Consider the following 56992-nt stretch of genomic DNA (forward strand, 5'->3'; position numbering starts at 1 on the left):
TCGATACCCGGTGTGGACGAGGCGTAACGATAATGGAAGTGAGAGTTAAGCTTCTGGTAGTCAAAGCCCGCCAGCAGATGATGTTGCCAGTCCCCCAGCGCGACGGTTCGGGTAACCTGGTTATCAATGTTGAAGCTCTGCAAATCTTCATCCGTGGTATAGGCGAAGCGGTTAAGCTGGTAGACCTCGCTGCCCGTCCCGGTGGAATAGGCGCTGCGCTGGTGGGTATCCACGTCAAAGTAGCGCGCTTTCTGGTTAAAGCCCCAGCCACTGTCAAACTCATGTTCAAAGCTGTAGCCCAGCATCCACTGGCGCTGTTTGAAGCCGCTCCACTCATCCCCGGCATAGTCACGACGATCGGCGTATTTAGACCGCAGATAGCTTAGCGGCATCGGATCAGACGGCGTCAGGCTCGGCGTATTTTGCGCCAGCGCGTCAATGGTCAGGCGCGTTTTGTCATCCGGCTGCCAGGTCACGGAGGGGGCCACCAGATAGTTTTCATAGCGCGTGGTGTGCGCCTGTTCGTCACTTTCCGTCGCTTTGCCCAGCAGACGATAGTTCCAGTCGCTGTTCGCAATCTGCCCCGTGGAATCCAGGTACCCCTCTTTCAGATTGCGGTTTCCGGTATTAAAGCCCAGTTCCGTTTTCGCCTCTTTCTGCGGCTTTTTACTCTGAATATTGACCAGCCCGCCCGGGGAGCCGCCGCCATACAGCACGGATGACGGCCCCTTCAGGATATCGACGCTCTCAATCAGCAGCGGATCGATTCGCGCTTTGGTGTTCCCGGTGACGTTATAGGGAAGTTGCAGGCCGTTGTAGAACTCCTGATCGACGTTGAACCCGCGGATTTTGTACTCGCTCATGTAAGAGGTGCTCCCGCGCACCTCCGTGGAAACGCCCGGCGCATAGCGCAGGATCTCGTTTACCGAACTGGCGTGCCGCTGCTCAATCTCTTTAGCGGCGATGGTGTTGATCACCTGCGGCGTTTTACTTTCCGCGACGGCTGATTTCGTGGCGCTATTGGTCCAGGCAGGGAGCGCGCTGCCCTGCTCTGTACCGGTTACCACGATGGTGGGTTCTTCTGCGAAAGCCTGTGTCTGCAATGCCAGCGTAACGGCGCCTGCCAACGCGCATAACGCAAAACGTGAGGTGCTCATAGTGTCGTCTTATTATTAGATGATATTGGGAACGACAATTATTATCATTTTTATTACCGAATCAATATCAGCGGAGAAAAACAGATCGTTTGTATTAAGTTTCATGCCAGCGTGCCGATAACCCAGAGACAGTCTGTCATCTATCGAGGAGCCATCTGGCGTGAGTAGCTACAGTGAGCAGTTCCTGAAACAAAATCCGCTGGCTGTATTAGGGGTGTTACGCGACCTGAAAAAGGGCGAGGTGCCGCTGCGCATCAACTGGTCAACCAGCCAGTTTATCAGCAAGATCCTGGACGTGACGGCAGAACACCTGATCGTGGATCTGGGTAGCCAGAGCGATGAAAACCGTGCCGCGCTACAGGCAGAAAACCTCTCGGTGATGGCCGAAACGCAGGGGGCTAAAGTCGAGTTTATACTGCCTCGCCTGACCACGATCGTGTACCAGGGTTTGCCTGCGTTTATCACCCCCCTGCCCGCTAATCTCTGGTTCGTGCAGCGCCGCGAGTATTTTCGCATCAGCGCCCCGCTTCACCCGGCCTACTTCTGTAAGGCGAAAATGCCGGACAAAAAAGAGATCCGCTTTCGTCTCTTCGACCTGTCGCTGGGCGGCATGGGAGCGTTGATGGATATGCCGAAGCCGGAAGGGCTGGTGGAAGGTATGCGTTTTAGTCAGATCGAGCTGGATATGGGCGGATGGGGACGCTTCTGGTTTGACGCCCAGCTGATTGCCATCAGCGAGCGCAAGGTGGTGGACGGCAAAAACGAAACCATTACCACGCCGCGACTGAGTTTTCGCTTTCTGAATGTCGGTCCAGGCGCCGAGCGCGAACTACAGCGCATCATTTTTTCACTGGAGCGTGAAGCGCGGGAACGCGCGAATAAAGTGCGCTGAAAGGCGTCGGGCAGCGTGCTGCCGCCCGACAAAGACGTTACATGGCGTCCATTGCTTTCTGTACTTTCCAGATATAACGTGGAGCCTGTGCTGACGGATGATTCTTCACAACGTGTTCGAAGAATTCATCTTTATCCATATCGTTAATTTCTTCTATCGCCTCTTTACGATCGGATGAGAAGGTTCGGAGCAGCGCGCCAGCTCCGTTAACGTACGACACCACCAGCGCATATTGCATCACTTCCGGATCGTCAATCCCCTTCAGAATGCCATGCTCCAGAATGCTCAGGTAAGCGGTTCCCATAGAGATATTACGTTCCGGGTTTTTCAGCTCGCTGGTGGATGGCTGTCCCTTCCAGCCCATGTAGCGATAGACCTCTCTTCCCGCCGTAGAGGCTTTTAACTGCATCAGCCCCACCGCATTCGATTTACTCACCAGCGTCGGGTTACCGCCGGACTCCACGGCGATGATCGCGGTGATCAGGCGCGGGCTCACGCCCCAGGCCTTCCCGGCTTGTTCGCTGATCGGCATCCACTGCATGGCCCGCTTTACCGGGACTTCAGGATTCCAGGGGGGATTTTTATAATCATGTTTTGAACTACAGCCAGCGAGCAACACAATCAAAAAAGCAAACCATCTCAATTTCACGTCATCTATCCTTATAGCCGGTCATCGCGGTACGTCGCCCCTTGAAGCAGGCGGCGTATAAGCGGCATGATATAGACAATTAGATTCTCATTCAGCAAGGAATTGCCATGCCTCAGTTTCATCTCATTGCACCGTCGGGCTACTGCATCAACCAGGAGGCGGCACAGCGGGGCGTTCAGCGCCTGCTGGAAATGGGCCATCAGGTAGAAAATCAGACAATTATCCCCCGCCGCATGCAGCGTTTTGCCGGTACGGAGGCGCAGAGACTGAGCGATATCAACAGCCTGGCAACGCTGGAAGGTGAAAACACCATTGTGCTGGCCGTGCGCGGCGGCTATGGCGCAAGCCGGCTGCTGGAGAGCATCGACTGGGCCGGGCTAGCCGCACGCCAGCAGCAGGATCCGCTGTTAATCTGCGGACACAGCGATTTCACGGCGATCCAGCTCGGCCTGCTGGCGTTGCATAACGTCATTACCTTTAGCGGCCCGATGCTGGCCGGCAACTTTGGTGCGCCGGAGCTGGATGCGTTTACGCAGGACCATTTCTGGCGCGCCCTGCAAAACCCGACGTTTACCGTCGAGTGGCAAGGCAACGGACCGCACTGGGAATGTGAAGGGCAGCTGTGGGGCGGAAACCTCGCGATGCTGGTATCGCTGATTGGGACACCGTGGCTGCCGCAGATCGAGGACGGCATTCTGGTGCTGGAAGATATCAACGAACATCCGTTCCGCGTCGAACGCATGCTGTTACAGCTTTATCACGCCGGGATCCTGGATCGGCAGTCGGCCATTGTGCTGGGCAGTTTCAGCGGGTCAGCCCCCAACGATTACGACGCGGGCTACACGCTGGAGACGATGGTCGATTTCATTCGTTCCCGGCTGGATATTCCGGTGATCGCCGGTCTGAATTTCGGCCATGAGCGGCAAACCGTTACCTTGCCACTGGGTGCCCGGGCGCACCTTGCACACGGTAATTCAGGCAGTCGGTTAACAATCAGCGGTCATCCGGTCTTAAAGGCATAAAAAAGCCGTTATTCCCCCTCAATAAAACGCAGATACAGTTGTTAATATGTTAGGGTTTTAATAACAGCGTTCACATTGAGGTGGGAGTAAGACGACATTGAGTGCCACAGCGATAATCAGTCTTTTCATTCTGGGTTCCATCCTGGTAACCTTCAGCATTTTATTAAGTTCATTTTCATCGCGCCTTGGCATACCTATTCTTGTCATTTTCCTGGCTATCGGCATGCTGGCGGGGGTTGACGGAATCGGCGGTATCCCCTTCGATAATTACCCTTTCGCCTATATGGTAAGTAACCTCGCGCTGGCGGTGATCTTGCTGGACGGCGGCATGCGCACCCAGGCAAGTTCGTTTCGCGTTGCCTTAGGCCCGGCGCTGTCTCTGGCTACCGTCGGCGTGCTAATCACCTCCGGCCTGACCGGTATGATGGCAGCCTGGCTGTTTAACCTCGATATGATGGAAGGCCTGCTTATTGGCGCGATTGTCGGCTCTACCGATGCGGCGGCGGTGTTCTCGCTGCTCGGCGGCAAGGGGCTGAACGAGCGCGTTGGCTCCACGCTTGAGATTGAATCCGGCAGCAACGATCCGATGGCGGTGTTCCTGACCATCACCCTGATTGAGATGATCCAGCAGCACGAAACTGGCCTGAGCTGGATGTTCGCCTGGCACATCCTCCAGCAGTTTGGCCTCGGGATTATCATTGGTCTCGGCGGCGGTTACCTGTTACAGCAGACAATCAACCGTATTACGCTGCCTTCCGGCCTTTACCCGCTGCTGGCCCTGAGCGGCGGGATCCTGATCTTTGCCGTCACCACCGCGCTGGACGGCAGCGGTATTCTGGCGGTTTACCTCTGTGGATTCCTGCTGGGCAACCGACCGATTCGTAACCGTTATGCGATACTGCAAAACTTTGACGGGCTGGCCTGGCTGGCACAGATCGCCATGTTCCTGGTGCTGGGCCTGCTGGTGACGCCTTCCGACCTGCTGCCTATCGTCGTGCCAGCGCTGCTTTTGTCGGCCTGGATGATCTTCATCGCCCGTCCGCTGTCGGTGTTTGCCGGGCTGCTGCCGTTCCGCGGGTTTAACCTGCGTGAGCGGATATTTATCAGTTGGGTGGGGCTGCGCGGCGCGGTGCCGATTATCCTGGCGGTATTCCCGATGATGGCCGGGCTGGACAACGCTCGTCTGTTCTTCAACGTCGCCTTCTTCGTGGTGCTGGTATCGCTGCTGTTCCAGGGGACGTCGCTGGGCTGGGCGGCGAAAAAAGCCAAAGTGGTGGTACCGCCCGTTGGCTGGCCGGTCTCCCGCGTGGGGCTGGATATTCACCCAGACAACCCGTGGGAACAGTTTGTCTATCAGCTAAGCGCCGATAAGTGGTGCGTGGGTGCTTCGCTACGCGATCTGCATATGCCCGCTGAAACGCGCATTGCCGCCCTGTTCCGGGATAACGCCCTGCTTCACCCGACCGGCAGCACGCGGCTGCGAGAGAACGATATCCTCTGCGTGATTGGCCGCGAGCGCGACCTGCCTGCCCTTGGCAAGCTGTTCAGCCAGTCGCCCCCGGTGGCGCTGGATCAGCGTTTCTTCGGCGATTTTATCCTCGAAGCCAGCGCCCGCTTTGCGGATGTGGCGCTGATTTATGGGCTGGAGGGAGGAATGGAGAATCGCGATAACCAGCAAACACTGGGCGAGATTATTCAGCAATTATTAGGGGCTGCACCGGTCGTCGGTGACCAGGTGGAGTTTGCCGGGATGGTCTGGACGGTGGCCGAGAAAGAGGATAACGCGGTGCGCAAAGTCGGCGTAAGGCCGATGGAGGAGGAGGCGGCGGAGTAGCTGCTTTTTTGCCGGGTGGCGCTAACGCTTACCCGGCCTACGTTCGGGCTTTTGTAGGCCGGGTAAGGCGAAGCCGCCACCCGGCACACACATGTTACACCGTCACAACAGGCACTCTTGACGCCAGCGCGCACATCAGTTCATACCCGACAGTGCCCGCCGCAGCGGCCACATCATCAATTTTAACCTCGTTGCCCCACAGCTCAACCGGTGAGCCGATCCCCGCCTGAGGACATGGCGTCAAATCAATAGCCAACATGTCCATTGAGACGGTGCCTACCGTGCCCGTACGCACGCCATCGACCCACACCGGCGTGCCGCTTGGGGCGATGCGCGGATAACCATCTGCATAGCCCCCCGCCACGATACCGATACGCTGTTCGCCCGCTGCCCGATAGCGGCTGCCATAGCCCACCGTATCGCCCGCTTTCAGGGTTTGCACGCCGATAATTTCGCTTCGTAACGTCATCACCGGCTTCAGGCCGCTGTTGGCGATATCCTGCCACTGACCTGAGGGTGACGCGCCGTACAGCACGATCCCCGGGCGCACCCAGTTGAAGTGCGCCTCGGGATGCCAGAGCGTTGCCGCTGAGTTCGACAGCGAGAGCGGACAGTCCAGCCCTTCTGCCGCCTGCTCAATGCGGACCATAGCATCGGCAATGCCGTCCGGCTTTTCCGCATCGGCAAAATGCGCCATCAGCGTCATCTCACCGACGTTTTTCAGCGCACGAAGCTGCTGCCAGACCGTGTGCACACGTTCAGGCTGGAAGCCCAGACGATTCATACCGCTGTTCACTTTGAGATAGATATCCAGCGGGGCATGCAGCTTCGCGTCCTGAATGGCCTTGATCTGCCAGTTACTGTGAACGCTGGTCGTCAGGCGGTACTTATCCAGCAGAGGCAGATCTTGCGCATGGAAGAATCCTTCCAGCAGCAGGATCGGTCCTTTCCAGCCGCGCTCACGCAGCAGGATGGCCTCTTCCAGATTCAGCAAGGCAAAACCGTCGGTAGCGCCGAGCGCACTCCAGATACGGTCGATACCATGACCGTAGGCGTTGGCTTTCACCACCGACCAGACACGAGAACCCGGCGCAGCACGACGAACAATTTGCAGGTTATCCTTCAGCGCCTGCAAATCCAGCTGGGCCAGAATGGGACGGGACATGACGACTCCTTAATTATGCGCGCCGTGCAGGTGTTGTGGACGCGAGGGGGTAAACCCTGATTGATAGCGTGCGGCGCTCAAATCGTCAAACGGAATTGCCGGCGTCCGCCCTGAAATCAGGTCGCTAAGCAGCTGGCCCGAACCGCAGGCCATGGTCCAGCCAAGCGTACCGTGGCCGGTATTTGTCCACAGATTTTTGTAAGGCGTACGGCCCACAATCGGCGTGCCGTCCGGGGTCATTGGACGCAGGCCGGTCCAGAACGTCGCCTGCTCAATGAAACCGCCGCGCGGGAAGAGATCGCCGACGACCATCTCCAGCGTTTCACGACGTGGTTTGAGCAGTTCGGTATTGAAGCCCACGATTTCCGCCATGCCGCCGACGCGGATCCGGTTATCGAAACGGGTGATGGCGATTTTGTAGGTTTCATCAAGAATGGTTGATACTGGCGCGCCGCTGTCCTCTTTCACGGGAATGGTCAGGGAGTAGCCTTTCAGCGGATAGACCGGGATATCCAGGATCCCTTTCAGCATCGCGGTAGAATAGGATCCGAACGCCATCACGTAAGCATCGGCTTTGATCACCTCTTCTCCACACTTCACGCCGTAAATCTTCTCCCCTTCCGACAGCAGCTTGTCGACAGAGGTGTTGAAGCGGAATTTCACCCCGGCCTGCTCACATATGCGCGCCAGACGCTGGGTGAAAAGCTGGCAGTCGCCGGTTTCATCGTTCGGTAAACGCAGGCCGCCCGTCAGCTTGTGCGCGACCTCGGCAAGTGCTGGCTCCACCTGGGCAAGTTGGCTGGCTTCCAGCAGCTGATACGGTACGCCCGCATCTTCAAGCACGGCGATATCGCGGGTCGCGTTTTCGTACTGTTGCGCGGTACGGAACAGCTGAAGTGTGCCGCCCTGGCGCCCTTCATATTCGATCCCCGTTGAGGAACGCAGCGCTTTCAGGCAATCGCGGCTGTATTCTGCGAGGCGCACCATGCGCCCTTTGTTTTCCATGTAGTGGCGGGTGTCGCAGTTGCGCAGCATCTGCCACATCCACTTAAGCTGGAACTGTGTGCCGTCAAGGCTTATCGCCAGCGGCGCATGTCGCTGAAACATCCATTTGATCGCCTTCAGCGGAACGCCCGGGGCCGCCCACGGCGCAGCGTAGCCCGGGGAGATCTGCCCCGCATTCGCCGCACTGGTTTCCAGCGCCGGACCGGATTCGCGATCGATAACGGTAACCTCATGTCCCGCCTGACTTAAATACCAGGCGCTGGTTACGCCAACGACACCACTTCCCAGTATGACAACACGCATAGCCACTCCATTATGAGCAAAAGAACAATCATCTAATTACATATTGATAACCTAGCTGAAAATATTATTCAACATATGACTTTTTTATGGTGACTCAACTCACATATCCCGCTGTATCAGGGGATGGCGCTTATTTGGGATCTCCTGCTGCGCGTTATTTTTAACCAGTAGAAAATTCTGCTAGCACCGCTTTTTTTGCCGTATCGAAAACGGGAAATCGCAAAGAAAAAATTTCTGCGCCCCGCGTATTTGAATGGGGTGATCTATGCTTGAAAGGAGGCTCTCCAGTCAGAGAGAGCGACCAACAACGAGGGCGCGCTAATGGCTACACTAGATTCCATGTCAAGGGACAGCACCCGTCTGAGCGATGGACCCGACTGGACCTTCGAATTGCTGGATGTCTACCTGGCGGAGATCGACCGGGTGGCCAAACTCTATCGTCTGGACACCTATCCCCATCAGATTGAAGTCATCACCTCGGAACAGATGATGGACGCTTACTCCAGCGTCGGGATGCCGATTAACTATCCGCACTGGTCGTTTGGTAAAAAATTCATTGAAACGGAGCGACTGTATAAGCACGGACAGCAGGGGCTGGCGTATGAAATCGTTATTAACTCTAACCCGTGTATTGCCTATCTGATGGAGGAGAACACCATTACCATGCAGGCGCTGGTGATGGCGCACGCCTGCTATGGACATAACTCGTTCTTCAAAAATAACTATCTGTTCCGCAGCTGGACGGACGCCAGCTCCATCGTCGATTACCTTATCTTCGCCCGCAAATACATTACCGACTGCGAAGAGCGCTACGGCGTGGACGAGGTAGAGAAGCTACTGGACTCCTGCCACGCGCTGATGAATTACGGCGTTGACCGCTATAAGCGTCCGCAGAAGATCTCATTGCAGGAAGAGAAAGCCCGGCAGAAGAGCCGCGAGGAGTATCTGCAAAGCCAGGTGAATATGCTGTGGCGCACCCTGCCGAAACGTGAGGAGGAGAAAACCGTCGCCGAGGCGCGTCGTTACCCTTCCGAGCCGCAGGAAAACCTGCTCTACTTTATGGAGAAGAACGCCCCACTGCTGGAGCCGTGGCAGCGTGAGATCTTGCGCATCGTGCGCAAGGTGAGCCAGTATTTCTATCCTCAGAAGCAGACCCAGGTGATGAACGAAGGCTGGGCGACCTTCTGGCACTACACCATTCTTAACCACCTGTATGACGAAGGAAAAGTCACCGAGCGGTTTATGATGGAGTTTCTGCACAGCCACACCAACGTGGTATTCCAGCCAGCGTATAACAGCCCGTGGTACAGCGGCATTAACCCGTACGCACTCGGCTTTGCCATGTTCCAGGATATCAAGCGTATCTGCCAGTCGCCCACCGAAGAGGACAAATACTGGTTCCCGGATATTGCCGGTTCTGACTGGCTGGAAACGCTGCACTTCGCGATGCGTGATTTTAAGGATGAGAGCTTTATCAGCCAGTTCATGTCGCCGAAGATCATGCGTGATTTCCGCTTCTTCACCGTACTGGATGATGACCGCAACAACTACCTGGAGATCTCTGCGATCCACAACGAAGAGGGCTATCGTGAGATCCGCTCGCGCCTGTCGTCTCAGTACAACCTGAGCAATCTTGAACCGAACATTCAGGTCTGGAATGTGGATCTGCGCGGTGACCGCTCTTTGACGCTGCGCTATATCCCTCACAACCGCGCACCGCTGGATAAGGGGCGTAAGGAAGTGCTGAAGCATGTGCATCGCCTGTGGGGATTTGACGTGTCGCTGGAGCAGCAGAATGAAGATGGCAGCGTGGAGCTGCTGGAGCGGTGTCCGGCGCGGTTGAATACGTTGTAGTTTTTTTGCCCGGTAAGCGAAGCGCCACCGGGCGAAAAAAACCTCTCAATCGAGAGGTTTTTTATTTCAGCGACTCTGAATCGCTAAATCACCCGGCAGGGTTTTCTGCATTCGGTGCCAGATTTCACCGGAGTCGTGGCCATAACGACGCACCGTTTCATAGACCTGATCGTGCAGCCCTTCGGTGCAGAGCTTGCTCAGTTTATGGTAGAAGCCGAGCGCCAGGCTGCGGGCTTCAGGGTTGGCAAAGTAGTGACGACCAATGTGTGTATATAACCCTTTCATTCCATTCAGGATCAGACCGTAAACCGGATTGCCGGAAGCAAACGCCAGACCGCGGAACACGTTGTAGTCGAGGGTCGCAAAGGCGTCCGCGTGGTCTTCCACCTCATTGGCTGTGGCAAGCACCTTCAGCGCATCTTCAGGATGCTGACGAAACGCGGTGCGGATGAAAATGGTAGCGATGTTGGTGCGCACCGAAAGCAGATTGTCAATCAGCTGCGGTACGCTTTCGTGATCGAGACGCGCCAGCGTTTCCAGAATATTCAGCCCGGACGTTTCCCAGAAGTTATTCACCTTAGTGGGTTTGCCATGCTGTATCGTCAACCAGCCATCGCGCGCCAGACGCTGGAGCACTTCTCGCAGCGTGGTACGGGTGACGCCAATCAGTTCAGAGAGTTCGCGTTCAGCAGGTAGAATTGATCCCGCAGGGAAACGATTATTCCAGATGCTTTCAATGATGTACTCTTCCGCGAAACCCGCCGGGCTCTGCGCCTTAATGACCATAGTGAGATTTCCATTACACAGCTTTAGCAAATTGCACTCATCATACCAGAGGCGCGCAGAGGCAGATAGCGCAGCAGAGACAGAAAAGAGGGATCGCCGTTTCATTTTTATGAAATTTACAAAATGGCTTTATCCCCCTCTCCGCCGCCGTTTTTGCGTATACTGATGTCTTGTCTTATTTGACGGGGAAAGGACGTCTGTCGTGGAAATTTCATTTGGGCGCGCGCTGTGGCGCAACTTTTTAGGTCAGTCACCTGACTGGTACAAACTCACTCTACTGGTATTCCTGGTCGTTAATCCCGTTATCTTTTTGCTGGATCCCTTCGTTGCCGGGTGGATGTTGGTCGCCGAGTTTATCTTTACCCTGGCGATGGCATTGAAGTGCTATCCGCTGCTGCCCGGCGGGCTGCTGGCGCTGGAAGCCGTGGTCATTGGAATGACCAGCGCGGAGCATGTTAAAAACGAGATTGCGTCGAATCTTGAAGTCCTGCTACTGCTGATCTTCATGGTGGCGGGGATCTACTTTATGAAGCAGCTTCTGCTGTTTATCTTCACCCGTCTGCTGCTGAGCATTCCGTCGAAAACGCTGCTCTCGCTGGCGTTTTGCCTCGCCGCGGCTTTCCTCTCTGCCTTCCTGGATGCGCTGACGGTTGTGGCTGTGGTGATCAGCGTCGCCGTCGGCTTTTACGGTATTTACCACCGGGTCGCTTCGTCTCGTCCTGGCGATAACTTGCAGGACGACAGCCACGTTGAGGCGCACAACCGCGATGTGCTCGAGCAGTTCCGCGCGTTTCTGCGCAGCCTGATGATGCATGCGGGCGTGGGGACGGCGCTGGGCGGCGTGATGACAATGGTTGGAGAGCCGCAAAACCTGATTATCGCCAAAGCGGCTGAGTGGCATTTTGGCGAATTTTTCCTGCGCATGGCGCCGGTCAGCGTGCCCGTTTTGATCTGCGGCTTAGCGACCTGCGTGCTGGTCGAAAAATTCAACCTTTTTGGGTATGGCGCGAAGTTGCCCGATCAGGTCCGTCAGGAGCTGCATAAGTTTGACGAGCAGAGCCGCAAACAACGCACGCGCCAGGAGACGCTGCGCCTGATTGCACAGGGCATCATCGGCGTGTGGCTTATCGCTGCGCTGGCCTTCCACCTTGCCGAGGTGGGGCTGATTGGTCTGTCGGTAATTATTCTGGCAACCAGCCTGAGCGGCGTCACGGACGAACATGCTATCGGAAAAGCCTTTACCGAAGCGCTGCCGTTTACCGCCCTGCTGGCGGTGTTTTTCTCCGTCGTGGCGGTGATTATTGATCAACATCTGTTCGCGCCAATCATCGCGTTTGTGCTTCAGGCCACGCCAGATTCGCAGCTAACGCTGTTCTATTTGTTTAACGGTCTGTTGTCTTCTATATCCGATAACGTCTTTGTCGGGACGGTATACATCAATGAGGCCAAAGCCGCGATGGAGCAAGGGATTGTCAGCAGTGAACAGTTCGAGCTGCTGGCGGTGGCGATCAACACTGGAACCAACCTCCCCTCCGTGGCAACCCCGAACGGTCAGGCGGCCTTCCTCTTCCTGCTGACCTCGGCGCTGGCGCCACTCATACGACTTTCTTATGGAAGAATGGTCTGGATGGCGCTGCCGTACACGCTGGTGCTTACCCTTGTTGGTTTGCTGTGCATCAAAATTACTCTCGTTCCCTGTACGCAATGGTTGTTGCAAGCAGGTATACTTGCGGCGCATTAAAATTCGTTTACACTGCGCTGTCTAAGCATGTTCCAGGGAAATGATTATGTTGCGATTTTTGAACCAGTGCTCACGCGGTCGCGGAGCGTGGTTGTTGATGGCCCTGACCGCCTTTGCGCTGGAAATGGTCGCGCTGTGGTTTCAGCATGTGATGGGGCTGAAACCTTGCGTCCTGTGTATTTATGAGCGTTGTGCGCTGTTCGGCATTATGGGCGCGGGTCTGGTAGGTGCGATTGCACCTAAAACACCGTTACGCTATGCCGCAATTGCCATCTGGCTGTACAGCGCCGGGAAAGGGATTGCGCTTGCCTGGGAGCACACCCAGATGCAGCTTCACCCGTCGCCGTTTATGACCTGCGACTTTGCGGCCCGCTTCCCGAGCTGGCTGCCGCTGGATAAATGGCTTCCGCAGGTGTTTGTGGCCTCCGGTGACTGCTCTGTACGCCAGTGGGAGTTTCTGACGCTGGAGATGCCGCAGTGGCTGGTGGGCATTTTTGTCGCCTACTTCGTGGTAGCGCTGCTGGTGCTGATTGCCCAGCCGTTCAAGCCAAAGAAACGCGATCTTTTTGGAAGGTAAAAGCGAAACGGCAACGTCACTTTTGTAGGTCGGGTAAGCGCAGCGCCACCCGACAAAATTGCGCACAATAAAAAACCCGCCTCGGCGGGTTTTTTATTATCACCGATTAGGGTGATTCATAATGTGGTCTTCCCAGTCCTGCACCTCGGACTCTTTCACCGCAATGTGGCGCACGGAAATACGCTCGCCGTGCATCGCCGCTTTCGACCCCGTCAACAGCGGATGCCATGTGGGCAGATCTTTACCTTCCGCCAGCAGGCGATACGCGCAGGTATGCGGCAGCCACTCAAAGGTCGGCAGATTTTCACGGGTTAACTTGATGCAGTCCGGCTCATAGTCGAAACGGCGCTCGTAGTTGCGGCACTGGCAGGTTTTGATGTTTAACTGCTTGCAGGCTACGTTGGTGAAATAGATCTCATCCGAATCTTCATCCATCAGCTTATGCAGGCAGCACTGCCCACAGCCGTCACACAACGATTCCCACTCCGCGTCGGTCATGTCGTCGAGAGTTTTGCTTTGCCAGAAAGGAATGTCGTTCATCGGGATGTCCACACGTCAAAATAGAGCGCACCTTATAACGAGTCTGGCACGTTGATGCAAGTTTTGCCGCCCTTTTCAGGCGGCAAGGTGCTTTTACAGCACGCGGGTTTTCAGCGACAGGCCGTTAAAACTGACGTCCAGCTCGTCGCCACTGTGCAGCGGCCCCACACCTTCCGGAGTGCCGGTAAGGATCACGTCGCCGGGTTTCAGGGTGAAGAAGCGGCTCATGTAGGCAATCAGCGGAACGATCTTATGGATCATGTCAGCGGTCGTCCCCTGCTGGCGGATCTCGCCGTTGACCTTCAGGCTGAGGGGCGTATTCTGCGGATCGTCGGTAAATTCACTCACCGGAACGAAACCGGAAATCGGGCATGAATTGTCAAAGCCCTTGGCTTTTTCCCACGGCTGCCCCGCTTTCTTCATTTTGCTCTGGACGTCGCGCAGGGTCAGGTCGAGCGCGACACCGTAACCCGCAATCGCTTTCTCTACATGCTCTTCGGTCGCCTGGCGCAGCGTCGCGCCGATCAGCACCGCCAGCTCCACTTCATGATGCACCGAGCCCAGCCCCTGCGGCAGAACCAGCGGCTGGCGAATATCGCACAGTGCGGTTTCTGGCTTAATAAACAGAACCGGCTCATCCGGCACGGCGCTGCCCATCTCCTGAATATGTTTTGCATAGTTGCTGCCCACGCAGATCACTTTGCTGACGGGATAATCCAGTAATGCACCTTGCCAGTTATGATGTTGATACATGGTCGACCCCTAATCGGTTGATGAGTTGTTCCCGGAGTGACCCGGGCTTATTTCTTTCCGCTCACCTCAAGATGCTGTTTTAATAAATTCTCCGGTGGCGGCGGAAGCTGTAAATAATAGCCCTGCTCGGTTAACGCCTTTTTGACTTTCTCCAGATCGGCGTTCACCAGCTTCTTACGGCCGTCCAGCGGCAGCAGCATCGCCAGTTGCGGTCGGCCAAAGCTTTTCATTAATTCCTCAGGCACGCGGGAAAAATCGTCTTTCTTTTCGACATAAAGGTAGGTCTGGTCGCGGCTGGTACTTCTGTAGATCACACAAAACATGTTTTTACTCTGAATTAATGGGTGGTTGCTTGCCTCAATATACTCCTGACTATAACATGCCTGATACTCTTCGGAATATCGCGGCGATGTGTTGCGGTTAATAGCAAATTGAGTAAGGCCAGGATGTCAAATACGCCCATCGAGCTTAAAGGCAGTAGCTTCACCTTATCAGTGGTTCATTTGCATGATGCAAAACCCGAGGTTATTCGTCAGGCGTTAGAAGACAAAATCGCGCAGGCTCCCGCTTTTCTTAAGCATGCTCCTGTTGTCGTTAATGTAAGCGACCTTGAGGGGCCGGTTAACTGGAAGCGACTCCAGCAGGCCGTCGTCTCCACGGGGTTGCGCATCGTGGGTATTAGCGGCTGCAAAGACGCAGAGTTAAAAGCCGAAATTGAACGCGCGGGTTTGCCCTTGTTGAACGAGGGTAAAGAAAAATCCCCGCGCGCAACGCCTGCAACCGTTCCCGCTCCCCCGCCTTCGGCGCAAAATGTAGCCCCAGTCACAAAAACGCGATTGATTGATCTGCCGGTTCGTTCCGGTCAGCGCATTTATGCGCCAAACTGTGATCTGATTGTTACAAGCCACGTCAGTGCGGGCGCAGAACTGATTGCAGACGGCAATATTCACGTTTACGGTATGATGCGTGGGCGTGCGCTTGCGGGCGCCAGCGGCGATCGAGAAGCACAAATTTTTTGTACTCACCTGACGGCAGAACTGGTGTCTATCGCAGGTGAATATTGGCTGAGCGATAAAATCCCAGCCGAATTTTATGGCAAAGCGGCTCGTCTGCAGCTGGCAGATAACGCTTTGACCGTTCAACCGTTAAATTGATCCCTTTTAACAAGGAATTTCTATGGCACGCATTATTGTTGTGACTTCGGGTAAAGGAGGCGTTGGCAAGACCACCTCCAGCGCGGCCATCGCTACTGGTTTGGCCCAGAAGGGAAAGAAAACCGTCGTAATCGACTTCGATATCGGTCTGCGTAACCTGGACCTGATCATGGGTTGCGAGCGTCGCGTGGTGTATGACTTCGTGAACGTCATTCAGGGCGATGCCACGCTTAACCAGGCGCTAATTAAAGATAAGCGTACCGAGAACCTCTACATTCTCCCGGCGTCCCAGACCCGTGATAAAGACGCGCTGACCCGTGAAGGCGTGGAAAAGGTGCTCGACGATCTGAAAAAGATGGAGTTCGACTTCGTGGTCTGCGACTCCCCGGCCGGTATCGAAACCGGCGCGCTGATGGCGCTCTACTTCGCGGATGAAGCCATCATCACTACTAACCCGGAAGTCTCGTCAGTACGTGACTCCGACCGTATTCTCGGCATTCTGGCCTCGAAATCTCGTCGCGCGGAAAATGGCCAGGAGCCGATCAAAGAGCACCTTCTGCTGACCCGCTACAACCCGGGTCGGGTGAACAAAGGTGACATGCTGAGCATGGAAGACGTGCTGGAGATCCTGCGCATCAAACTGGTTGGCGTGATCCCGGAAGATCAGTCCGTATTGCGCGCCTCTAACCAGGGCGAGCCCGTGATCCTGGATACACAGGCAGACGCGGGTAAAGCGTATGCGGATACCGTTGACCGTCTGCTGGGAGAAGAACGTCCTTTCCGCTTCATTGAAGAAGAGAAGAAAGGTTTCCTCAAACGCCTGTTCGGAGGATAAGTTATGGCATTACTGGACTTTTTTCTCTCGCGGAAAAAAAGCACCGCCAACATCGCAAAAGAACGTCTGCAAATCATTGTGGCGGAACGTCGTCGTAGCGACGCCGAACCGCACTACCTGCCGCAGCTGCGCAAAGACATTCTGGAAGTGATCTGCAAATACGTGCAGATTGACCCGGAAATGGTCACCGTTCAGCTGGAGCAAAAAGACGGGGATATTTCGATTCTGGAGCTGAACGTGACGCTTCCGGAAGCGGAAGAGTCGCGTTAATCCGTTTGTGGTTTTGTAGGCCGGGCAAGCATCGTACCGCCCGGCAATTTCCCCGGTGGCGCGACGCTTACCGGGGCTACAATTCTTTAGCGCGGATACCCTTCCAGCAGGGTATTCAGGCGTTCAGCCATCAGTTCCCCCCGCCATCCGGCGACCAGTTCCGGTAAACCATTTTGCGGTTTCAACTTCCAGTGCCAGTTCAGCAGCTGGTTAATCTGACGACGTGAAGCCAGCAGTTCGGCACTCAGTTTGCTTTCCCCCGCCACCGTCTGCACCAGCGCTTTGATATCTTTGAACGCCTTGCGGTAGCCCGGCATATCCATCAGGTTAAGCAGTGGTTCTGGCAGTGCGTCCTCCGGCAGCTGCTGAGCTTTCTCTACCAGCGCGAGCAGCGTTTTACCGTGGAAACGGATCTCACTCCCGGAAAGGCCAATGCTGTCCAGTTCGCCAAGGCTACCCGGCATATAGCGCGCTACCGCCCACAGGTGTTCTTCACGCACCACGAAGTTAACCGCCAGATCGCGCTCACGCGCTTTACGCAGCCGCCAGTCAGCCAGCAGTTGCAGACAGGCCAGTTGACGGGTGCGCAGCTGCCAGGCGTTAGTGATGTCACGCCAGGCCTCTTTCGGATCAACCACTTCCTGACGACGCTGCTGCGTCATGCGGCACTCGTCCAGGGCGGCAGACAGCCAACCGGACGCCTCAGCCTCTTTCATAAGCTGGCCAGCAATCGGCAGCAGGTAGAATACATCTGCCGCGGCGTATTCAAGCTGACGCGCCGTCAGCGGGCGCGCGAGCCAGTCGGTACGCGATTCGCTCTTATCCAGCGTCAGACCGGTGTACTCTTCCACCATCGCCGCGAAGCCCCAGGAGAGCGGACGACCGCTGAACGCCGCGAGGATCTGGGTATCAATCAGCGGCTGCGGCATGATGCCAAAGGTGTTGAGAAAGACTTCCAGATCTTCACTGCCGGCGTGCAGATATTTGGTCACGGCGGTATCAAGCAACAGCTCGCGCATTGGCGCCCAGTCGGTAATGCCGAGGGGGTCAATCAACGACACGTGTTTGCCGTCATACATCTGGATCAGGCCCAGTTGCGGGTAGTACGTGCGGGTACGGACAAATTCCGTATCCAGGGCGATAGCGGGGAAATCACGCGTCACCTCGCACAGCGAAGCCAGCTCGTCGTTGGTAGTGATCATCTGGTAATTCAAATCGGACTCTCTTTTGTTTGCGCCCATAAAAAACGCCGGCTTAACCGGCGTCTGGGCGATTAACGTGAAGCTCAGGCCTTATTGTCCACTTTGGCACGGGCTTCGTCACGTAATTCTCGTCGTAATATCTTCCCGACGTTGGATTTCGGCAGCTCATCGCGGAATTCCACCAGCTTCGGCACTTTATAGCCCGTCAGCTGCCGGCGACAAAACGTTATCAGCGCTTCCTCGGTAAGAGAAGGATCTTTCTTGACCACAAATATCTTCACCGCTTCACCACTGCTGCCGGAAGGAACCCCCACCGCTGCCACTTCCAGCACGCCGCTGTGCTGCATCACCACGTCTTCGATTTCATTCGGATAGACGTTGAAACCGGAAACGAGGATCATGTCTTTCTTGCGATCGACGATACGCAGAAAACCTTCGTCATCCATCACCGCGATGTCGCCGGTGTACAGCCAGCCGTCTTTGATGATCTCATCCGTGGCATCTGGGCGCTGCCAGTAGCCCAGCATCACCTGCGGCCCTCTGACGCACAGCTCGCCCGGTTCGCCGTGAGGCACTTCGTTACCCTCATCGTCCACCAGTTTAGCTTCCGTCGACGGGACCGGCAGACCGATACTGCCGCTGTGGTAGTCGATGTCATGCGGGTTGACGCTGACCAGCGGGGCGCACTCCGTCAGACCATAGCCTTCCAGCAGATACTGTCCGGTGAGTTTTACCCAGCGCTCGGCAACCGCCTGCTGAACCGGCATCCCGCCGCCCGCAGAAAGATGCAGCGTGGAGAAATCGAGCTGCTGGAACTCTTTATTGTTAAGCAGCGCGTTAAACAGGGTGTTCACGCCGGTCATGGCGGTGAACGGGTATTTCGCCAGCTCTTTAACCAGCCCCGGAATGTCGCGCGGGTTGGTGATCAATACGTTTTGACCGCCAAGCTCGATAAACAGCAGGCAGTTCATGGTCAGCGCAAAAATGTGATACAGCGGAAGCGCGGTGATCACCAGCTCCTTGCCCGGGTGCAGTAGCGGCCCGTAGGTGGCGTTCACCTGTTCAAGGTTCGCCAGCATATTACGATGGGTCAGCATCGCACCTTTAGCCACGCCGGTGGTACCGCCGGTGTATTGCAGGAACGCCAGATCTTCTGACACGATCTCCGGCTTAACGTACTGCATCCGATAGCCCGCATGAAGCGCGCGGCGGAAAGAGATGGCATCCGGCAGGTGGTATTTCGGCACCAGCCGCTTAACGTATTTCACGACAAAGTTGACCAGCGTACCTTTCGCGGTAGAGAGCTGGTCGCCCATGCGCGTCAGAATGACGTGCTTAACCTGAGTTCTTTCAACGACTTTTTCCAGCGTGTGGGCAAAGTTGGAGACAATCACAATCGCCGCCGCACCGCTGTCATTCAACTGATGTTCCAGCTCGCGTGGGGTATAGAGCGGGTTAACGTTAACCACGATCATCCCCGCCCTGAGGATCCCGAACAGCGCCACCGGGTATTGCAGCAGGTTTGGCATCATCAGCGCGACGCGATCCCCTTTCTGCAAGCCCAACCCTTCCTGTAAATAGGCCGCAAACGCCCGGCTGCGCTCTTCCAGCTTACGGAAAGTCATCACTTCGCCCATATTCACAAATGCGGGCTGGTCAGCGTAGCGCCGTACCGAGTGTTCAAATAATTCAATCAGGGATTGATAACGGTCAGGATTGATCTCCGCAGGGACATCCGCGGGATAACGGTTAAGCCAAACCTTTTTCAATGCATCACCTCTGAAATGAGTGTTCGTCGTCATCACAGCCCCGATAATAAACAGTTTGTTAACATTATATTAACTCAGCGTACCAGTTTATTAATTGCTCAGATTGCAGGTTGCGAAGCGCGTCACTCTTTTTTTTCGTTTTGTCCGTAAAAAAACAGAGACAGCGGCTGAGCCGCTGTCTCTTTCCTAACAATAACAGTAACTTACTCAGTTACAATTGTTTGAACCTGTGCAGGGCCTGGATTGTACCAACCCCAGCCACCGTAGCCGTAACGATACGGATGCGGACCCCACATCCACGGATCGATTGGCTGTGGCGGCATCACCACCTGCTGGGCGATACGCCAGCGTTTGTAGCCGTTCACCTGCATGGTCATAAATTTGTATGGCGTATTGCCGATTTTCCCCGCCACCGAACCGGTAATCGGCCCGACGACGGTCACCAGCTGCCCGCGGAAATCTACCGGATCGAGGAAGCCGCTGACGTCAGCGTAGATCCGCCCGCGCGAGGCTTCACCCAGAACAGGCCGTGCGCCGCTGTCCAGTGGAACGGTGGCAATCTCCAGCCGGGTTTTCCCCTGCTGGTTTAGCACTTCAACCACCTTGCCGCCAAAGCGCGCTTCCTGCCCGACATACAGCTCCGGAGCATTCATCACGCGTACCAGATCCTGCTGTGGCGTCGGGCTGGTGCCCTTGATCGCATCAGGAACGGTGACGCACCCGCTCAGTGCTATGGCAACCGCGCCTGCCATAAAAAAGCGTACAACTTTAGTCTGAACCGCCATGATGCGACTCCTTTTTCTCAGTTCCTGTTACTGAGATTCACTCGCGGCCAGGAAGTTTCTTCCATGCGACGGTGTTTCGTAAATAAACCGGCTCGGCGTGTTCAACGGCCACGGTTTTTCCTGCGGCAAGCTGCTGACAGGCAACAGGCAACATATCTTCGGCGGCAGGCAGGAGCATGTTACCGTCCACCAGCGTAAGGCCGGTGTCCTTCGCCATCTCAGGCCATGCCGGCCAGCCGGTTCCGACCGTCGCCCACTCACCGGTGAGCTGTTTCAGGCGCTCGGTGACGGCTTCAGGTTTAAGCACGGCTTCCGACTCTTCGCCGTGCCAGACGCCGTTTTCGTCACGGGTGTACTCCGCCCAGTAGACTTCACCCATGCGGGCATCAATCGCGGCCAGCACGCGGCTGGCGCCGGTCATGCGCCAGGCACCCTGAGCCATGGTCGCAAGCGTTGAAACGCCGATCATCGGCAGGTCAGCGCCCAGCGCCAGCCCCTGCGCAATGCCAATCCCGATACGTACGCCCGTAAAGCTGCCCGGGCCACGGCCGTAGGCCAGCGCGTCGAGGTCAGTCAGGGCGGTGTTGCCCTCGGTTAAAATGGTTTTTACCAGGGGCAGAATACGTTGGGTGTGTTCCCGTGGGCACTCTTCGAAATGAGCAAAAGTCGTACCGTCGTTCCACAGGGCAACGGAACAGGCCTCTGTCGCGGTATCAATAGCCAGAATTCGCATCAGTCGTCGCGCTCTCGCAATGGTCAGTCACAAAATGGCGCGCATCTTAACACACTCCGGGAAGAATTACTCCGCCGTCGGGTTCGCCAGGAAGCGGACCGCGCGTTTAATATCCCGTGTGCGCGGCGCAGGCGGCAGGCTGGCGAGGAAGGTGGCGCCGTAGGGGCGCATCACCAGGCGATTGTCGCAGATCACCAGCACTCCGCGGTCGGTGACGTCGCGTATCAGTCGCCCTACCCCCTGTTTAAGCGTGATAACCGCGTCCGGCAACTGGACGTCGTCGAACGGATCGCCCCCCCGCAGACGGCAGTCCTCCATGCGTGCTTTCAGGAGCGGATCGTCCGGCGATGTGAATGGCAGCTTATCGATAATCACCAGCGAGAGCGTATCGCCGCGCACGTCCACCCCTTCCCAGAAGCTGCTGGTCGCCACCAGCAGGGCATTACCGGCGCTGACAAACTGCTGGAGCAGCTGGCCTTTGCTGGTTTCCCCCTGCAACAGCACCGGCAACGTCATGGTCGCGCGGAACTGCTCGGCCAGATCGCGCATCATGGCGTGAGAGGTGCAGAGCATAAAGCAGCGTCCGTTGTTGGCCTCAATCATCGGCTTTAGCATGGCCGCCAGATGGCGCGCCGCCCCTGGCTGGTTAGGCAGCGGCAGATTGCGTGGCACGCACAGCAGCGCCTGTTTCTCATAGTCGAACGGGCTTGGGAGGAGTAAGGATTCAGCCTGCTCAATGCCGAGACGCTCGGTAAAGTGGTGCAGATCGTCGTTGACCGACAGCGTGGCCGAGGTAAAGACCCAGGTGCCGGGCTTTTGCGCCATCACCTCTTTGAATTTATCGGCAACGGTCAGCGGCGTGAGCGCCAGGGTGAAGTGGCGCGAGGTACATTCATACCAGTAGCTGTAGCCCGGCTGGTTGATCTCTTTCAGCCGCTTCAGCCGCCCACGGTAGAGCGTGGCCCGCTCGAAGGCGGCGTCCAGCAGCGCTGAACGTCCGAGGGATAGCTTCGCCACGTCGTAACAGAGTTCAAGGGCATCATCGAGCAGCAGCAGCGCGCGCTGGATATTTTTGTCCGCGAGCAGTTCGCGCAGGTTGCCGCGATAGCCCGGCTCGCCAAGCTGTAAGCGGAAATCCTGTGCGCATTGCGCCAGGCGGTCCGCGCACTTCTGCAACTGCTGGGTATCTTTGAGCTCGGTGCGATAGGCAATAGTAATATCTTTCGCCAGATCCTGAAGCTGACGGCTGGAGAGCGACTGGCCAAAATACTGGCTGGCGATGTCCGGTAGCTGATGGGCTTCATCGAAGATCATCACCTCCGCCTCCGGGATCAGCTCGCCGAAACCACTGTCCTTGACCACCATATCCGCAAGAAACAGGTGATGGTTCACCACCACCACGTCGGCGTCCATCGCCGTTTTACGCGCTTTCACCACAAAGCAGTCTTTATACAGCGGGCAGTCGCTGCCGAGGCAGTTATCGTTGGTGCTGGTCACCAGCGGCCAGGCCGGGGAGTCTTCCGGCACGCTCGCACAGGTGCTGATGTCCCCCTCCTCCGTCTGGTTGGCCCAGGCGCGCAGGACGATCACATCGCTGAGTGTTTGTACCGGCAGGTCACCGCCCGCCAGTGCCTGCTGTTCGAGACGCTCCAGACACAGATAGTTAGAACGCCCTTTCAGCAAGGCCAGACGCCCTTTGTATTTTAGCGCTTTCGCCACCGTAGGTAAGTCGCGGCTGTAGAGCTGATCCTGGAGCGCTTTTGATCCCGTAGAGATGATCACCTTTTTTTTCGCCCGCAGCGCAGGAGCGAGGTAAGCGTAGGTTTTCCCCGTACCGGTGCCGGCCTCCACAACCAGCGGCTGCGCCTTGTCGATGGCGTGCGCGACGGCATGCGCCATCTGACGTTGGGGTTCGCGCGGTTTAAAACCGGGAATTGCCTGTGCTAACTGACCTTCAGGGGAAAAATCATCTGCCACGGTGTTCTCTCACTGTATTTTTGCACAGGGATTATGTCAGCCCCTTCTCTCCGGTGCCACCCCAAATAGTGACGACGGCGGAACAATATGGCAGTCTTGCCGCCTGACGATGAAAGATAACGAGGATACGTTTATGACAATTACGCGCATTGATGCCGAAGCCCGCTGGTCTGATGTGGTGATCCACAACCAGACGCTGTACTACACCGGTGTCCCTGCCAATCTGGACGCCGACGCCTTCGAGCAAACCGCTAACACCCTGGCGCAGATCGACGCCGTACTGGAAAAACAGGGCAGCGATAAATCCCGCATTCTGGACGCGACGATTTTCCTGGCGAATAAAGACGACTTCGCGGAGATGAATAAAGCCTGGGATGCGTGGGTAGTGGCGGGTCACGCGCCTGTACGCTGCACCGTACAGGCCACGCTGATGAAACCGGAGTATAAGGTGGAGATTAAGATTATCGCGGCAGTTTAAGCCCGGTTATTCATCTTCATCTTCAAATCGCGCCACAATCCGTTCGCCGGTATGACTGGCGCGAATTTCCTGAGCGACGACGGTGATCGCTTCTCCGCTGCTCATACCCTGGCCCATCAGTTCCTGAATCCGCTCTACCGCTTTCTGCTGTTGGTCATGACTGAGAGAAGGTAAACCTGCAAACATCGTTAACTCCTGCTAAATTATTCGCGCTAATTATTTCACGCTACCCGGTAGTATGCCATACATGAACATGCGCTTCCCCACTGTTATGACCTTACCCTGGCGTGCAGACGCCGCCGAGTTCTGGTTTGCCCGTCTGAGCCACCTTCCTTTTGCCATGCTGCTGCACTCCGGGCATGCGGATCACCCCTACAGCCGCTTTGATATTCTGGTGGCCGACCCGGTTAAAACGCTGACGACCGATGCGCTGTCACCCACGGACGATCCGCTGATGCGGCTTCAGAACGAGATCCATGCTCTGGGCTTATCTGCCACACCGGATCCGGATCTGCCTTTCCAGGGGGGCGCGCTGGGCCTGTTTGGTTACGATCTGGGTCGCCGTTTCGAAAAGCTGCCCGAGCATGCGCAGGCGGATATTTCCCTGCCGGATATGGCGGTGGGGCTGTATGACTGGGCGCTAATCGTGGATCACCGTAAGCAGACGGTTTCCCTGCTTAGCCACCGAGACGTGCAGGCGCGTCTGGCCTGGCTTGAGGCGCAACGGCCCGCCACAGCGGAACACTTTATGCTGACCTCTGGCTGGCACTCGAACATGAGCGCGGCGGAATATGCGGAAAAATTCTCTCGCGTGCAGGCGTATCTTCACAGCGGCGACTGTTATCAGGTCAACCTTGCCCAGCGTTTCCAGGCGGCGTACCGGGGAGACGAATGGCAGGCATTTACCCGCCTCAATGCCAGCAATAAGGCCCCGTTTAGCGCATTTTTACGCCTTGAACACGGCGCCATCCTCAGCCTTTCGCCTGAGCGTTTTATTCATCTGGCTGACGGTATTATTCAGACCCGCCCGATCAAGGGCACCCTGCCGCGCCTTGCCGATGCTAACGCCGACCGCCAGCAGGCGGAGACGCTGGCGGCCTCGCCGAAAGATCGCGCTGAAAACCTGATGATTGTCGATCTGATGCGCAATGATATTGGCCGCGTCGCCGAGCCGGGCAGCGTGCGCGTGCCGGAGCTGTTCGTTGTGGAGCCTTTCCCGGCGGTACATCATCTGGTCAGTACTATCACTGCACGCCTGCCGGCCTCGCGGACCGCCTGCGATCTGCTCCGCGCCGCGTTTCCGGGCGGCTCCATCACCGGCGCGCCGAAGGTCCGCGCGATGGAGATCATCGACGAACTGGAACCGCATCGCCGCAACGCCTGGTGCGGCAGCATCGGCTATGTGAGCCTGTGCGGAACCATGGATACCAGCATCACTATTCGCACCCTGACGGCCTGCGACGGTAACCTTTACTGTTCCGCAGGCGGCGGCATTGTAGCCGACAGCCAGGCCGGGGCGGAATATCAGGAAACCTTTGATAAAGTGAATCGTATCCTGAAACAACTGGAGAACTCACGGTGAAGAAAGACAACCTGACGCTGGATGATTTTCTGTCGCGTTTTCAGCTTCTGCGGCCCCAGGTTAACCGCGCCGCGCTGAATCAACGTCAGGCGGCGGTACTGATCCCGGTCGTGCGTCGTGAACAGCCGGGTCTGTTGCTTACCCAGCGCTCACCGCATATGCGAAAACACGCCGGTCAGGTTGCGTTTCCGGGCGGCGCGGTGGACAGCACCGATGCTTCCCTGATTGCCGCCGCGCTGCGCGAAGCGCATGAGGAGGTGGCGATCCCCCCGGAGGCGGTCGAGGTAATTGGCGTGCTGCCGCCAGTGGACAGCGTAACCGGTTTTCAGGTTACGCCGGTCGTCGGCATTATTCCGCCCGATCTTCAGTATCACGCCAGCGTCGATGAAGTTTCAGCGGTGTTCGAAATGCCGCTTGAAGAGGCCCTTCGTCTGGGCCGCTATCATCCTCTGGATATTCACCGCCGCGGGCACGATCATCGGGTCTGGCTGTCGTGGTATCAGCATTATTTTGTCTGGGGCATGACGGCAGGCATCATTCGTGAGCTTGCGCTACAAATCGGCCTGAAGCCTTGACTATACTTTACATTCCACCCTTTTCTGGCAGGTTTGCGATCGGCGTCGCGCTATTAGCTAAACCATCGTTAACCATTAGTTTAATTCATGTGAATAGTTAAGCCGAGGTTAGTGTTCCCTCTTACACTATGCGCAGTTATAACATCGTTACTGGAACCCCAGTAACCCTGTCAGGAGTGTGAAAGTGATTAGTATATTCGACATGTTCAAAGTGGGGATTGGTCCATCTTCTTCCCACACTGTAGGGCCGATGAAGGCCGGTAAACAGTTCGTCGATGATCTGGTCGAAAAAGGATTACTGGAAAGCGTTACCCGTGTCGCCGTAGACGTTTACGGTTCACTGTCATTAACGGGTAAAGGCCACCACACCGATATCGCCATTATTATGGGTCTGGCGGGCAATATGCCGGACACAGTTGATATTGATGCCATTCCGGCATTTATCCGCGACGTGGAAACGCGCGGTCGTCTGCTGCTGGCTAACGGTCAGCACGAAGTGGACTTCCCGCAGGATGACGGGATGCGTTTTCGTAGCGACAACCTGCCGCTGCATGAAAACGGTATGACCATCCACGCCTGGAGCGGCGAAAAAGAGATCTACAGTAAAACCTACTACTCCATCGGCGGCGGCTTTATCGTTGACGAAGAACACTTTGGCAAAGAGAGCGCGGGCGATGTGAATGTGCCCTATCCGTTTAAATCTGCCACCGAGATGTTGGCCTATTGCAAAGAGACCGGTCTGTCCCTGTCCGGCATGGTGATGCAGAACGAACTGGCGCTGCACAGCAAGAAAGAGATCGAAGACTATTTTGCTAACGTGTGGCAAACCATGCGCGCCTGTATTGACCGCGGGATGAACACCGAGGGTGTTCTGCCTGGGCCTCTGCGCGTACCGCGTCGTGCCTCTGCGCTGCGCCGCATGCTGGTCACCACCGACAAATTCTCCAATGACCCTATGAATGTGGTTGACTGGGTGAACATGTTTGCGCTGGCGGTTAACGAAGAGAACGCAGCGGGCGGTCGCGTGGTGACGGCGCCAACCAACGGCGCGTGCGGTATCGTTCCGGCGGTGCTGGCCTACTACGATCACTTTATTGAGCCCGTGACACCGGAGATCTATATCCGTTATTTCCTCGCGGCAGGCGCTATCGGCGCGCTGTACAAGATGAATGCCTCCATCTCTGGTGCCGAAGTAGGCTGTCAGGGTGAAGTGGGCGTGGCCTGCTCTATGGCGGCGGCCGGTCTGGCGGAACTGCTGGGCGCAAGCCCTGAGCAGGTGTGCGTGGCGGCGGAAATCGGCATGGAGCACAACCTCGGTCTGACCTGTGACCCGGTTGCCGGCCAGGTGCAAGTACCGTGCATTGAGCGTAACGCCATCGCCTCCGTCAAAGCGATCAACGCCTCGCGTATGGCGATGCGCCGTACCAGCGAGCCACGCGTGTCACTGGATAAGGTTATTGAAACAATGTACGAAACCGGCAAGGACATGAACGCGAAGTACCGTGAGACTTCGCGCGGCGGTCTGGCCATTAAGGTGCAGTGCGACTAAACCTTCCTTTTCGCCCATCTGCAACAGATGGGCGAATTTTCCCACCGCCTCTCGTCGCTTCACGTTTTCCCCACTACACTGTCACTGTTGCGTCTGGCTTTTCCGGCCGGTGCTTATCAGGCGACCGTTCATGCAAACTGCACAAACGATCATTAAAGACTATCGCCGAAAACGCGTTATCGTCTGTGTTACGGTTGCGCTCGTTACGCTCGTCCTGACGCTGGGCATTCGCTTTATTTCACAGCGCAACATTAATCAGGATCGGATCCACGACTTTACTCACCACACCGTGCGTGCGCTTGATAAGGTGCTTCTTGCGTTAGAAACCCAGCGTGAAACTCTACGTTTTCTGGTTGATATGCCCTGCGCTGAAGCGAATCCGATTCTGCGAAAACAGGCGGCGATCCTCCAGACCGTGCGCTCCATCGCCCTCGTCAAAGACGGAATACTGTATTGCTCGAGCGTATTTGGCAGCCGAAATATGCCCGTCAGTGACATTGAGCCGATGCTTCCGTCCAGTGAACCCAGGCTGATCTTGTTGACCGATCGGTGGCTGTTAAAGGGCAGTCCGGTACTGATTCAGTGGTCACCCCTTGCGGGCGACGGCAGTGACGGGTTGATGGAGGTAGTGAATATCGATCTCATCACCAAAATGATTCTGGAGCCACAGCGGCCACAAATCACCGACGTGGTCCTGAGAGTAGGCGATAATTTTCTCCGCGACGGGCAGCAGGTGACGAATACGCCGACCTTCGATGAACACGCCTCCCTGCTGGAACAGTCTTCACAGCACTACCCTTTCAGCGTCACGGTCAGCGGCCCGGGGGCAGGCCAAATGGCATTGAAAAATCTGCCTACCCAGCTACCGCTGGCGTTGATGCTCAGTTTACTGATGGGCTATATCGCCTGGCTTGCCACGGCGCGACGCATAAGTTTCACCTGGGAAATTAATATGGGGATTGCTGCCCGGGAGTTTGAACTCTTCTGCCAGCCGCTGGTAAACGCCCGCACCCGGGAATGCGTTGGCGTCGAGATCCTCCTGCGCTGGAACAACCCGCGTCAGGGCTGGATTTCTCCCGATGTCTTTATCCCCCTGGCTGAAGAACATAGCCTGATTGTTCCGCTTACCCGCTACGTCATCAGCGAAACGGTGCGGCAGATAGGCTTTTTCCCGGCCTCACGGGATTTCCATATTGGCATCAACGTGGCCGCCAGCCATTTTCGCCGCGCTGCGCTGATCCGGGATCTCAACCGCATCTGGTTTAAGGCGAACCCTGTTCAAAAGTTGATTGTAGAGTTAACCGAACGCGATGCGTTGCTCGATGTGGATTACCGCATCGTGCGGGAGCTGCATCGCAAAGGGGTGAAGCTTGCGATTGATGATTTTGGTACGGGCAATAGTTCTCTTTCGTGGCTTGAAAAACTTCACCCGGACGTGCTGAAAATTGATAAATCCTTCACCACCGCGATCGGCACCGACGCCGTGAACTCAACGGTAACGGATATTATTATTGCGCTGGGCCAGAGGTTGAATATTGAACTGGTTGCAGAAGGGGTTGAAACCGAGGAGCAGTCACGCTATTTGCGCCGCCACAGCGTACATATTTTGCAGGGGTACTTGTATGCGCGGCCGATGCCGCTGCGGGAGTTTCCGAAATGGCTGGCGGAAAGTAACCCTCCGCCAGCCCGTCACAACGGACACATCGTGCCTTTATTGCCGTTACGCTAGATAGCGTTACTCTTCTTCGTCGTGTACAGAGTGCTCTTTAACAATACGAACCATATCAACGCGATAGTCGTTGGCTTCAACGATGGTAATTTGCAGCGGCGGCAGCTCAAGCACATCACCGATACGCGGGATCTGCCCGTTAACGGCAATCACCAGCCCCGCTACCGTGGCGATGTCTTCATCGTCATTGACCACGTTTTCGACGCCCAGCGTGTGCGAGAGCGCATGCAGGTCGGTGGTGCCTTTCACCAGCCAGCCGTCACCGTCGGCAACGATTTCTGGCGTTTCATCCGCATCAGGGAATTCACCGGCAATGGCTTCCAGCACGTCCAGCGGCGTTACCAGACCTTGTACCACACCAAATTCGTTGGTGACGATAACAAAGCTCCCGCGAGCACGACGCAACACGCCCAGCAGGTTAATCGGATCCAGCGTCTCCGGCACCACGATGGCAGGCGACGCGGCCGCTACGGCCTCGACGTTGACGCCCTCTTCCAGCGCCACGAGCATCTCTTTCGCGCGCACCACACCGATGATCTCATCCAGCTCGCCCCGACAGACCGGGAACAGGCTGTGCGGCGAGGAGAGCAGCTGCTGGCGAATTTCGTCGACGCTCAGGTTGGCGTCCACCCAGCTGATTTCACCGCGCGGCGTCATAATGCCGCGCAGAGAGCGGGAGGCCAGCGAAAGCACGCCGTTGATCATGTAGCGTTCTTCTTCCACAAACGCGCCTTCCGGCACCGGAACCGGGTTACGGTTCTCGTTATCCGCCTGCACGTTCACCTGACGACGCCCGCCCATCAGGCGCAGGATCGCATCGGCGGTACGCGCGCGCAGCGGCTGATTCGACTGCTGCTTAATGAAGTTACGGCGCGCAATCTGGTTAAACAGCTCGATCAGAATCGAGAAGCCAATCGCGGCGTACAGGTAGCCTTTCGGTATATGGAAACCAAAACCTTCTGCCACCAGGCTCAGACCAATCATCAACAGGAAACTCAGACACAGCACGACAACCGTCGGATGTTGGTTGACGAAACGCGTCAGCGGTTTCGACGCCAGCAGCATTACCGCCATCGCAATCACAACAGCCGCCATCATCACCGGCAGATGGTTCACCATGCCAACCGCTGTAATCACCGCATCCAGTGAGAAGACCGCATCAAGCACCACAATCTGCAGGACCACCACCCAGAAGCTGGCATACCCCTTACCGTGGCCATCATCATGCTGCCGGTTCTCCAGCCGTTCATGCAGTTCTGTTGTAGCTTTGAACAGCAGGAAAAGCCCTCCCACCAGCATGATTAAATCGCGGCCGGAGAAGGTGAAATCCATGACGGTGAACAGAGGCTTAGTCAGCGTAACCATCCACGAGATCACGGACAGCAGGCCCAGTCGCATGATCAGCGCCAGCGAGAGGCCGATCAGACGGGCTTTATCACGCTGTTTCGGCGGCAGCTTATCCGCAAGGATGGCAATAAACACCAGGTTATCAATACCGAGAACGATCTCCAGCACGACCAGCGTAAGCAAGCCTACCCAGATTGACGGGTCCATTAAGAATTCCATGACACGCTCCTGCTAAAGGAATGACAAAACGGTGCCCCGCTAATTTCGGGCATTTCAAAGGGAATGGGGGTCGATGCGTGGCGAAGGTCGCCGGTGAATAAGGCGCGGAATGGCCTGGAAGATGACTGACGTCGGTGACGGTCCATATAGTGGGCTGTAGCCCTATACTCCTGAATAATTAAACGGACGCTAAACATATCAGAGACAATGGGTTTTTAGCAAAGATTTACGTTCCTTTGCAAACTTCTGTAACACACGTGGTTTATCTTACAGAAAAATCTGTAAGGCGTAGCTAAATTACGGATCTTCATCACATAAATTATTTTTTCACTATCTAAAATAATTCGCGGAAGTCTTGGTTTTTTAGAACTCTAACCCTTATCTGAATCGATTCGGTTCGCCAATACGATTCTCAGTACGCCTGCCTGGCAGACGTATAAATGATAATAATAGGAGGTAGCAAGTGACCATTGCTATTGTCATAGGCACACATGGTTGGGCTGCGGAGCAGTTACTCAAAACGGCAGAAATGCTGTTGGGCGAGCAGGAAAACGTCGGCTGGATCGATTTCGTTCCCGGTGAAAACGCCGAGACGCTGATTGAAAAGTACACTGCTCAGCTTGAGAAGCTGGATACCAGCAAAGGCGTGCTGTTTCTCGTGGATACATGGGGCGGCAGCCCGTTCAACGCTGCCAGCCGCATTGTCGTCGATAAAGAGCATTATGAAGTCGTCGCCGGGGTAAATATCCCAATGTTGGTGGAAACCTTCATGGCGCGTGACGACAACCCAGGCTTTGACGAGCTGGTGGCGCTGGCGGTGGAAACCGGTCGCGAAGGCGTGAAGGCGCTGAAAGCACAGCCGGTTGAAAAACCTGCCCCTGCCCCTGCCCCTGCCCCTGCTGCACCAAAAGCCGCGGCACCGGCGAAGCCAATGGGTCCGAACGATTACATGGTTATCGGCCTTGCGCGTATTGATGACCGTCTGATCCACGGCCAGGTGGCGACGCGCTGGACCAAAGAGACCAACGTACAACGCATCATCGTGGTCAGTGACGAAGTGGCCGCCGACACTGTCCGTAAAACCCTTCTTACCCAGGTTGCACCGCCGGGCGTCACCGCGCACGTCGTGGATGTCGCCAAAATGATCCGCGTTTACAACAACCCGAAATATGCGGGCGAACGCGTGATGCTTCTGTTCACCAACCCGACAGACGTTGAACGCATTGTTGAAGGCGGCGTGAAAATCACCTCCGTTAACATTGGCGGTATGGCTTTCCGTCAGGGCAAAACGCAGGTCAACAACGCGATTTCAGTGGATGCGAAAGATATCGAGGCCTTCAACAAGCTGAATGCACGCGGTATCGAGCTGGAAGCCCGTAAGGTTTCCACGGATCAGAAACTGAAAATGATGGATTTGATCGGCAAAGTGGGGAAATAAGCCCGGGCCGGTTTTTCATATAGAGCTTATGTAATAGGAGAAGTGCAATGGAGATTACTACTCTTCAGATTGTGCTGGTGTTCATCGTCGCGTGTATTGCGGGTATGGAGTCCGTACTTGATGAATTTCAGTTCCACCGCCCTCTGGTGGCCTGTACGTTGATTGGCGCCGTTCTCGGTGACATGAAAACCGGTATCATCATCGGTGGTACCCTGGAAATGATCGCCCTCGGTTGGATGAACATCGGTGCGGCAGTTGCGCCAGATGCCGCGCTGGCGTCCATTATTTCGACCGTTCTGGTCATCGCCGGTCATCAGAGTATCGGTGCCGGTATCGCGCTGGCCATTCCACTGGCCGCGGCAGGCCAGGTGCTGACCATCATTGTTCGTACCATCACCGTTGCCTTCCAGCACGCGGCGGATAAGGCGGCCGATAACGGCAACCTGACAGCGCTCTCCTGGATCCACGTCTCGTCCCTGTTCCTGCAGGCGATGCGTATCGCTATTCCGGCCGTTATCGTGGCGATTTCCGTTGGGACCAGTGAAGTTCAAAGTATGCTGAACGCCATACCAGAAGTGGTCACCGGCGGTCTGAATATCGCGGGCGGTATGATTGTGGTCGTAGGTTACGCGATGGTCATCAACATGATGCGCGCAGGCTATCTGATGCCGTTCTTCTACCTTGGCTTCGTTACCGCTGCATTCACCAACTTCAACCTGGTTGCGCTGGGTGTGATTGGTGCGGTGATGGCGATTCTTTATATCCAGCTCAGCCCGAAATACAACCGTGTCGCGGGTGCCCCTGCGCAGGCTGCTGGTAACAACGATCTCGATAACGAACTGGACTAACAGGTGAGCGAAATGGTTGATATGACAAAAACTACCACTGAGAAAAAACTCACTCCGGGTGATATTCGTGGCGTGTTCATCCGTTCTAACCTGTTTCAGGGTTCATGGAACTTCGAACGTATGCAGGCGCTCGGCTTCTGCTTCTCCATGGTGCCGGCAATCAAACGCCTGTATCCGGAAAACAACGAAGCACGCCGTCAGGCAATTAAGCGTCACCTGGAATTCTTCAACACTCACCCTTACGTAGCGGCGCCTGTTCTGGGCGTAACGCTGGCGATGGAAGAGCAGCGTGCAAACGGGGCTGAAATCGACGATGGTGCTATCAACGGTATTAAAGTCGGTCTGATGGGGCCGCTGGCAGGCGTGGGCGACCCGATCTTCTGGGGTACCGTGCGTCCGGTCTTTGCGGCACTGGGCGCCGGGATCGCCATGAGCGGCAGTCTGCTTGGTCCCCTGCTGTTCTTTATCCTGTTCAACGCGGTGCGTCTGCTGACCCGCTACTACGGCGTGGCGTACGGTTACCGTAAAGGGGTGGATATCGTTAAGGATATGGGCGGCGGCTTCCTGCAAAAACTGACTGAGGGGGCGTCAATCCTCGGCCTGTTTGTAATGGGGGCTTTGGTTAACAAGTGGACGCACGTGAACATCCCGCTGGTGGTATCGACGATCACCGGTCAGGATGGTCAGACGCGCGTCACCACCGTGCAGACCATTCTGGACCAGCTGATGCCTGGCCTGGTACCGCTGCTGTTAACCTTCGCCTGTATGTGGCTGCTGCGTAAGAAAGTGAACCCGCTGTGGATCATCGTTGGCTTCTTCGTCATCGGTATCGCGGGCTACGCCGTCGGCCTGCTGGGTCTGTAATAAAATGCGTTACCGACCGGGGGCTTGCCCCCGGTCTTTTTATCTGGAGGATGAATGACTGTCACGGACACCGTACTGGTTTTATTTATTGTTGCCCTTCTGGCTTACGCGATCTATGACGAGTTCATTATGCCTCGCCGCCACGGCGAGACGCTGCTGACCCTTCCCCTCTTACGCCGTGGGCGCATTGATGCGTTTATCTTCGCCGGTCTGGTAGTCATCCTGATTTACAATAATGTGACCAGCCACGGCGCAATATTAACCACATGGTTATTATGTGCGCTGGCATTAATGGCGATTTACCTGTTCTGGATCCGCTCGCCAAAACTCATTTTTAAAAAACACGGATTCTTCTTCGCCAATGTCTGGATAGAATATAACCGCATTAAAGAGATGAATTTATCCGAAGACGGAGTTCTGGTGATGCAATTAGAACAACGCCGCCTGCTCATTCGGGTCAAAAATATTGACGACCTGGAAAAAATCTACAAATTACTCCTTAAAACTCAATGAATTAATTTTATAGCATCGGCTATGTATTGTATTATTCTCAAACCAGCAATATAGCCGATGCTATATCTCCCCTGCGAATTAACTTATATTTATTAACGATACATTTACGCATAAACCTAAATGAAAATCGTTATCAATATAGTGGCTATATAAAGCCATCTTCGCTGTTGTTTTATATTCTCAAAATATGTTAAGGTTGCGCCCGTCGTTGGGGAGTAGCCGATTTCCTGCCTGCGGGAAATGTACGTGTCAACATACTCGTTGCAAAACGTGGCGCGTACGGATCGTTTTCAGCACACTTACTATGCCAAAAGCGATCAGGCGAGACCATAGATACATCAACTGCTGTTTACTGGGGGCAGTGATGTGTCATATGGATATCCCCGGTCTGGACGCACTTATGAATATCTCCGCTACGATCCTTCTGGCTTTTGGCATGTCCATGGACGCATTTGCCGCCTCTATCGGTAAAGGTGCCACCCTCCATAAACCTAAATTTTCCGAAGCCCTGCGCACCGGTCTCATCTTTGGCGCAATCGAAACGCTGACGCCGCTTATTGGCTGGGGTCTGGGGATGCTCGCCAGCCAGTTTGTGCTGGAGTGGAACCACTGGATCGCCTTCGTGCTGCTGGTGTTCCTCGGCGGACGCATGGTAATTGAAGGTTTTCGTGGCAACAGCGATGAAGATGATGCGCCGCTGCAACGCCACGGCTTCTGGCTTCTGGTGACAACCGCTATCGCAACCAGCCTGGACGCAATGGCTGTCGGTGTCGGTCTGGCGTTTTTGCAGGTCAATATTATCGCCACCGCGCTGGCGATTGGCTGCGCCACGCTGATTATGTCAACGCTGGGGATGATGGTGGGGCGGTTCATTGGCCCGCTGTTAGGCAAACGCGCCGAAATTCTGGGCGGTATCGTGTTGATCGGAATTGGTGCCCAAATACTCTGGGCACACTTCGCGGGTTAATCTTCGCGCTGCCAGCAATGGATGCTGAAATCCGTCTGGCAGCGAAATTCTGTCTGTGCTGCCAGCGTTTCCCACACCTCTGGTTTTGCCCGCCACGCAAACGGCGTCATTTGCAGTAACGCCACCGCTTCACTTCCCTGCAACGTCATCTCATACGCCACTGACTGCGCCTGCTTTAACGCGAAGCCCGCCAGCTGTTCAGAGTGCGGCGCATGCAGGTGAACTTCATCATAGATCAGCCCTTTTAGCTCCAGCAGATGACGCGGTCCCGGCGTAACGGTGATAACCCACCCGCCGGGCTTAACGACGCGCGCCAGCTCCTCTGCCTTGCACGGGGCATAGATACGCACTACGGCGTCCATACTCGCTTCCTCAAACGGCAGGCGGTGGCTGGAGGCCACGCAGAACGTTACCGCTGAGTAGCGTTTTGCTGCTGCACGGATAGCCACTTTCGACACGTCCAGCCCGTAAGTTTCGGCGCCCTTCCCAGCCGCGACGTCAGCAAACGTGGCGGTGTAGTAGCCCTCGCCGCAGCCGATATCCAGCATGGCGGATGCGCCTTCTGTCAGATATTGACGGAGTAAGTCGACAACGGTATCCCTGAGCGGTTGATAGTGTCCGGCGTCAAGAAACGCCCGGCGCGCCTGCATCATCTCCGCGCTGTCACCCGGATCCCGGGAGCGCTTGTGCTGTACCGGCAGAAGATTGACATAGCCCTCTTTAGCCCGGTCAAACTGATGTCCCAGTGGACAGATAAACGTTTTCTCCGCGCGCGTCAGCGGCGCGTGGCAAAGGGGACAACTGAAAGACATGACAGCTCCAGGGCGAAAACCAAAAGGCGAAGTGTACCGCTATTCGCCAGGGTTATAAACGGCTGGGTGACGCATCACGATCAGATGGTCAGAATCTGCCGGCAGCCCGTCTGGCTTCACGTTTTCCAGGCGCAAGACGTTACCCATAATTTCGCTGAACACGGGCGCGGAAACGGCCCCGCCGTAGTAGGCTCCGTTTTTCGGATCGTTGATCACCACCACCAGTGCAAAACGGGGATCGCTGGCGGGCGCAACGCCTGCTGTGTAGGCGACGTATTTATCCACATACTTACCGTGTTCATCGATTTTTTTGGCCGTCCCGGTTTTAATCGCCACACGATAGTTACGCACCGCCGCTTTGATCCCGCCACCGCCGGGTAACGCGACGCTCTCCATCATGTGTTCCACCTCGTGAACAATCTCCCCGGGCATCACCCGTTTGCCAATCACGGGGGGATCGATACGGGTGATGGACAGAGGCCGTTCAATGCCATAGCTACCGATGGTGGCATACACATGCGCCAGTTGAAGGGGGGTAACCATCAGGCCATACCCAAAGGCAAAGGTCGCCCTGTCTAACTGACTCCAGAATTTTCGCTGCGGCAGTAAACCTGAGCTTTCTCCCGTTAAGCCAAGCCCGGTACTCTCGCCAAAACCAAAGTTTTTATAGGTATCAAGTAACCGTTGCACGGGCATCGCGAGAGAAAGACGGGATACGCCCGTGTCGCTGGATTTTTGCAGGATCCCGGTCATGGTCAGCTCGGGGTAGTAACCCACATCGCGAATACGATGACCATCAATGGTGTAGGGATGCGTGTCTATCACGCTGTCAGGCTGCACCAGCCCCTGCTGTAGCGCCGTCATCAGCACCAGAGGCTTAACGGTCGAACCCGGTTCAAAGGTGTCGCTGATCGCGCGATTACGAAAGTCATCCAGTGTTGCCCCTTCCCGATTGTTGGGGTTGAAGTCAGGGAAGCTCGCCATCGCCAGAATTTCGCCCGTCTGGATATTAATCAGCACCGACGCGCCTGACTCGGCTTTATTCCACGCCACGGCATTATCCAGCGCGTCTTCGGTGATAGTTTGCAGGCGTTCATCGATACTAAGCTGGATATTATGTGCCGGTACGGGCGCCACCTCCGTGAGGTTCTCAACCACATGCCCGTAGCGATCTTTCCTGACCAGCCGCACGCCTGCCTTCCCGGTGAGCTGCGTGTTAAAGCTTTTCTCGACGCCCTCAATACCCTGACCATCAATATTAGTGAAGCCAATCAGGTTTGCCGCCACGTGTCCGGCAGGATAAAAGCGACGGGACTCATCGCGTAGGTTGATACCGGGAAGACGCAGCTTATCAATCCACTTTGCCTGGGAGGGATCAACCTGACGAGCTAGATAAATGAATCGCCCGTGCGGATTGCTGTTTATTCGCGATGCGAGCGTGCTCAGAGAAAGGTGTAAAGCATTTGCCAGGGCCTGCCAGCGCGAATCAAAGCCAATTCCCCCTTTATCAAGCACAGTTTTGGGATCGGCCCAGACGGCCTGGACAGGTACGCTTACCGCAAGGGGACGCCCTTCACGGTCAACAATCATCCCACGCGGGGCGTCTATCGCCACTTCGCGCAGGGAACGCATATCCTCCTGCTTCACCAGATTATCCGGTTTGATAATTTGTAGCCATGCCACGCGGCCTAACAGAAAAGCAAGGCTACAAAAGATGGCGAGACACAGAAGTGCAAAACGTGCCGGTGTAAAGTTTCCGTTGGCCGTTATTGTCTTTTTTTTCACTTTAACCCCAGGGCTGTTAATCAACGCCCAGATTTAACGGGAAAAAGGGATAATAAGGCGGGAAAACAATGCTAATAATCTCGCGGGTTTGCAACAAGATAATAACAGAGGAGGAATACGTAACATTTTGAAAAATAAGTGAATAAAAAAGCCCCGCATCGGCGAGGCTTATGTCTGAGATCGAAGCGCTAAGCGCTTCAGTCAGCAGTGATTCGATCAGATAGCAGTTACGTTAACCGCAGCTGGGCCTTTCTGGCCGTCCTGAATTTCGAACTCAACGTTCTGGCCTTCAGCCAGAGTTTTGAAGCCGTTACCCTGGATTGCAGAGAAGTGTACGAACACGTCTTTGCTGCCGTCAGCAGGAGTAATGAAACCAAAACCTTTAGACTCGTTGAACCACTTAACTTGACCTTTAATCTTTGCCATTTGCAAAATTCCTTAGAGTGTTTTCTTAGCCCGCAGGCTTTAACATAGATAAAACTGAGACATTACTGCTTGAGGCACTAATATAAGGTTCGGCAGAGAAGCGGTATTCAACGACAACGTGTTTACTCAGGACTTCTTTACTGAAAATGCCACACATAAACAGAACTGTACCTCGTTTGACCCAAAACGTGTTATCACACACAACGTTTAATATGGCAAGCCATTTTTAAACGTGTCTCGATCCGCCGCACAAATTCAGGCGTTACTCCATAACAATCTGCACAGTTATGCGAATTGTCAAATGAAGCGCCACCTGACCTCACCGCCCACAGGGTGCGCTGACGCGCCCTGTAATCAAAGACTTTTTAAACATAGCTCAATCATTTCAAAGCGTCCATCCCAATCCCTGAATTTCTTTAAAGGAATGACTGAGTTAGAACATTTTGTGAAAAGTTATGCTGAAAACATCGCAATGCACCAGAGGGTGACAGTGAATAAACGATGTTAAATACATTTTGCTAACTGTATTAAAATCCACCATTCAATAAGCGTTATTCTGCACCAAAATAATGAAATTTTTATGACTCTGCCTCAAAACAAGGCAAGCAAAACGTTTCGATAAAAATAAAACACTTCGGGAAAGTTAAAGCTCACAATTTATTCAACGAAACGGTATGACTTGTTTAAGGATAAATATTCGCCAGTTTTCAGTATACTGAAACAGTAGTTAACTGCTGCTTAATTATATGTTGGGATGTTATGGGTTACATTTGATAAGGGAGGAGATTTACGCCGTACGTCAGGCCACCTCCCCGTTCCGGGCAGACTATCGTTCGGCCACCAGGCGAATGAACTCTTCCTCGTCTTGTTTTTGAGCATCAGCTTCCTTCGGCACCGCTTTCTCCTCCGGCTCGTTGGCTTCGCACAGACGACGCAGCAACGCAGTCTGCCGTTTCTGCTGATCGAGCAATGCTTCCAGCAGCTCAATCTGCTCGTTTGTGCGGGAGCTGGCGCGATTAACGAAGAACCACAGCACCAGTCCAACAACCAGCACCACTAAAGACATTACCAGGGATGCAATGCTCAGCAGCCCCGAATTCATTAACTCACCCATTTCACCACCTCAGTAAAAACAGTCATTTTACCACTGCAGCCACGTAAGGACATCGCTCAGTGCAAAAATAGCCACTACCAGGGGATAAACTTATTGATTGAACAAATGCCGCTAAAGAACTGTACATCCTGATCGCACATCACATTGATAGTCTGCGTCCACAGCACCACGCATGCTATCAGCACTATAATCAGAATTACCCAGCGTATTTTTTTCACTCCACACTCCGTCTTATGACCTGATGTAGCCAGGTTATCACGGCTATCTTAAACAGGGGCTAACTGTACCTTCAACAGACGCTTTTCGGAATCGTGCACTTGTTTCACTGCGTAAACCCGTTACGCTTACTCCATGACAACAAAGAAAAAAGAGGCATCGATGCGTTTACTCGTTCGTACGATAATTGTACTGGCACTTGTGTGGATCGGCCTGCTGTTAAGTGGGTATGGCGTATTAATGGGAAGCAAAGAGAATGCCGCGGGTTTGGGTATTCAGTGTAAATATCTCACCGCCCAGGGGGTAAGCACGGCTCAGTACATCCATTCCGACAGCGGGATCATCGGGTTAACCAACTGTCCTGTGCTGCGTAAATCATCTGTTGTGGTGGATAACGGCTAATCAGAGCTAAATTTCGCTTACAAAAACGCCGCAAGAGTGCGGCGTTTTTATTGGAGGCATTGATCAGAACGGGTATTCGTTATAGCCCATTTGCTCTGAAATTTTGCGCGCTGCGGTATGCAGAATTGCCACATACTCATGAAGACGCTCTTCGGAGAAACGCAGCGTTGGGAAAGAGATGCTCAGTCCCGCAATGACAACGCCGAAGCGGTCAAACACCGGCACACCGATGCAGCGCAACCCTTCTTCCTGCTCTTCGTTATCTTCCCCATAACCCTGCTCACGCACTTTATCCAGCACGCTCAGCAGTTCATCCGTACTGGTAATCGTGCGATCGGTGCTGCGTTTGTATTCCACACCGTCAAGGATTTGCTTAACCTCTTCACGATCGCGCCAGGCCAGCAGGACTTTACCAATTGCGGTACTGTACAGCGGGTTACGACGACCGATGCGTGAATACATGCGCAGGTTGTACATGGAGTCAATTTTGTGGATGTAAACGATGCTGTCTTCATCCAGTGCGCCGAGGTGAATGGTCTCTTTCGTCAACCGCGAAAGTTCACGCATCTGAATGTCAGCGCTGCGGATCAGATCCACGTTCTGCAAGGCGCGGGCGCCCAATTCAAACAGTTTCAGGGTCAGAGAATATTTTTCTGATTCTCCTTCCTGCGCGACATAACCCAATGATTTCATCGTCTGCAAAAAGCGATAAACGGTGCTTTTCGACATCATCACACGCTGCGACAACTCTGTAATACCAATTTCACGCTCTTCTCCGAGCGCCTGCAAGATGCCAAACACCTTCAGCACGGAAGAAACAGAATCTGGCTGCTTATCCAAATCTGCGATTGCCATTTATCACCTCATGGAGAGTGTTTTATAAAAATCAGAACCGGTTTTTATTATAAATTCGTGTGATGCGCGCTGCAATCTATCTGGGTTTACTTCGTTACAAATCTGCGACATAAAACCGAAATAACGATGCTAAAATAGTTACTCTGAAAATAATTTCACACTGAGTCATTCTTTTCCCATGCAAAAAAACGTTTCTGATGGCCTGCCCTTACCACAGCGGTACGGGGCAATTGCCACTATTGTCATCGGCATTTCGATGGCTGTCCTTGACGGTGCGATTGCCAATGTGGCTCTTCCTACCATTGCCAAAGACCTTAATGCTTCTCCGGCAAGCTCCATCTGGATTGTGAACGCGTACCAGATAGCGATTGTGATTTCCCTTTTGTCACTCTCTTTCCTGGGCGATATGTTTGGTTATCGCCGGGTTTATCAGTGCGGGCTGGTGGTCTTTACTCTCACCTCGCTCTTCTGTGCCCTTTCCGATTCACTGCACACCCTTACGCTTGCGCGTATCGCACAGGGTTTTGGCGGTGCGGCGCTAATGAGCGTGAACACGGCCCTGATACGGCTTATCTATCCTCATCGCCATCTGGGGCGCGGCATGGGCATTAACTCCTTTATTGTGGCCGTGTCGTCCGCCGCCGGGCCGACGATCGCCGCCGCCATTCTGTCCGTAGCCTCGTGGCAGTGGCTGTTTGCCATTAACGTGCCGCTGGGCATTGTGGCGATCTTCTTCGCCCTGCGCTATCTTCCGGAAAATGGTCCGAAAAACACCATGCCACGTTTTGACCTGCCCAGCGCTGTGATGAACGCGCTGACCTTTGGCCTGCTGATTACTGCGCTGAGCGGATTTGCGCAGGGACAGTCTTTGTCGCTCATTGCCGCAGAAATCGTTGCCCTGCTTATCATCGGCTTTTTCTTTGTACGACGCCAGCTGGCGCTGCCCGTGCCGTTACTGCCGGTCGATTTGCTGCGTATTCCGCTGTTTTCGCTATCAATTTGTACCTCCATTTGCTCGTTCTGCGCCCAGATGCTGGCGCTGGTTGCGCTGCCATTCTTTTTGCAGAGCGTGCTTGGCCGTTCGGAAGTGGAAACAGGCTTGCTGCTCACACCCTGGCCTTTGGCAACCATGGTGATGGCCCCGCTGGCCGGGTACCTTATTGAGCGCGTTCATGCCGGACTGCTGGGGGCTATCGGGCTGATCGTCATGGCAGCAGGACTGTTTGCGCTATCGCTCCTGCCCTCCTCGCCGGGGGATCTGGATATTATCTGGCGCATGATCCTTTGCGGGGCAGGTTTCGGTCTGTTCCAGTCACCTAACAACCACACAATTATCACCTCTGCCCCACGTCATCGCAGCGGTGGCGCCAGCGGGATGCTGGGTACGGCAAGACTATTAGGGCAAAGCACCGGGGCCGCAATGGTGGCGTTGATGTTTAACCTTGCCGGGCAAAATGCGACACACGTTGCGCTGATTACCGCAGGGACACTGGCGACCCTCGCGGCTATCATTAGCGGCCTTCGTGTGACCCAGCCAAAGGCGCAGGCATAAAAAAACCGGGCGGAGATTGTCTCCTGCCCGGTTTTTTTCATCCGGCGGGTATTACTTCAGGTACTCGCCGCTTCGCAGCGCTTCAATACGTTTATCCAGCGGCGGGTGTGACATAAACAGCTCGCTCAGCGACTTTGATTTACCATTGATACAGAAGGCCATCATGCTGTTTGCTTCCTGCGGCTCGTAGCTGGTTTTCAGACGTTGCAGCGCAGCAATCATCTTCTCACGACCCACCAGTTTCGCAGAACCGGCATCCGCGTGGAACTCACGATGACGGGAGAACCACATGGTAATGATGCTTGCCAGGATACCGAACACCAGCTCCAGCACCATTGAAACAGCGAAATAGATCAGCGGGTTACCGTTGCTCTCTTCACCCTCATCACGGTTGCCCCCCATAAATCCGGCAGCAATCTGCGCCAGAATACGGGAAATAAAGATAACGAAGGTGTTCACCACGCCCTGGATCAAGGTCATGGTGACCATATCGCCGTTAGCGATATGGCTGATCTCGTGAGCAATAACCGCTTCCGCTTCGTCACGGCTCATGTTTTGCAGCAGACCGGTACTGACGGCCACCAGGGACGCGTCACGACGCGCACCGGTAGCAAACGCGTTGATATCCGGCGCGTGGTAGATCGCCACCTGCGGCATGGCTATGCCCGCCTGCTTTGACTGCTGAGCAACCGTGCTCATCAACCACTGTTCCATATCGTTACGCGGCTGCTCAATAACTTCACCGCCCACGGATTTCAGTGCCATCCACTTCGACATCAGCAGTGAAATGAAAGAGCCGCCGAAACCAAACAGCAGCGCCATAATCAACAGACCCTGAACGCTGCTCGACTGAATTCCCGTCAGGCTTAGCACCAGCCCGAATACCACCATCACCGCCAGGTTGGTGAGCAGGAAGAGCGCGATTCGCATCATAATATTCTTTTAACCTCAGTTTAACAAAACGCACTATGCGATTACCCACATCGTATGGGTATTGCGGCTATTTTCAAGCATCCAGACGGCGTAAGTCACCAGAAAGACACAACTTTACACAATTGGAAATCTGCCTGACGGAAGGATGAGGAACAAAAAGAAACAGGCACAATTTCTTGTGCCTGTTGGGGGATTATTTTGTCGGAGCAGGTTGTACGGCAGGTTTCTCTTTTTCCAGCTTCGCGAGATCAAGCGCGATATGCACCGTCTCGTCCAGATACGGATCGGGCTCCTGGTAATCCTTAGGCAGATCGTCCAGTTTTTTGAGCAGAGGCTTGCCTTCACGTTTGAAGCGATCGTTGATACGCGCCAGACGTGTCGCGTCATCTTCATTGTTCTCTTTCTCACGCTGGGCGTAGTTCAGAGAGACAATGTTCCGTTTCGCTTTCAGAGCGTTGAAACGCGCGATGTCCTTCATGATGTACTGGAATTCCGGATCCTTCCCGATGCGGTCGTTGTGATTTTTCAGCAGTTCCGGACCGAACTGTTTCATATCACCCGATTTCACGAATGTCGCGGCATCAATGCTATCCCACGGCAGCGCGTTATCTTCAAACTTCTCGCCCGTTTCCGTCTCTTCGGTACCTGTCGGCATCATGATGTCCGGCGTCACGCCTTTGCGCTGCGTACTGCCGCCGTTAACACGGTAAAACTTCTGAATGGTGTACTGTACTGAGCCCAGCGCCGGCCATTCAGGACGCAGCATCTGGTCGTAAATACGGTTCAGAGAGCGGTACTGCTGAACGGTGCCCTTGCCAAACGTCGGTTCGCCGACGATTAACGCCCGGCCGTAATCCTGCATGGCAGCAGCGAAGATTTCCGATGCAGAGGCGCTGAAGCGATCGACCAGCACCACCAGCGGACCCTTATAGTAGACCACGCCATCGGTATCGGCATCTTCACGCACTTTACCGTTGTTATCGCGCACCTGAACCACCGGGCCAGACGGGATAAACAGCCCGGAGAGCGAGACGGCCTCGGTCAATGCCCCGCCGCCGTTGCTGCGCAGGTCGATGATCACACTGCTGACATTCTGCTTTTCAAGCTTCTGGAGCTGCACTTTTACATCATCGGTCAGGCCAACGTAGAAGCCAGGGATATCCAGAACGCCAACCTTCTCTTTACCCACGGTTTTCACCGACATTTTCACCGCGCGATCTTCCAGACGGATACGCTCACGGGTCAGAGTAACGATACGGGTTTTGGTCCCCTTTCCGGCAGGCAGGATCTCCAGGCGAACTTTGCTGCCCTTCGGCCCTTTGATCAACGCAACTACGTCATCAAGTCGCCAGCCAATCACGTCCACCATGCTCTTTCCGGTTTGACCTACACCGACAATACGGTCGCCTACGCTGATCGCTTTGCTTTTCGACGCAGGGCCACCGGCCACCATGGAGTTGATAACGGTGTAGTCATCATCCATCTGAAGCACAGCACCGATACCTTCCAGAGACAGGCTCATTTCGGTATTGAACTGTTCGGTGTTACGTGGAGAGAGATAATTAGTGTGCGGATCAATTTCGTGCGCAAACGCGGTCATCGCCAGCGAGAAAACATCTTCACTGTTGGTCTGCGCCAGACGACGAATTGCGAATTTGTAGCGACGGTTTAACGTCTCACGGATCTCTTTCTCGTCTTTGCCTGTGAGCTTGAGGCTCAATTCGTCATATTTGACTTTTCCGTCCCACAGCGCATTCAGTTCAGCCTCATCTTTCGGCCATGGCGCTTTGCTGCGGTCCAGATTAAAGGTGTCGTTGCCGGTGAAGTCCATCGGACGTTCCAGCACTTTCAGCGCGTATTGATAACGCTCAAAACGGCGCTTTTGCGATAAGTTGTACAGATCGTAGAAAAGATCCAGCTTTCCGGAGCGCAGCTCATCACCCACTTCGGATTTGCGTTTAGCGAACTGTTCGACATCGCTGGCCAGCAGTACGTTATGGCTGTAATCCAGCAAGTTCAGATAACGGTCAAAGATTTTGGCCGAAAAGGCCTGATCGAGATCGAACTGACGATAGTGCGAACGAGTAAAGCGCGAAGTCACGCGCTCACTCACCGTCGCGTGCTGAGTCTCTTCCTTGAGAACCGGAATTTGATCAACACGCGTAATATCGTCCACAGCGAAAGCGTGGCCTGTTATAGCAAACAGGCCAGCCAGCGCGGTGAGCTTAAAAAAAGTGTTCATGCCAGGCTCGGCCTCCGTTTCAGAACAACAAGTGTTCTGCGCGTACAATCATTGACATACCAGAAGTCAGCTGTACACGAACGCCATCTTTGGTGATTTCCAGTACGGTGGCATCCATCGCATTGTTACCCGCTTTAACCTTCAGAGACTGACCTACGCTCAGGGCGTTGATGTCCGAAACTGGGGTGTGGCGCGGCTCTTCGCGCGGCGCACGTGGGGCTTTAGCTGCTGGTTTGTCAGCACGCGGTTTGCGATCGTTATTTTCAGTACGACGCGGTGCCGGACGCGGTTTACGCTCGCGACGAGGGGCGTCTTCCTGACCGTTTGCCGCTGCGGCTTCGCGTTTTTTGGCCTGCTGTTCAGCACGCTGTGCCTGAACGCGAGCTTTGGCTTCTTCAAGCTGCTTACGCGCATGTTCTACGTGCTGCTCGTCCAGCTCACCACACGGGTTGCCGTCAAGGTCGACACGGGTCGCACCCGGCTTGATACCGTACAGGTAACGCCAGCTCGAGGTATAAAGGCGCAAGGCAGAACGAAGCTGCGTTTTGCTGAGGTTCATCTCCCCCTCAACGCGCGCGACCAGATCCTGAAAGATACCGACTTTCAGAGGACGCGCTTCACCTTCAGCGCTGAAGCACTGCGGGAAACGCTCGGCCAGAAATGCGATAACTTCTTTACTGCTATTCAACTTAGGTTGATTTTCCATGAAATTTCCTGATTACAACGGACGTTGCCAACAAGCGCAGGCATGAACAGGCGACATTATAATGACGCTATCAGTAAATGCTACGTTATCCGTTGATTATCCTGCGACGCTCGCAAAGAATTTATGATAATCGGTCTCTGCCAGAACATTTTCCAGGTTTGCGGCCAACGCGCGCAACCCCTGCTCATCCTCGGCAGTAAAGCGGCTGAAGACCGTGCTGTCGATATCCAGAACGCCAATAATCTGATTTTTAACCACCAGCGGCAGTACGATTTCAGAATTGCTGCTGGCATCGCAGGCAATGTGGCCGTCAAACGCATGTACATCTTCGACACGCTGAACCTGACGGGTCGCCACTGCGGTACCGCACACGCCGCGACCTACCGGGATGCGTACGCAGGCGAGTTTCCCCTGGAAAGGCCCCAGCACCAGCGTGTCGCCTTCCAGCAGATAAAAGCCCGCCCAGTTCACGTCAGAAAGGCGTTCGAACAGTAACGCACTGGTATTTGCCAGAGTGGCTAAGAAACTGGTTTCCCCTGCCATTAATGCCTTAAAATCGCGATTCAGATCCGCGTAGAATTCTGTTTTGTTCATTATTCAATCACTTAGTTATCTTACATAATTACCGCATAGCCTATTAAAATAAGCATTAAATGCGCTCATGCTCAAGATGAATCCGTTCATGAGTTATTATAACTTTCAACAATACTTATCTGTGTGCGACTGATGGCCCTAAAAACACCCCAAATTACGCCGACAAGAAAGATCGTTGTCCGTACGGTAAGCCAGGCTCTGCCTCGTGCACATTATCAGCGTTGTCCCCAGTGCGATACGCTTTTTATGTTGCCGAAGATGAAATCGCACCAAAGTGCTTTTTGCCCTTGCTGCGATGCCAAAATTCGCGATGGCCGGGACTGGTCATTGACGCGTCTGGCGGCAATGGCGGTTACCATGCTGCTGCTAATGCCGTTCGCCTGGACCGAGCCGCTGTTAAAGCTCTACCTGCTTGGCGTGCGTATTGACGCTAACGTATTGCAGGGGATCTGGCAGATGACGCGCGAGGGCGATCCGCTCACCGGCGCTATGGTGCTGTTCTGCGTCGTCGGCGCACCGCTGGTGCTGGTCGCGGCAATTGCCTACCTGTGGTTTGGCAACATTCTGGGGATGAACCTGCGCCCTGTCCTGCTCATGCTGGAAAAGCTCAAGGAGTGGGTGATGCTGGACATCTATCTGGTGGGCGTCGGCGTGGCCTCCATTAAGGTGCAGGATTATGCGTTTTTACAACCCGGCATTGGCCTTTTTGCGTTTATTTCACTGGTCCTGCTGAGTATTTTGACCCTGATTCATCTGAATGTTGAACAGCTTTGGGAGCGATTTTACCCTCAGCGTCCCGCGACCCGACCTGATGAAAACCTGCGCGTCTGCCTGGGGTGCCATTACACCGGTTTTCCGGATAAACGCGGGAGGTGTCCTCGCTGCCACATTCCGTTAAGATTGCGGCGCAACAACAGCCTGCAAAAATGCTGGGCGGCGCTTATCGCCTCACTGATATTTTTATTCCCGGCCAATATGCTGCCGATCTCCGTAATTTATGTGAACGGCGCCCGACAGGAAGATACTATCCTTTCGGGGATTATCTCTCTGGCGCACAGTAACGTGGGGGTTGCCGCCATTGTGTTCATCGCCAGTATTCTGGTGCCCTTTACCAAAGTGGTGGTGATGTTTACGCTACTTATCAGCATTCACTTTAAATGCGAACAAGGACTACGCACCCGCATCCTGCTTCTGCGATTCGTGACCTGGATTGGTCGCTGGTCGATGTTGGATCTGTTCGTGATTTCGCTGATGATGTCGCTCATCAATCGCGATCAGTTACTTGCTTTTACCATGGGACCCGCAGCTTTTTATTTCGGCTCTGCGGTGATATTGACTATTCTTGCAGTGGAATGGCTGGACAGCCGCTTACTTTGGGACGCACATGAGTCAGGAAACGCCCGCTTCGCCGACTGAAGCGAGAATTAAAACAAAACGCCGCATTTCGCCATTCTGGTTGCTGCCTGTCATCGCGCTGATGATCGCAGGCTGGCTTATCTGGACGAGCTATGAAGATCGCGGAAGTACCATCACGATTGATTTCCAGTCTGCGGACGGCATTGTCGCCGGACGTACCCCCGTTCGCTTCCAGGGGGTGGAAGTGGGTACCGTGCAGGATATTTCCCTCGGCAAAGGGCTGAACAAAATCCAGGTCCGGGCGAGCATTAAGTCTGACATGCAGGATGCCCTGCGCGCCGAAACGCAGTTCTGGCTGGTCACGCCTAAAGCCTCCCTGGCCGGCGTTTCCGGGCTGGATGCGCTTGTGGGCGGTAACTATATCGGCATGATGCCTGGCAAAGGTGAGCCACAGGATCACTTTGTTGCGCTGGATACCCAGCCGAAATATCGGCTGAATAACGGCGATCTGATGATCCACCTCCGCGCGCCGGATTTGGGCTCGCTGAACAGTGGTTCTCTGGTCTATTTCCGCAAAATTCCGGTTGGCCGCGTTTACGACTACGCCATTAACCCGAACAAAGATGGCGTAACCATTGATGTACTGATCGATCGCCGTTTTACCAACCTGGTAAAAAAAGGCAGCCGCTTCTGGAACGTCTCCGGCGTCGATGCTGACCTGAGCTTAAGCGGTGCGAAAGTGAAGCTTGAGAGCCTGGCGGCGCTGGTGAATGGCGCTATCGCCTTCGACTCACCTGCTGACTCCAGCCCTGCCGCCGCAGAGGATACCTTTGGTCTGTACGCCGACCTGGCACACAGCCAGCGCGGTGTCATCGTCAAGTTGACCCTGCCGGATGCCAAAGGCCTGAAAGCCGGTTCGACCCCGCTGATGTACCAGGGTTTAGAGGTCGGGCAACTGACAAAATTAACCCTCAACGCGGGCGGCTCCGTTACCGGCGAAATGACGGTGGATCCGAGCGTTGTGGACCTCCTGCGGGAAAAAACACGCATCGAGCTGCGTAATCCGAAGCTCTCCCTCAGCGACGCCAGCATCAGTTCCCTGCTGACGGGAAGCACCTTTGAGCTGATCCCCGGTGAAGGTGCGCCGAATAAAAACTTTGTCATCGCGCCGGCGGATAAAGCTCTGCTGCAAAAACCGGGCGTGTTGACGGTTAAGCTGAATGCGCCGGAAAGCTATGGTATCGAAGCCGGTCAACCGCTAATCCTGCACGGTGTGCAGGTGGGTCAGGTTCTGGAACGAAAGCTGACGGAAAAAGGGGTCTCCTTCTCCGCCGCCATCGATCCGCAGTACGGCAACCTTGTGCACGGCGACAGTAAATTTGTGGTGAACAGCCGGGTCGACGTGAAGGTGGGTCTGGACGGCGTTGAGTTCCTCGGCGCCAGCGCCAGCGAGTGGGTTAACGGCGGGATCCGCATTCTGCCGGGCAGCAAAGGCGCGCTGCGTGAGAGCTATCCACTGTTCGCCAATCTGGACAAAGCCATTGAAAACAGCCTCGGCGACCTGCCGACCACCACGCTGACCTTAAGCGCTGAAACGCTGCCGGATGTCCAGGCAGGCTCCGTCGTGCTTTATCGTAAGTTTGAGGTCGGAGAAGTGATCACCGTTCGTCCTCGTGCGGACGCGTTTGATATCGAACTGCATATCAAGCCGGAGTATCGCAAGCTGCTCACGCCAAACAGCGTGTTCTGGGCTGAAGGCGGCGCGAAAGTGCAGCTCAATGGCAACGGGCTGACCGTACAGGCGTCTCCCCTCTCCCGTGCCCTGCGCGGTGCGATCAGCTTCGATAACCTGAGCGGCGCGGGCGGCAACATGCGTAAAGGTGACAAGCGGATCCTCTTCCCGTCTGAAACCGCGGCGCGCGCCGTCGGGGGACAGATTACCCTGCACACCTTTGATGCCGGTAAACTGGCAGAAGGCATGCCTATCCGCTATCTCGGAATTGATATCGGGCAGGTTCAGAAGCTGACGCTGATCACCGCGCGCAATGAAGTTCAGGCTACCGCCGTGCTTTATCCGGAATATGTACAGACGTTCGCCCGGGCAGGCTCGCGCTTCTCGGTGGTTACGCCGCAAATTTCTGCCGCAGGGGTTGAGCATCTCGACACCATACTTCAGCCGTACATTAACGTTGAACCGGGTCGGGGCAACGCGCGTCGTGAGTTTGAGTTGCAGGAGGCGACCATCACCGATTCCCGTTATCTGGACGGTCTGAGCATTGTGGTTGAAGTACCGGAAGCCGGTTCGCTGGGCATCGGTACGCCGGTCCTGTTCCGCGGTATTGAAGTGGGGACAGTAACAAGCCTGACGCTGGGTAATCTGTCCGACCGCGTGATGGTCGGCCTGCGCATCAGCCAGCGTTATCAGCATCTGGTTCGCAACAACTCAGTGTTCTGGCTCGCTTCAGGCTACTCGCTGGACTTCGGCCTGACCGGTGGCGTGGTCAAAACGGGGACCTTTAACCAGTTCATTCGCGGCGGCATTGCCTTCGCGACGCCGCCTGGCACGCCTCTGGCGCCTAAGGCGCAGGCAGGAAAACACTTCCTGCTGCTGGAAAGTGAACCGAAAGAGTGGCGCGAATGGGGAACGGCGCTGCCGCGTTAATCTCGCAGGCTCCGGTGTCAACGCGCCGGAGCCTTTATGTTACACTGCGCGCCTGAATGTTTCCCTGTGGTGTGCCCGTGGCTCAAAACTCCGTATTTCTTCCTGAACAATTCCTCGCACAGATGCGCGAGGCGCTTCCTGCTCATCTCTCTTTCGACGATTTCGTCGCCGCCTGCCAGCGCCCTTTGCGTCGAAGTATTCGCGTCAATACGCTGAAAATCAGCGTCGGAGCGTTTCTGGATCTCGTCTCCTCCTACGGCTGGCAGCTGACGCCGGTGCCGTGGTGTGAGGAAGGGTTCTGGATCGAGCGGGATGACGAGGAGAGCCTGCCACTCGGCAGCACCGCCGAGCACCTGAGCGGGCTGTTTTATATTCAGGAAGCCAGCTCCATGCTGCCGGTTGCCGCGCTGTTTGCCGACGGAAACCAGCCTGAGCGGGTGATGGATGTCGCGGCGGCGCCGGGCTCTAAAACCACGCAAATTGCCGCCCGGATGAACAACCGCGGCGCGATCCTCGCCAACGAATTTTCCGCCAGCCGCGTCAAAGTCCTGCACGCCAATATCAGCCGCTGCGGGATCCACAACGTCGCGTTAACACACTTCGACGGTCGCGTGTTTGGCGCTGCCTTGCCGGAAGCTTTTGATGCCATCCTGCTCGACGCGCCCTGCTCCGGGGAAGGCGTAGTGCGTAAAGATCCTGATGCGTTAAAAAACTGGTCCGTTGAAAGCAACCTGGAGATCGCCGCCACGCAGCGTGAACTGATCGACAGTGCGTTTCATGCCCTGCGCCCCGGTGGAACGCTGGTTTACTCCACCTGCACGCTGAATCGCGATGAAAACGAGGACGTCTGCCTGTGGCTCAGGCAACGCTATGCGGATGCCGTCGAGTTTCTGCCGCTGGACACCCTCTTCGATTCGGCCAGTCACGCGGCCACCCCTGAAGGCTTCCTGCACGTCTTCCCGCAGATTTACGATTGCGAGGGGTTCTTTGTCGCACGACTGCGTAAAACCCGCGCCGTCGATCCGCTGCCTGTCCCTAAGTTTAAGGTCGGCAACTTCCCGTTCGCGCCGGTCAAAGGCCGTGAGGCGGCACAGGCGCAAGCGGCTGCCAACAAAGTGGGACTGCACTGGGATGAGAGCCTGCGCCTCTGGATGCGTGACAAAGAGCTGTGGCTGTTCCCGGTCAACATCGAACCGCTGATTGGTAAGGTGCGTTTCTCCCGCCTCGGTATTCGCCTGGCGGAGATCCACAACAAAGGCTATCGCTGGCAGCACGAAGCGGTCATTGCGCTGGCAGGAAGTGAGAACACCTTCGCCCTGACGCATCATGAAGCGGAAGAGTGGTATCGCGGTCGTGACGTTTACCCGGAAGACGGCCCGTCACAGGATGAAGTCATCGTGACGTATCAGGGCTATCCGCTCGGGCTGGCGAAAAAAGTCGGCTCGCGGCTGAAAAACAGCTATCCGCGTGAACTGGTACGCGATGGTCGCCTGTTTACCGGTAACAGCCGCACTGACTGAAAAAACGCATTTTTTTACTGGCGATTTCGCTCTCCTTGTCTAGGATCAAAAATGGATGACTGCACTGGTCATACCAGATTTTGGGCAACAAACCGGAGAGCATTATGACGAAAACCAGCGTACGCATTGGCGCTTTTGAAATCGACGACGCTGAATTGCGCGGCGAAGCACAAGGCGAACGAACGTTAAGTATTCCCTGCAAATCCGATCCGGATTTGTGCATGCAACTGGACGCCTGGGATGCAGATACCAGCGTCCCGGCGATCCTTGATGGGGAACATTCCGTTCTGTACCGTGAACATTACGACAGTAAAACCGATGCCTGGGTCTTGCGTCTTGCATAACCCAAAGAGAACCCGCCCGAAGGCGGGTTATTTATTACTGAAGCTGCGCCAGCGTCAGAAAGCCCCCGAACACCGCTCCCGTATCAATGTAGTGCAGATTGTTGAAATCGTAGCGCTTGTCCACAGGCGTATGTCCGAACCAGAAGTGATCCGCACCGCTAATACCCTGCCCTCTACCCACCATAAAGCCCATTAACCGGTCGCGATCCCACAGCACCCGCTGGGCATCTACCGGCTTATGCCAGGCATATTCGGCGGCGGGATAATCCGCATGAGCAATCACGTTCAGACCGTTCTTGCAGGTTATTTCAATAATGTGCGGTAAGTCCCGACACGCGTCGAGTAAATCCTTCGCCTGCTTTTGTTGAGCGACCGTAAGCCCGGTAAACCAGTTACCGCCATTTATCGACCAGAGACTAAAATCATTATTTTCAAGCGCATCTAACGCCATTTGCTCGTGATTACCGCGCACCGCATAAAACCACTTTTCCTGCATCAGCTGTAAACATTTCATGCTGTCGGGACCGCGGTCGATAATATCCCCCACCGAGATCAGCAGATCCGCATCAGGATTAAAATGCCGTCGTTTAAGCTCATCCATAAGCCACTGATAGCAACCATGAATATCGCTGACAACCCAGACATGACGCCAGTGTTCTCCCTCTATTTTCTGATACATAACGCCTCCTGTAAGAAGTATAGCTGCCACAGAAAATGTCATGAGCCGATGATGGATATCGCGAATCCAAACAAACCATAAACCAGCCGGAAATAAAGATCGCTGCGCTATTAATCCCTTATTCCCTGGCCTTTAAAATAATGCGGAATAAAAAGAGGGATTTTCACGTGTCAAACATACACCTGCAAAACGATGTTTTTTATCCGCATCGCACAAATATTATTTCTGAACTGGTGAGAGGGAAACGCGTTCCCGGCCCAATCTGGCACAAACGTGATTACCGGTTAAAGTTCCTTCTGCGCTCGCTTTTATTCTGGTCCTCCACCCATCGCATGCTGGAGGCGCTATCCGGGCGCGATGATTTCGACAGGCTGATCACCTCTCAAATTACCTTGCCGAGCAAAACTCACCGCCAGTATCTGATGCGTGGCCTGAACTCAAACGACCGGGCCGATGCTATCGTCAGCCACTATCAGTGGATTGATAGTCTGAAAAATACCGCCCTCGCCCACGCGCTGACCAATCCGCAAGAGGTGCCGGTTGTCCGGTTCGAGGCAAAAAACGGCGAAATCTATACCGTCCACGCCTCGTCCGCAGGTAAGGCTGAACGTGAAGGCGAAAGCACGCTTTGGCTGCATGACAATGACAACACGCTGCTTGCCAGCCTGACGTTCTGTGTCGCACGCAGTAACGGCCGTATGGTGCTGGTGATCGGCGGCCTCCAGGGTCCACGTCGTCATGTTTCACGGGAGGTGATTAAGCAGGCTACCCGTGCCTGCCATGGGCTTTTCCCGAAACGCGTGCTGATGGAGGTGATCTTCCAGCTTGCCTCACGCTCGAACATCAGCGCGATTTTTGCCGTCAGCGATGAAGGCCATGTTTTCCGCGCGCTGCGCTACCGTCTGAGCAAAGGGCGTCATTTTCACGCCAGCTACGACGAGTTCTGGGAAGGCCTGAACGGAAAGAAACTCTCCCCCTTCTGCTGGCAGTTGCCGCTCCAGATGGAGCGTAAAGCACTGGAGGAGATTGCCAGCAAAAAACGCGCCGAATACCGTCGCCGCTTTGCGTTACTTGATGATATTGCGGCTTCCGTACATGCGCGCATTGATCCCGCACTCGTCTCAGGCAAAATACAAACAAAAATTTAACAAAACAGCCAAAAAGGACTGGACTTACGCCTGCCGGGTTGTGGTATGTTTGAAGCAGGCGCACAGGAAGTGAACCTTCTGCTGAGACGAAAACCGGATTTTATCGTTTATTTTCATGCAGATAAAAAGAGACCGAATACGATTCCTGTATTCGGTCCAGGGAAATGGCTCTTGGGAGAGAGCCGTGCGCTAAAAGTTGGCATTAATGCAGGCTCAATCGCCTTGCCCTTTAAGAATAGATGACGACGTCAGGTTTTCCAGTCCACAGTAAAAGTGGTCTGAAAAAAAGCGTCAGAACATCACTAAATGTGAAAAACCGCAGAGCTTTTACAAGCACCTGCGGTTTTTTTTACTGGAAACCTGACGGCTAGCAGAGCTTTTTAGCGCGCTCAATAAACGGTGCCAGACTCTTCTTCTGCCCGGGGTTTGCCGGGTCATCCACCTGGATCACGCTGACAGGCTGTCCGTTACTTTTCCCGCTGGCAACCTGCTGCTCCGCTACGTCATTTAACGGATACTGCACGAGCGTACTGGGATTGATGACATACAGCGCGTTACCGGGACGGCAGGTGAGCATGACCTCTTCACGATTAAATGCCCAGTTGTCCTTACCCACTTCAAACCGGCTGACGGTGATGACCTGCGGCGCGGCCAGCGCACTGCTGGCACAGGTGAGAAGTAAAAGAGAAAGCAGTGTCTTTTTCATAAGTTATTAAACCTTGTCAGAAGGGTTCCCAGGTCGCGAACAGGCTGACGGCCGCCAGTACCAGCGCGCCCAGCACCACTTCTGCCTGTGTCATCCTGATAAAAATCTGTTGTTCCCGCCCGGCATCAGGGCGAAAGCGTGGCACAAGAAAATACCGATTCGCCAGCGCAATTGCCACCATCATGATGACCAGCGCACATTTGAACAACAACAGCCGTACATAAGGCGCTTCCCACGGCACGTCTATGCCCACAATAAAGAGCGTATTGATTATCCCGGTCAGCAGCACGCCCGCCACGGCGTAATGCCCCACACGGGAGAAGCGCATCATGGTAAAGATTGCGGCTGGCTGCCAGCGGCCTTTCGCCAGCCGCATACAGAACAGCAGCGGCAGTAAACCGCCCACCCAGGTGGCGGCGCAGAGCAGGTGAAGCGCATGGTTCAGACGATGCAACGCACCCGGCGCGCCACCGTTCATCGCGGCATGTCCCACGCCCGCCAGCAGCACCAGTTGCCCCATCGCGAGCAGTAACAGCCGTGAGCCCTTTTGCGGGGTAAGCCATGCAGCACCCGCGGTCACAGCGGCCAGCACCATTTGCCACAGCCAGACGCCACCAAACTGCGTGCCCAGCACGCTGCGCCAGACCGCCGGGCGAATGACATCACCCCAGCCGTTGCCCATTAACCCACTTTGCAGGCCGAACATCAGCAGAGCAGCCATCAGGCTGATTAAGGCCGCGATATTCTGCTGGCGCTGGAAACGCTGCGTCATGAGGCGCTGCAACGAAGACGGTGCAAACCAGACACTGTATAGCGCGTTGCCGAAAAGTAGTATCAGCGCAACAAAATGGATAAAGCGAAACGCTACGTAGCTCAGGGCCAGCATACTATTTCACGCTAAAGTGATAGCTGCCCTTGGTTTTGTGGCCGTCCACGGAGACCACATGCCAGTCCACCGTATAGGTGCCGGTCGTCAACGGTTTCTCAAGAGGAACAATCAGCTTTGCGTTATCCTTCTCGTCACGCTTCACCGCGCCGATCTGGATTTTGTGCTGCTGCGCGTCCGTCACCACGACGCCGCTGAAGGCAGGTTCAATGCCTTCCGAGAAATTCAGGGTAATGACGTCGGGTGCCGTCGCGACGGTATTTTCCTGCGGGGATTGTTGCTTAAGGTGCGCATGGGCCAGAGCTGATGGCGCGATTGCCGAAGAGAGCAGAAACACCAGCGCACACGCGACGCGGGAAGGGGTAAAGTGCATCACAATCATTCCTTTTCGTTATGCCTGAATGCTAAAGAATAACTCTGTATAATTAACGAGTCGAGGAACATCCTTTGCTCCCTTGTCATCGTTGAACAATCGCGGTAACGTTGCCGCCGCAGAAAAAGGAGAAGGAAATGAACGTTAACCTGGCCGCCCTTCCTCAGGACGAGATGGACAAAGTGAATGTCGATCTCGCCGCCGCGGGGGTCGCATTCAAAGAGCGTTACAACATGCCCGTCGTGGCTGAAGTGGTAGAGCGTGAACAACCCGCGCATCTGCGCGACTGGTTCCGCGAACGTCTTATTGCGCATCGCCTCGCCTCCGTTAATCTCTCGCGCCTGCCGTACGAACCTAAAGTTAAATAAGCTTAACGTCCCGTTACACTTCCTTACGCGTTATGTGGCAGGATAAGAAAACCCTGATAAATTTAGGTGTAATCTTAAAATCCCAGCGACTTAGTGTATAAGGAAGTCACGATGTCACGATGGACTATTGCCGCGGCTCAGTATGCTCCGCGGCACAACTGTGTTGATGAGCACATAAAACATCACCTGCACTTTATTGCC

The 56992-nt window shown here is 55.0% G+C and carries 58 protein-coding genes and 1 pseudogene (2 of these 59 only partly in view); 29 read left to right on the top strand and 30 right to left on the bottom strand.

The window, feature by feature from the left end; translation table 11 throughout:
* A protein-coding gene (locus tag IM282_RS11655; RefSeq protein WP_192970421.1) for a TonB-dependent siderophore receptor crosses the window boundary here: on the bottom strand, positions 1-1157 show its 5' portion. It extends 946 nt beyond the left edge of the window; only the first 1157 of its 2103 coding nucleotides appear in the window; the start codon lies at positions 1155-1157; the stop codon falls past the left edge of the window.
* A gap of 160 nt (positions 1158-1317) precedes the next feature.
* Here IM282_RS11655 and IM282_RS11660 point away from each other — a divergent pair, with 160 nt between their 5' ends.
* Complete coding sequence (locus tag IM282_RS11660; protein WP_022648423.1) at positions 1318-2049, top strand: flagellar brake protein; 732 nt, start codon at positions 1318-1320, stop codon at positions 2047-2049.
* Positions 2050-2086: 37 nt separating this feature from the next.
* On the opposite strand, the gene emtA is transcribed toward IM282_RS11660, so the two are convergent.
* The gene (emtA, locus tag IM282_RS11665; protein WP_022648424.1) at positions 2087-2698 is read right to left on the bottom strand and encodes a membrane-bound lytic murein transglycosylase EmtA; all 612 of its coding nucleotides are present in this window, start codon (positions 2696-2698) and stop codon (positions 2087-2089) included.
* Between the two features lie 107 nt (positions 2699-2805).
* Between emtA and ldcA the strand changes: the two genes are divergently transcribed.
* Together ldcA and IM282_RS11675 are read left to right on the top strand one after the other, a co-directional pair.
* Positions 2806-3720, top strand: coding sequence for a muramoyltetrapeptide carboxypeptidase (ldcA, locus tag IM282_RS11670; RefSeq protein WP_023300342.1), 915 nt, complete (start codon positions 2806-2808; stop codon positions 3718-3720).
* 97 nt (positions 3721-3817) lie between these two features.
* Positions 3818-5554, top strand: coding sequence for a potassium/proton antiporter (locus IM282_RS11675; protein ID WP_108367077.1), 1737 nt, complete (start codon positions 3818-3820; stop codon positions 5552-5554).
* 94 nt (positions 5555-5648) lie between these two features.
* On the opposite strand, the gene dadX is transcribed toward IM282_RS11675, so the two are convergent.
* Entirely contained in the window at positions 5649-6719 is a 1071-nt protein-coding gene (gene dadX, locus IM282_RS11680; RefSeq protein ID WP_045308311.1) for a catabolic alanine racemase DadX, read from the bottom strand.
* 9 nt (positions 6720-6728) lie between these two features.
* Positions 6729-8027, bottom strand: coding sequence for a D-amino acid dehydrogenase (locus IM282_RS11685; RefSeq protein WP_045308312.1), 1299 nt, complete (start codon positions 8025-8027; stop codon positions 6729-6731).
* A 321-nt stretch (positions 8028-8348) separates the two neighbouring features.
* On the opposite strand from IM282_RS11685, the gene IM282_RS11690 reads away from it, so the two are divergent.
* Positions 8349-9881 carry a SpoVR family protein gene (locus IM282_RS11690; RefSeq protein ID WP_022648429.1) on the top strand — a complete coding sequence of 511 codons (1533 nt, stop codon included), beginning with the start codon at positions 8349-8351 and terminating at the stop codon, positions 9879-9881.
* Between the two features lie 66 nt (positions 9882-9947).
* Here IM282_RS11690 and fadR read toward each other — a convergent pair whose 3' ends face one another.
* Positions 9948-10667 (bottom strand): fatty acid metabolism transcriptional regulator FadR, encoded by a 720-nt coding sequence (gene fadR, locus IM282_RS11695; RefSeq protein ID WP_192970422.1) that lies wholly within the window; start codon positions 10665-10667, stop codon positions 9948-9950.
* Positions 10668-10869: 202 nt separating this feature from the next.
* Here fadR and nhaB point away from each other — a divergent pair, with 202 nt between their 5' ends.
* Entirely contained in the window at positions 10870-12408 is a 1539-nt protein-coding gene (gene nhaB / locus IM282_RS11700) for a Na(+)/H(+) antiporter NhaB (RefSeq protein WP_032624070.1), read from the top strand.
* Between the two features lie 46 nt (positions 12409-12454).
* Positions 12455-12985 (top strand): disulfide bond formation protein DsbB, encoded by a 531-nt coding sequence (gene dsbB, locus IM282_RS11705; protein ID WP_032622423.1) that lies wholly within the window; start codon positions 12455-12457, stop codon positions 12983-12985.
* 99 nt (positions 12986-13084) lie between these two features.
* On the opposite strand, the gene IM282_RS11710 is transcribed toward dsbB, so the two are convergent.
* The 3 genes from IM282_RS11710 to IM282_RS11720 form a co-directional block, all read right to left on the bottom strand.
* Positions 13085-13525, bottom strand: a complete 441-nt coding sequence (locus IM282_RS11710) for a YcgN family cysteine cluster protein (RefSeq protein ID WP_022648432.1) — start codon at positions 13523-13525, stop codon at positions 13085-13087.
* A 93-nt stretch (positions 13526-13618) separates the two neighbouring features.
* Positions 13619-14278, bottom strand: coding sequence for a fumarylacetoacetate hydrolase family protein (locus tag IM282_RS11715; RefSeq protein ID WP_022648433.1), 660 nt, complete (start codon positions 14276-14278; stop codon positions 13619-13621).
* A 47-nt stretch (positions 14279-14325) separates the two neighbouring features.
* Positions 14326-14601 carry a YcgL domain-containing protein gene (locus IM282_RS11720; RefSeq protein WP_006810982.1) on the bottom strand — a complete coding sequence of 92 codons (276 nt, stop codon included), beginning with the start codon at positions 14599-14601 and terminating at the stop codon, positions 14326-14328.
* A gap of 123 nt (positions 14602-14724) precedes the next feature.
* On the opposite strand from IM282_RS11720, the gene minC reads away from it, so the two are divergent.
* Genes minC through minE form a run of 3 tightly spaced genes read left to right on the top strand, consistent with a single transcriptional unit; the run spans position 14725 to position 16537 of the window.
* A complete protein-coding gene (minC, locus tag IM282_RS11725) occupies positions 14725-15432 on the top strand; it encodes a septum site-determining protein MinC (protein ID WP_022648434.1) in 708 nt (235 codons plus the stop codon).
* 22 nt (positions 15433-15454) lie between these two features.
* Positions 15455-16267: a septum site-determining protein MinD gene (minD, locus tag IM282_RS11730; protein ID WP_003859938.1), complete on the top strand. Its 813-nt coding sequence runs from the start codon at positions 15455-15457 to the stop codon at positions 16265-16267.
* Between the two features lie 3 nt (positions 16268-16270).
* Positions 16271-16537 (top strand): cell division topological specificity factor MinE, encoded by a 267-nt coding sequence (minE, locus tag IM282_RS11735; RefSeq protein WP_003859937.1) that lies wholly within the window; start codon positions 16271-16273, stop codon positions 16535-16537.
* Between the two features lie 86 nt (positions 16538-16623).
* Here minE and rnd read toward each other — a convergent pair whose 3' ends face one another.
* The 5 genes from rnd to IM282_RS11760 form a co-directional block, all read right to left on the bottom strand.
* Positions 16624-17739 (bottom strand): ribonuclease D, encoded by a 1116-nt coding sequence (rnd, locus tag IM282_RS11740; RefSeq protein ID WP_123059168.1) that lies wholly within the window; start codon positions 17737-17739, stop codon positions 16624-16626.
* An 83-nt stretch (positions 17740-17822) separates the two neighbouring features.
* Positions 17823-19508 (bottom strand): long-chain-fatty-acid--CoA ligase FadD, encoded by a 1686-nt coding sequence (fadD, locus tag IM282_RS11745; RefSeq protein ID WP_072201026.1) that lies wholly within the window; start codon positions 19506-19508, stop codon positions 17823-17825.
* Between the two features lie 203 nt (positions 19509-19711).
* On the bottom strand, positions 19712-20293 hold the full coding sequence (locus IM282_RS11750; protein WP_023300347.1) for a Slp family lipoprotein: 582 nt from the start codon (positions 20291-20293) through the stop codon (positions 19712-19714).
* A gap of 37 nt (positions 20294-20330) precedes the next feature.
* The gene (tsaB, locus tag IM282_RS11755) at positions 20331-21026 is read right to left on the bottom strand and encodes a tRNA (adenosine(37)-N6)-threonylcarbamoyltransferase complex dimerization subunit type 1 TsaB (protein ID WP_023300348.1); all 696 of its coding nucleotides are present in this window, start codon (positions 21024-21026) and stop codon (positions 20331-20333) included.
* A 66-nt stretch (positions 21027-21092) separates the two neighbouring features.
* On the bottom strand, positions 21093-23003 hold the full coding sequence (locus tag IM282_RS11760) for an ATP-dependent DNA helicase (RefSeq protein ID WP_023303884.1): 1911 nt from the start codon (positions 23001-23003) through the stop codon (positions 21093-21095).
* 133 nt (positions 23004-23136) lie between these two features.
* Between IM282_RS11760 and IM282_RS11765 the strand changes: the two genes are divergently transcribed.
* Positions 23137-23481 carry a RidA family protein gene (locus IM282_RS11765; protein ID WP_022648440.1) on the top strand — a complete coding sequence of 115 codons (345 nt, stop codon included), beginning with the start codon at positions 23137-23139 and terminating at the stop codon, positions 23479-23481.
* Between the two features lie 6 nt (positions 23482-23487).
* Here the strand turns inward: IM282_RS11765 and IM282_RS11770 are convergent, their stop codons facing one another.
* Positions 23488-23667: a YoaH family protein gene (locus tag IM282_RS11770; protein WP_022648441.1), complete on the bottom strand. Its 180-nt coding sequence runs from the start codon at positions 23665-23667 to the stop codon at positions 23488-23490.
* Positions 23668-23728: 61 nt separating this feature from the next.
* On the opposite strand from IM282_RS11770, the gene pabB reads away from it, so the two are divergent.
* From pabB to IM282_RS11790, 4 genes are all read left to right on the top strand, one after another.
* The gene (gene pabB, locus IM282_RS11775) at positions 23729-25063 is read left to right on the top strand and encodes an aminodeoxychorismate synthase component 1 (protein WP_032622420.1); all 1335 of its coding nucleotides are present in this window, start codon (positions 23729-23731) and stop codon (positions 25061-25063) included.
* The gene (locus IM282_RS11780; protein ID WP_022648443.1) at positions 25060-25638 is read left to right on the top strand and encodes a CoA pyrophosphatase; all 579 of its coding nucleotides are present in this window, start codon (positions 25060-25062) and stop codon (positions 25636-25638) included. The genes pabB and IM282_RS11780 overlap by 4 nt, the downstream gene beginning before the upstream one ends.
* A gap of 184 nt (positions 25639-25822) precedes the next feature.
* Positions 25823-27187: an L-serine ammonia-lyase gene (gene sdaA / locus IM282_RS11785; protein ID WP_022648444.1), complete on the top strand. Its 1365-nt coding sequence runs from the start codon at positions 25823-25825 to the stop codon at positions 27185-27187.
* A 130-nt stretch (positions 27188-27317) separates the two neighbouring features.
* Positions 27318-28916, top strand: coding sequence for an EAL domain-containing protein (locus IM282_RS11790; RefSeq protein ID WP_023300353.1), 1599 nt, complete (start codon positions 27318-27320; stop codon positions 28914-28916).
* Positions 28917-28922: 6 nt separating this feature from the next.
* Here the strand turns inward: IM282_RS11790 and yoaE are convergent, their stop codons facing one another.
* Positions 28923-30482 carry a CNNM family cation transport protein YoaE gene (gene yoaE / locus IM282_RS11795; RefSeq protein WP_023300354.1) on the bottom strand — a complete coding sequence of 520 codons (1560 nt, stop codon included), beginning with the start codon at positions 30480-30482 and terminating at the stop codon, positions 28923-28925.
* Positions 30483-30945: 463 nt separating this feature from the next.
* On the opposite strand from yoaE, the gene manX reads away from it, so the two are divergent.
* From manX to mntP, 5 genes are all read left to right on the top strand, one after another.
* Positions 30946-31920, top strand: coding sequence for a PTS mannose transporter subunit IIAB (gene manX / locus IM282_RS11800; RefSeq protein WP_192970423.1), 975 nt, complete (start codon positions 30946-30948; stop codon positions 31918-31920).
* Positions 31921-31967: 47 nt separating this feature from the next.
* Positions 31968-32768: a PTS mannose transporter subunit IIC gene (gene manY / locus IM282_RS11805; protein WP_022648448.1), complete on the top strand. Its 801-nt coding sequence runs from the start codon at positions 31968-31970 to the stop codon at positions 32766-32768.
* 12 nt (positions 32769-32780) lie between these two features.
* Positions 32781-33632, top strand: coding sequence for a PTS mannose transporter subunit IID (locus IM282_RS11810; protein ID WP_006810994.1), 852 nt, complete (start codon positions 32781-32783; stop codon positions 33630-33632).
* 54 nt (positions 33633-33686) lie between these two features.
* Positions 33687-34145, top strand: a complete 459-nt coding sequence (locus IM282_RS11815) for a DUF986 family protein (protein ID WP_022648449.1) — start codon at positions 33687-33689, stop codon at positions 34143-34145.
* A gap of 400 nt (positions 34146-34545) precedes the next feature.
* A complete protein-coding gene (gene mntP, locus IM282_RS11820; RefSeq protein ID WP_032622454.1) occupies positions 34546-35112 on the top strand; it encodes a manganese efflux pump MntP in 567 nt (188 codons plus the stop codon).
* Here the strand turns inward: mntP and rlmA are convergent.
* The 6 genes and pseudogenes from rlmA to mgrB all read right to left on the bottom strand — a co-directional run bounded on the left by rlmA (position 35109) and on the right by mgrB (position 39467).
* Positions 35109-35924, bottom strand: a complete 816-nt coding sequence (gene rlmA / locus IM282_RS11825; RefSeq protein WP_063162947.1) for a 23S rRNA (guanine(745)-N(1))-methyltransferase — start codon at positions 35922-35924, stop codon at positions 35109-35111. The genes mntP and rlmA overlap by 4 nt on opposite strands.
* A 39-nt stretch (positions 35925-35963) precedes the next feature.
* Entirely contained in the window at positions 35964-37709 is a 1746-nt protein-coding gene (gene ftsI / locus IM282_RS11830) for a peptidoglycan glycosyltransferase FtsI (protein WP_023300357.1), read from the bottom strand.
* Positions 37710-37925: 216 nt separating this feature from the next.
* Complete coding sequence (cspE, locus tag IM282_RS11835; protein WP_001062678.1) at positions 37926-38135, bottom strand: transcription antiterminator/RNA stability regulator CspE; 210 nt, start codon at positions 38133-38135, stop codon at positions 37926-37928.
* A gap of 12 nt (positions 38136-38147) precedes the next feature.
* Positions 38148-38292: pseudogene (locus tag IM282_RS11840) on the bottom strand (DUF2627 domain-containing protein).
* 669 nt (positions 38293-38961) lie between these two features.
* On the bottom strand, positions 38962-39249 hold the full coding sequence (locus IM282_RS11845) for a YebO family protein (RefSeq protein WP_023300358.1): 288 nt from the start codon (positions 39247-39249) through the stop codon (positions 38962-38964).
* A gap of 74 nt (positions 39250-39323) precedes the next feature.
* Positions 39324-39467: a PhoP/PhoQ regulator MgrB gene (mgrB, locus tag IM282_RS11850; RefSeq protein ID WP_003859906.1), complete on the bottom strand. Its 144-nt coding sequence runs from the start codon at positions 39465-39467 to the stop codon at positions 39324-39326.
* Positions 39468-39627: 160 nt separating this feature from the next.
* On the opposite strand from mgrB, the gene IM282_RS11855 reads away from it, so the two are divergent.
* Positions 39628-39867, top strand: coding sequence for a YobH family protein (locus IM282_RS11855; RefSeq protein WP_022648454.1), 240 nt, complete (start codon positions 39628-39630; stop codon positions 39865-39867).
* Between the two features lie 63 nt (positions 39868-39930).
* Here the strand turns inward: IM282_RS11855 and kdgR are convergent, their stop codons facing one another.
* Positions 39931-40722, bottom strand: coding sequence for a DNA-binding transcriptional regulator KdgR (kdgR, locus tag IM282_RS11860; protein ID WP_022648455.1), 792 nt, complete (start codon positions 40720-40722; stop codon positions 39931-39933).
* Positions 40723-40900: 178 nt separating this feature from the next.
* Here kdgR and IM282_RS11865 point away from each other — a divergent pair, with 178 nt between their 5' ends.
* Positions 40901-42274: an MFS transporter gene (locus IM282_RS11865; protein ID WP_022648456.1), complete on the top strand. Its 1374-nt coding sequence runs from the start codon at positions 40901-40903 to the stop codon at positions 42272-42274.
* Positions 42275-42325: 51 nt separating this feature from the next.
* Here the strand turns inward: IM282_RS11865 and htpX are convergent, their stop codons facing one another.
* From htpX to IM282_RS11885, 4 genes are all read right to left on the bottom strand, one after another.
* Positions 42326-43207: a protease HtpX gene (gene htpX, locus IM282_RS11870; protein ID WP_003859899.1), complete on the bottom strand. Its 882-nt coding sequence runs from the start codon at positions 43205-43207 to the stop codon at positions 42326-42328.
* Positions 43208-43400: 193 nt separating this feature from the next.
* Complete coding sequence (gene prc / locus IM282_RS11875; RefSeq protein ID WP_003859896.1) at positions 43401-45449, bottom strand: carboxy terminal-processing peptidase; 2049 nt, start codon at positions 45447-45449, stop codon at positions 43401-43403.
* A gap of 19 nt (positions 45450-45468) precedes the next feature.
* The gene (proQ, locus tag IM282_RS11880; RefSeq protein ID WP_003859895.1) at positions 45469-46155 is read right to left on the bottom strand and encodes an RNA chaperone ProQ; all 687 of its coding nucleotides are present in this window, start codon (positions 46153-46155) and stop codon (positions 45469-45471) included.
* A 96-nt stretch (positions 46156-46251) separates the two neighbouring features.
* Positions 46252-46749 carry a GAF domain-containing protein gene (locus IM282_RS11885; RefSeq protein ID WP_006811006.1) on the bottom strand — a complete coding sequence of 166 codons (498 nt, stop codon included), beginning with the start codon at positions 46747-46749 and terminating at the stop codon, positions 46252-46254.
* Positions 46750-46881: 132 nt separating this feature from the next.
* On the opposite strand from IM282_RS11885, the gene yebS reads away from it, so the two are divergent.
* From yebS to IM282_RS11905, 4 genes are all read left to right on the top strand, one after another.
* Positions 46882-48165 carry a membrane integrity lipid transport subunit YebS gene (gene yebS / locus IM282_RS11890; RefSeq protein ID WP_022648459.1) on the top strand — a complete coding sequence of 428 codons (1284 nt, stop codon included), beginning with the start codon at positions 46882-46884 and terminating at the stop codon, positions 48163-48165.
* The gene (locus IM282_RS11895; RefSeq protein WP_022648460.1) at positions 48134-50767 is read left to right on the top strand and encodes a PqiB family protein; all 2634 of its coding nucleotides are present in this window, start codon (positions 48134-48136) and stop codon (positions 50765-50767) included. The genes yebS and IM282_RS11895 overlap by 32 nt, the downstream gene beginning before the upstream one ends.
* 56 nt (positions 50768-50823) lie before the next feature.
* Positions 50824-52287, top strand: coding sequence for a 16S rRNA (cytosine(1407)-C(5))-methyltransferase RsmF (gene rsmF, locus IM282_RS11900; RefSeq protein ID WP_126314965.1), 1464 nt, complete (start codon positions 50824-50826; stop codon positions 52285-52287).
* 104 nt (positions 52288-52391) lie between these two features.
* A complete protein-coding gene (locus tag IM282_RS11905) occupies positions 52392-52631 on the top strand; it encodes a YebV family protein (protein WP_006811010.1) in 240 nt (79 codons plus the stop codon).
* A 34-nt stretch (positions 52632-52665) separates the two neighbouring features.
* Here the strand turns inward: IM282_RS11905 and pphA are convergent, their stop codons facing one another.
* Complete coding sequence (gene pphA, locus IM282_RS11910; RefSeq protein WP_192970424.1) at positions 52666-53310, bottom strand: protein-serine/threonine phosphatase; 645 nt, start codon at positions 53308-53310, stop codon at positions 52666-52668.
* Positions 53311-53477: 167 nt separating this feature from the next.
* Between pphA and IM282_RS11915 the strand changes: the two genes are divergently transcribed.
* The gene (locus IM282_RS11915; RefSeq protein WP_126314967.1) at positions 53478-54458 is read left to right on the top strand and encodes a VirK/YbjX family protein; all 981 of its coding nucleotides are present in this window, start codon (positions 53478-53480) and stop codon (positions 54456-54458) included.
* 45 nt (positions 54459-54503) lie between these two features.
* On the top strand, positions 54504-54701 hold the full coding sequence (locus tag IM282_RS11920) for a hypothetical protein (protein ID WP_032609507.1): 198 nt from the start codon (positions 54504-54506) through the stop codon (positions 54699-54701).
* Between the two features lie 124 nt (positions 54702-54825).
* On the opposite strand, the gene IM282_RS11925 is transcribed toward IM282_RS11920, so the two are convergent.
* From IM282_RS11925 to yobA, 3 genes are read right to left on the bottom strand one after another with little or no spacing between them, the layout of a single operon-like run.
* Positions 54826-55164, bottom strand: a complete 339-nt coding sequence (locus tag IM282_RS11925) for a YebY family protein (RefSeq protein WP_022648464.1) — start codon at positions 55162-55164, stop codon at positions 54826-54828.
* Between the two features lie 16 nt (positions 55165-55180).
* Positions 55181-56050 carry a copper homeostasis membrane protein CopD gene (copD, locus tag IM282_RS11930; protein WP_023300432.1) on the bottom strand — a complete coding sequence of 290 codons (870 nt, stop codon included), beginning with the start codon at positions 56048-56050 and terminating at the stop codon, positions 55181-55183.
* Between the two features lies 1 nt (position 56051).
* Entirely contained in the window at positions 56052-56423 is a 372-nt protein-coding gene (yobA, locus tag IM282_RS11935) for a CopC domain-containing protein YobA (RefSeq protein WP_163346777.1), read from the bottom strand.
* Positions 56424-56560: 137 nt separating this feature from the next.
* Between yobA and IM282_RS11940 the strand changes: the two genes are divergently transcribed.
* Together IM282_RS11940 and IM282_RS11945 are read left to right on the top strand one after the other, a co-directional pair.
* On the top strand, positions 56561-56791 hold the full coding sequence (locus IM282_RS11940) for a DNA polymerase III subunit theta (protein ID WP_003859784.1): 231 nt from the start codon (positions 56561-56563) through the stop codon (positions 56789-56791).
* 111 nt (positions 56792-56902) lie between these two features.
* On the top strand, positions 56903-56992 hold the beginning of the coding sequence (locus IM282_RS11945) for a carbon-nitrogen hydrolase family protein (RefSeq protein WP_192970425.1). The gene runs 549 nt beyond the window's last position; the window shows 90 of its 639 coding nt (coding positions 1-90); it begins with the start codon at positions 56903-56905; its stop codon lies off the right edge, out of view.

It is taken from the genome of Enterobacter cloacae complex sp. P29RS (assembly GCF_014893445.1).
GTDB classification, from domain to species: Bacteria; Pseudomonadota; Gammaproteobacteria; order Enterobacterales; family Enterobacteriaceae; genus Enterobacter; species Enterobacter intestinihominis.

Coding starts and splice junctions, on each gene's coding strand:
- IM282_RS11790 (WP_023300353.1), top strand. CDS start 27,318: ATGCAAACTGCACAAACGATCATTAAAGACTATCGCCGAAAACGCGTT.
- prc (WP_003859896.1), bottom strand. CDS start 45,449: ATGAACACTTTTTTTAAGCTCACCGCGCTGGCTGGCCTGTTTGCTATA.
- yebS (WP_022648459.1), top strand. CDS start 46,882: ATGGCCCTAAAAACACCCCAAATTACGCCGACAAGAAAGATCGTTGTC.
- pphA (WP_192970424.1), bottom strand. CDS start 53,310: ATGTATCAGAAAATAGAGGGAGAACACTGGCGTCATGTCTGGGTTGTC.
- mntP (WP_032622454.1), top strand. CDS start 34,546: ATGAATATCTCCGCTACGATCCTTCTGGCTTTTGGCATGTCCATGGAC.
- kdgR (WP_022648455.1), bottom strand. CDS start 40,722: ATGGCAATCGCAGATTTGGATAAGCAGCCAGATTCTGTTTCTTCCGTG.
- IM282_RS11895 (WP_022648460.1), top strand. CDS start 48,134: ATGAGTCAGGAAACGCCCGCTTCGCCGACTGAAGCGAGAATTAAAACA.
- ldcA (WP_023300342.1), top strand. CDS start 2,806: ATGCCTCAGTTTCATCTCATTGCACCGTCGGGCTACTGCATCAACCAG.
- IM282_RS11855 (WP_022648454.1), top strand. CDS start 39,628: ATGCGTTTACTCGTTCGTACGATAATTGTACTGGCACTTGTGTGGATC.
- IM282_RS11720 (WP_006810982.1), bottom strand. CDS start 14,601: ATGTTTTGTGTGATCTACAGAAGTACCAGCCGCGACCAGACCTACCTT.
- fadR (WP_192970422.1), bottom strand. CDS start 10,667: ATGGTCATTAAGGCGCAGAGCCCGGCGGGTTTCGCGGAAGAGTACATC.
- IM282_RS11885 (WP_006811006.1), bottom strand. CDS start 46,749: ATGAACAAAACAGAATTCTACGCGGATCTGAATCGCGATTTTAAGGCA.
- pabB (WP_032622420.1), top strand. CDS start 23,729: ATGAACATGCGCTTCCCCACTGTTATGACCTTACCCTGGCGTGCAGAC.
- IM282_RS11940 (WP_003859784.1), top strand. CDS start 56,561: ATGAACGTTAACCTGGCCGCCCTTCCTCAGGACGAGATGGACAAAGTG.
- IM282_RS11845 (WP_023300358.1), bottom strand. CDS start 39,249: ATGGGTGAGTTAATGAATTCGGGGCTGCTGAGCATTGCATCCCTGGTA.
- minE (WP_003859937.1), top strand. CDS start 16,271: ATGGCATTACTGGACTTTTTTCTCTCGCGGAAAAAAAGCACCGCCAAC.
- IM282_RS11710 (WP_022648432.1), bottom strand. CDS start 13,525: ATGAACGACATTCCTTTCTGGCAAAGCAAAACTCTCGACGACATGACC.
- IM282_RS11690 (WP_022648429.1), top strand. CDS start 8,349: ATGGCTACACTAGATTCCATGTCAAGGGACAGCACCCGTCTGAGCGAT.
- yobA (WP_163346777.1), bottom strand. CDS start 56,423: ATGCACTTTACCCCTTCCCGCGTCGCGTGTGCGCTGGTGTTTCTGCTC.
- IM282_RS11715 (WP_022648433.1), bottom strand. CDS start 14,278: ATGTATCAACATCATAACTGGCAAGGTGCATTACTGGATTATCCCGTC.
- IM282_RS11865 (WP_022648456.1), top strand. CDS start 40,901: ATGCAAAAAAACGTTTCTGATGGCCTGCCCTTACCACAGCGGTACGGG.
- manY (WP_022648448.1), top strand. CDS start 31,968: ATGGAGATTACTACTCTTCAGATTGTGCTGGTGTTCATCGTCGCGTGT.
- dsbB (WP_032622423.1), top strand. CDS start 12,455: ATGTTGCGATTTTTGAACCAGTGCTCACGCGGTCGCGGAGCGTGGTTG.
- tsaB (WP_023300348.1), bottom strand. CDS start 21,026: ATGCGAATTCTGGCTATTGATACCGCGACAGAGGCCTGTTCCGTTGCC.
- proQ (WP_003859895.1), bottom strand. CDS start 46,155: ATGGAAAATCAACCTAAGTTGAATAGCAGTAAAGAAGTTATCGCATTT.
- rlmA (WP_063162947.1), bottom strand. CDS start 35,924: ATGTCTTTCAGTTGTCCCCTTTGCCACGCGCCGCTGACGCGCGCGGAG.
- cspE (WP_001062678.1), bottom strand. CDS start 38,135: ATGGCAAAGATTAAAGGTCAAGTTAAGTGGTTCAACGAGTCTAAAGGT.
- IM282_RS11810 (WP_006810994.1), top strand. CDS start 32,781: ATGGTTGATATGACAAAAACTACCACTGAGAAAAAACTCACTCCGGGT.
- IM282_RS11920 (WP_032609507.1), top strand. CDS start 54,504: ATGTTTGAAGCAGGCGCACAGGAAGTGAACCTTCTGCTGAGACGAAAA.
- copD (WP_023300432.1), bottom strand. CDS start 56,050: ATGCTGGCCCTGAGCTACGTAGCGTTTCGCTTTATCCATTTTGTTGCG.
- IM282_RS11750 (WP_023300347.1), bottom strand. CDS start 20,293: ATGGCGGTTCAGACTAAAGTTGTACGCTTTTTTATGGCAGGCGCGGTT.
- IM282_RS11685 (WP_045308312.1), bottom strand. CDS start 8,027: ATGCGTGTTGTCATACTGGGAAGTGGTGTCGTTGGCGTAACCAGCGCC.
- minD (WP_003859938.1), top strand. CDS start 15,455: ATGGCACGCATTATTGTTGTGACTTCGGGTAAAGGAGGCGTTGGCAAG.
- IM282_RS11905 (WP_006811010.1), top strand. CDS start 52,392: ATGACGAAAACCAGCGTACGCATTGGCGCTTTTGAAATCGACGACGCT.
- dadX (WP_045308311.1), bottom strand. CDS start 6,719: ATGTCCCGTCCCATTCTGGCCCAGCTGGATTTGCAGGCGCTGAAGGAT.
- rsmF (WP_126314965.1), top strand. CDS start 50,824: ATGTTTCCCTGTGGTGTGCCCGTGGCTCAAAACTCCGTATTTCTTCCT.
- htpX (WP_003859899.1), bottom strand. CDS start 43,207: ATGATGCGAATCGCGCTCTTCCTGCTCACCAACCTGGCGGTGATGGTG.
- IM282_RS11770 (WP_022648441.1), bottom strand. CDS start 23,667: ATGTTTGCAGGTTTACCTTCTCTCAGTCATGACCAACAGCAGAAAGCG.
- yoaE (WP_023300354.1), bottom strand. CDS start 30,482: ATGGAATTCTTAATGGACCCGTCAATCTGGGTAGGCTTGCTTACGCTG.
- rnd (WP_123059168.1), bottom strand. CDS start 17,739: ATGATCACTACCAACGACGAGCTGGCTTCGCTGTGCGAGGTGACGCGT.
- IM282_RS11815 (WP_022648449.1), top strand. CDS start 33,687: ATGACTGTCACGGACACCGTACTGGTTTTATTTATTGTTGCCCTTCTG.
- IM282_RS11925 (WP_022648464.1), bottom strand. CDS start 55,164: ATGAAAAAGACACTGCTTTCTCTTTTACTTCTCACCTGTGCCAGCAGT.
- IM282_RS11765 (WP_022648440.1), top strand. CDS start 23,137: ATGACAATTACGCGCATTGATGCCGAAGCCCGCTGGTCTGATGTGGTG.
- minC (WP_022648434.1), top strand. CDS start 14,725: ATGTCAAATACGCCCATCGAGCTTAAAGGCAGTAGCTTCACCTTATCA.